This window comes from Novosphingobium rhizovicinum, from assembly GCF_040813635.1.
Taxonomy (GTDB): domain Bacteria; phylum Pseudomonadota; class Alphaproteobacteria; order Sphingomonadales; family Sphingomonadaceae; genus Novosphingobium; species Novosphingobium rhizovicinum.
In genome coordinates, this window is record NZ_JBFNXR010000019.1 from 1 (window position 1) to 56,101 (window position 56,101).

A 56,101-nucleotide genomic window follows, 5' to 3' on the forward strand; every position below is an offset into this window, starting at 1 on the left:
TCCTCACATGAGGGCTTCCACGTCAAGGCATGGCATCATGATGACATTGTGCATCTCCAAGTTCGTAAACGGTATCCGAGGTCCGAGCCCGATTGCATGACGCGGCTCGGCGTCCGAGCCTGATCAACCTCACATCCGGTCGCCGTTCGAAGCGGCTGCACCACTATCCCGCTTTCGGCGGGCAAGGGCTCAGAAGGACGAGACCATTCTTGTAGACGGCTTGCTTGGAGCCATGGACTACCACGGTTCGTCCCCCTGGATCCGTCAGGGCTGATCGGGCCCTGGGGATGGAAGTAACTTTACAGTCGTGTTTGCGTTAGGCGGCTTTCATAGTGGCACCCTCAATGACGACACCGAACGTCACATATTTCCAAAACGCGACGAGAAGCTTGCGTGCAAGGGCAACGATCGTCGTCGCCTTGCGCCTACCCGCATTCTGGCTGACCCGTTCGCGGAACCAGCGGCTTAGCGTTGAGTCCGGCTGGTGGCGTAGCCAAAGCCATGCGAGTTGCACCATCGCCGTTCGAAGGCGTGGATTGCCCGCCTTCGAGATGCCTTGCTCACGGTTGATCGAGCCGCTTTGCCAGGGGCTCGCAGCCAGGCCCGCATAGGATGCGACCTGTCTGCGATTGGCAAAATGCCGGGACAGACATTCGGTATGGATAATCGTCGCGAATTCCGGCCCGATCCCCTTGATGCCGAGCAACATCGCCGTGGGGTTGGTCATGACTTCCTTGTCCTGCGCCAGGATCGCGTCGCGCTCGACCTCGACTGCCTTGATCTGTTCGATCAGCAGTTCGAGGCGGCCGAGTTCGCGAAGAAGCTGGGCTTTGATGTGTGTGGGCAGATCGCGTCCGTCTCCTGTGCGCAGCTCTTCAAGCCGTTCGCGGCGATCACGGCGCCCGGGCTCATACCCTCGAATCCCCTGGCTAAAGAGTAAACCCTTGATACGATTGATGTGCAGCGTTCGTTCGTCGACCAGTATCTTGCGTTCGCGGCCGATCCTGCGGCGATCTTCGTCCTGCGGGGTTGGAACCCGCACCATCGAGCAGACGCGCGGCTCGCCTCGCTTGTAGGCCAACAGCGTCCGGATCAGGGTCTCACCGTCGATCCGGTCGGTCTTCGCCCGCCGGCGCTTACGAGAGACGGCAATCGAGGCAGCGTCCACGATGTGGCTTTCGATCCAATCCTCGTGGTCCAGTGAACGGTGCAGCCAGAAGCCATCAAGTCCAGCTTCCTGGATCGACACGATCCGATAGAGCCTGCCTGTCCGGGCCAGCGCCTTGTCGCGAAGTTCGCCGATACGGGCGAACAGCCCAGCAATGTCGCCGCCGTCCACCGTGTGCCGGGACATTTTATCGGCGGCACCTGGCGATAGCGAAGTTACCAGCCATGTTGATTTGCTCAGTTCCAACGAGACGAAAATTGCGTCAAGCTCGACACGGATGGCGGCCGGCGCTGCAGATTGTTCAGCTGTGACAGGCATGATTGATCTCCAGAGAGTTCAGTAACCCCGCTCTGCCACAGCGCAGGTCGCTCTCCACACCCTCATGGGATCTTGTAGCGGAATGTGACGCCGGTCTCGTCGAAGGTGATGAGCCGCCGGTTCGAGATGGCGACACGGTGGGTATAGCGCGAGAGATAGGCCAGCACCGCCTGCGGCCCGGCAAATGGCGGTTTGGCATAGACCACCCAGCGCTTCTTACGGATGGGCGATAGATATCGAAGTAGGGCCTTACGCGAGGCCAGGCCCGCCAAGGCGTTGAAGAAGGCCAGCTTGCCAGCGTCAAACAGTGCCAGCAGGCGTGTGAGGAACAGTCGGCGGAACAACGCGCCCAGCACGCGCACTGGTAACAGGAAGGCTGGGCGAGACGAGATCCACCGCTTGCCGTCCAGCGTGATACCGCCGCCCGGCACGATCATGTGCACATGCGGGTGGTGGGTCAGCGCCGATCCCCAAGTGTGCAAGACAGCAGTGATGCCGATCCGCGCACCGAGGTGCTTGGGATCGGCGGCGATGGTCAGCATCGTATCCGCAGCAGCGCGGAAGAGCAGGTCATAGACCACCGCCTTGTTCTGCCAGGCGATGTCGGCGATCTCGGCGGGCACCGTGAATACGACATGGAAGTAGCCGACCGGCAACAGATCGGCCTCACGCGCGGCAAGCCAGGTGCGCGCCGCCGCGCCTTGGCATTTGGGGCAGTGCCGATTGCGGCAGGAGTTATAGGCGATCCGCCAATGCCCGCAGTCGTCGCAAGCCTCGACGTGACCGCCCAGCGCGGCGGTGCGGCAGTTCTCGATCGCCGTCATGACCTTGAACTGGCTAAGGCTGAGATGCCCGGCGTGGGCCGCGCGATACGCCGGCCCGGCGCTACGAAAGATATCGGCGACCTCGAGCAAGGTGCGCACCGGTTCAACCGGGAGGTGCCCTGCCTTCCATCACGGCAACGATCTGGTCGAGCGGGCTGGCCACCGCCCGCATAGTCTTGCTCGAAACCTGAGTATAGATACCGGTCGTGTTGATGTTCACGTGTCCCAGCAAGACCTGGATGACGCGGATATCGACACCCTGCTCGAGCAGGTGAGTGGCGAACGAATGCCGCAATGTGTGCGGGCTTACCCGCTTGTGGATCTCGGCGCGCTCGGCCGCTTCCTGCACGACGCGATGCAACTGGCGCGCTGAGACCGGATCCGTGCCGTTGCGGCCGGGGAACAGCCAGCCATGTGGCAACATAACTCCCCGCCGCTTGCCTTCGCGCCACCATTGACGGAGCAAGTCCAGCAGGTGCGGTGAGAGCATGGCGTTGCGGTCCTTGCGTCCCTTGCCTTGCTCTACGCGGATCACCATCCGGGTGCTGTCGATGTCATCGACCTTGAGGTGGGCAACCTCCGAGACGCGCAGGCCCGCGCCATAGGCCACGCTCAGCGCTGCTTTGTATTTGATGCCTGGCGCAGCCTCGAGCAGCCGCGCTGTTTCCTCGACGCTGAGAACCACCCGCAGCTTGGGCATGCAGCGAACAACGACAAGCCCCAGCCCCATCTCCGGGCGCTTGAGGGTTATGCCGAACAGGAAACGCAGTGCCGATACGGCCCCATTGATGGTTGCCGGACCAACGGCGCGTTCATGCTGATCAATCTGAAAGCGCCGGAGGTCTTCGATCGTGGCCGTATCGGGAGGCCGGCCGAGAAACGCGGCAAATGATCGGACGTGCCGGATATAGTCCTTCTGCGTGTGCTCCCCAAAGCCACGCATCGTCATGTCCTGCAGCATACGCGCGCGCAGAGAGTTGCTCGGGACAGCGGTAGTGATAGCATCCATGGTGAGTTCCTTTCCGTTGAAGGAACTCCACGGTCGCAAGGCGACATCGCCGCTCGCAAAGCCTGAACAATACTACGCTACGTCACCCCAAGCGACTCTCCCGCGGAGCGGGTTCGTGCTTTGGTCGGCAGCCGCCGTCCGGCCGCAGTGCTTAGCGGCGGCAGCTTTCTACTATCGTCTATCCAAAAGCCGCCGGTCGGCTCCCGGCCCAAAAGCAGTCAGGTCTGGCGCGTACACGCGATGCCAATATGGGCGCACGGCGGACTTGACGCACGTGTAAAGGTCGTCGAAACGAAGCTCAGCCATTCCGGCAAGCGCATACAAGCGATGCGTACAAATCACGGGCTGGCGATCGTGAGCAAACGGCAATTTTCCGTCGGTTCTGGTTTTCGGTGTCGCCTCCCGTAGGGGTCACCATTTCCTCTGGCACGCGGATCAGATCGCTCCAGGCGCACCTTTATTCACGGGGCCGCAGCTACCACGCTGCAGATGAGGTGAGTTCATCAAGCGCTCTCCAGTGCAGAAGCCATATCGGCAACGATGTCTTCGGGGTGCTCTATCCCGATCGATAGCCTGACGGTCGATTCCAGCACGCCAATCCTCTCCCGCACTTCAATCGGCACTCCGGAATGAGTCGTCGAAGCGGGATGGCTCGCAAGTGATTCGGTCCCGCCCAAGCTGACGGCAAGCTTGAAGATTCGCAGCGAATTCAGAAAACGAAAGGCTGCGGCCTGTCCTCCCCGTATATCGAAGGAGAAGGTCGAACCTGCGCCGCTACACTGGCTCGCCAGAAGTTCTGCCTGCCGCGAACCGGAAGGAGAGAAGGGAAGATATGCCACGCTCTCGACCTTGGGATGATCGCGCAGGAACTCAGCCGCAGCCGCGGCATTGGTGTTCGCCCGCGCCACCCGCAGGCCGAGAGTCTCCAGCGATCGAGTCAGCATCCAGCAGCTATGCGGGTCGAGTTGAGTTCCAATGGCGCTGCGCATGAGGCGCACGGCCCGCATGAGTGCGGCGGAGCCGACGATGGCTCCGGCCACCAGATCGGAATGGCCACCCACGTACTTGGTAAGGGAGTACAGCGAAATGTCGGCCCCGTGATCGAGCGGTCTCTGACTCACCGGCCCCAGGAGTGTGTTGTCGCATACCAGGAGCGGTCTGTGTCCCTGCTTCTCCCCGATGGTGTCACACACACGGCTGAGCAAGGCTATGTCGACAAGGCTGTTCGTCGGATTGGCAGGCGTCTCGATGAACACGACCGATACCCGGCCCACCGCCACAGCGGCGTCCGCAGCCGCCATGACAACCTGCTCATCGGTGCCGTCCTCAAAGCCGACGGCCTGCATCCCCAGCTTGCCAAAGGTACGAGCGAGAAGCGTCTCAGTCCCGCCGTAAAGCGGCTGAGAGTGAAGGATGACATCGCCCGGGGTCGCGAATGTGAGGATCGTCGTCGATATCGCAGCCATCCCTGAGGAGAACACCACCCCGGCCTCCGCACCTTCGTAGGCAGCCAGGCGGTCTTCCAGGATCTCGCCATTCGGATGGTTGAAGCGCGAGTACACAAGGCCTGCGCCCTTCCCCTCAGGCAGTTCCTTTCGGCCTGCGACGTAATCGAAGAAATCTTGCCCATCTTCCGCCGTAGGAAAGACAAACGTCGACGTGAGAAAAACCGGCGGCTTCACCGCACCTTCGGAGAGCATGGGATCATAGCCGTGATTCAGCATGAGCGTATCGGGATGGAGCGCACGCTGGGCGATGGCTGACTTGCTCTTGGATGGTGTGGTCATAACCGTCTCCATGGTGTGAAGGCTGAACTCGACCCCGATCGCGGGGTTGCTCACCTTGGCCAAAAATAGGGCCGCAGTGGGAGACATGCGAAAAGCCTATGGCGATCGGGAAAGCATTCGCACGTTTGACGCGCCTGCCCGGTCACGTGATAAGCGGCACCGTGATGGATGCCAAAACCCCCGCCCTGCTCGCCCTTGCATGCCTTTTCATTTCCGGATGCGCTGCCACTGGAGCAAGCGCGCCTCCGCCTAACGATCGGTTGCTTGATAATGCTGCGGCTCCAGCGCGCGGGCTTGCCTTTGCGCAAGAGCGCTGCGGTGGCTGTCATGCTGTGGCGGAAGGCATTTCACCCAACCCGCTGGCGCCTTCGTTCAGCGCCGTCATCAACCAGCCGGGACTTACCTCGAGCACTCTGGAGCCATGGCTGCGCAACTCGCACGATTTTCCTGCTGAGATGAACTTCGCCATCGCCCCCCAACGCATTAGCGACCTTGCGGCCTACATGCTGACATTGAAGGATCCGACCTACAAACCGGCGTCGCAGTGAATGGAACCGGGAGCCGCATTGCGGCTCCCGGCGCGTTGCCGGCCTCAGTCTTCTGCTTCTTCGGCCTCTTCCTTGGTCTTGTGATTCACGCCCTGCTCTTCAGCCGGAGGCGAGTAGACCGTGAAGAGCTTCAGCGGTTCATCCCCCTTGTTGATGATGTTGTGCTTGGCGCCTTTGGGGATGATGATCATGTGGTTGGGCGTAACCTTGGTGCGGCTTCCGTCCACAACCGCCTGCCCTTCGCCAGCAACGAAGAAGGTCGTCTGGTCCGCGTCGTGCGTCTCTTCGCCGATGTCGTCGCCGGGCTCGATGCTCATGAGCACAACTTGGCAGTTCTCGTCATAGTAAACTTCCTTCTGGAAGTTCTTGTTCTTGGTAGCGAGATCTATCATGTCCTTGTTGAATACGGCCATGCTCTGCTCCTTTCGGGGAAGAAGGGGTAGTGATGCAGCGCCCGCTAATGCAGACGGACCATCCAACACCTCAGGTAAGCAGAAGCTCCCGAGAGCTGAGCCCGTCTGAGCAACGCTTCACCTCACGACCCGAAGCACGGTGACCTCCCTCGCGTTCTCATACGGGAAGGAGACGCAAGATGCAGACGAACGACAACCAGAGCACACAGGGTGCGCCCGCTACCGGCGACACGCCATCGTCTGGTCTCCGCCCGCAGAAGGGCGGCGAAGCTGCGACAACGCGGTTCGGCATGGAAGACGGGGACAACACCGAAGTGCCCGCAACCGGCACAGATCCCGAGCGGCAGTCTCCGGAAAAGAAGTAAGCAAAGCAGCCGAGGCACACCATACCCGACGAGAGCCTGTCCTGCGCCGAGCGATTGGTGCAACGGGCACCCATCGGGCACCTCGCACGTTCCTCCCTCTGAGTTAACCAACGGAGAGCAGAAATGGTCGATCTAAGCCAGGTTTCGGAACACATGAACATCATCGGCGCCGATGGGGTTCACATTGGCACGGTAGACAAAGTTGACGGCGACCGGATCAAGATGACCAAGGCCGACAGCGGATCGCACAGCGATCACCACCACTACATCTCGCGTGGACTTGTCGCGGCAATCGAAGGAGACACCGTCCGCCTCTCAGCCAACGCGGATGCCGCAGTTCTGCTGGAAGAAGAAGAAAGCGGCAGCTCGATCGCTGACAAGAAGTGAGCGGGATAGCACCGTAATGCTCGAGCATATCCCGCAGTGGGTCGGCGCGCTGTTCAAGAACGTGCGCGCCGGGCATGCAAAGCTCACGATCGTTCAGGATGAGGTTGCGGCACCAGGGGTCGACATGCTCGATCTCTCGAGCCCCTCGTTTGCCAATGGTGCCCGCCTGCCCGAGAGGTTCACGGCCGATGGAGTGGGCGTGTCGCCGCCGTTGGTGTGGGGAGCGGTGCCGGAAGGCACATCCAGCCTCGCCCTGATCGTAGAGGATCCCGATGCGCCCACGCCCAATCCTCTGGTCCACGCGGTCGTCTGGAACCTGCCGCCGTCAGAGCGCCGCCTCGCAGAAGGTGCGATCTCCAGCGACGGGGTCGGCGGACCGGATGGGCGGGACGTGGGACGCAACAGCTACTTCGTCGAAGGATGGCTGCCCCCGGACCCTCCTTCGGGGCACGGCAGCCACGATTACGTCTTTCAATTGTTCGCGCTTTCCGACACGCCCGACCTCGAAGCCAGTCCGGGGCGGTCCAGCTTTGCCGAAGCGCTGCGTGGCCGCGTCCTAGCAGCAGGGCTTCTCGTGGGGACCTACTCTCGTGGAGAGCCTGCAAGCGGAACCGAGAACATGGGTGCTCTGCGCCCGGCGCAGACCTGACAAGGCAAATGGCAGTCCCTTCGCAGGTATAGGGCGACCTGCGAGGGGACTGAATTCGAGGTAAGATGGGTTTTTTAGGACATGTCGCGCTGGCTCTGGCGATCCAGGCGCTGATTGGCGCGTCCACCAAAAGCTGGTGGGCGGGGGCCGGCGTCGCGTCAGCTTACTTTATCGGTCGAGAACTCGCCCAGGCCGAGTACCGATGGATCGAGATGTATGGTGAGGGGCTCAGGGCAAACATGCCTTGGTGGGCTCCATTCGACAGTCGCGTTTGGCCCAAGGCGGATCAGTGGCTGGACTGGATTGCGCCTAGCGGCGTCACTGCCTGCGTCGCATGGCTGCACGGTCGCCGATCCTCATGATGTCACTTTAGCGACGGCGCTATCCACAGGGACGTCATGAAGTACCCGAAAGCGGGCTTCCACCAGGCTGAAGATGCCGAAGCCCAGCAAGCCCACAGCCACGACTACATCCACTGGGGGCGAAAGCCACGCTATCGCCTGCGCCATGCCGCCGGCTTCGCTCGAGCGTTGCTCCAGACCCGCTCGCAGAAGAAAATAGCTTGATACGATGAAGATGAGACCACGCGCAGCATAGCCAGCTCTGCCGCACCACTGCGCCCAGGCCTGGCGCGCTATGGAAGGCTCCAGATGGCGCAGGAAGGTCCCCTTCACCGCACGCACCAGCTGGAAGACGCCCACCCCGAACAGGATCAAGGCGCCGAGTACGACGATCGCCGTACCTCCCGGCAATTGCAGCGCCGTTTGCGTCCCCTCTTCGGTCGCCTGCCCTGACGAAGCAACGCCCTGGATCAAGCGTATGGCTTGCCATGTGAGGAAAAGGTGCACGATGCCGCTCGCGCCCGCTCCAAGACGCTCAGCCACGCCCTTCCGGTCAGTACCATGCCGCTCTATATCGAGCAGCGCGTCCGACAATCGCCAGATGCCATATGCAAGCAGTCCAAGCGCCATCACGGCCAGAAGAATGCGGCCGCCGCCCTCCCCCAGATAGCGAAGCGCGCCGCTGGGATCTTCCGCTTGACCGGTCCGGATGACCAGAAAGGCAATGGCGATGTAAAGCGCGCCGCGCGTGGCAAAGCCGATGCGCGTCAGAATGGTCAACCGCGAGCTGGCGTTCATCATAGTATCTCCTGCTCAGTTGCGAACGGCTCGCCCTCCCTTCCGTTCCCTCGGCAGAAGCGGCAGACTGCTTTCCAAATCGAGGCTGGTACGCGAGAGCGATACTTCGCCGTCAAGGCTTTGCCGTTTCGAGCGAGCCCCACATTGCGCTAGCCAAGCGGGAACACGCGAATCACGAGCTGGGAGGCCGCCACATGAAAATTGACAACACCATCGCCGCCATCGTCACGGGCGGTGCATCCGGTCTGGGCCGGGCCACTGCGAAAGCCCTGGCGGACTCAGGGGTCAAGGTTGCCGTCTTCGACATCAGCGAAGAGGCTGGTCAGGCCTTCGCTCAGGAAATCGGCGGCACCTTCTGCAACGTCAACATCATGGATGAAGAGAGCGTGGAGGCGGGCTTTGCGAAAGCGCGCGAAGCCCACGGGCAGGAGCGTATCGTCGTCCACTGCGCCGTTGTCGCGGGTGGCGGCAAAACGGTCTCGTTCGACAAGAAGACCGGTGCCTTCAAACGCACTCCGACAGAGCAGATCGCAAAGTCGGCCGAAGGGATCTTTACTGCGAGCTATCGCGTCGCCTCGATCGCCGCTCTGGGCATGGCGAATGCCGAGCCGGTGAACGAAGACGGAGAGCGCGGCTGCATCATCTTCACCTCTTCTGCCGCCTCCCAGGACGGTCAGATCGGGCAAGTGGCGTACGGCGGCGGCAAAGGGGCCGTAAACGCGATGGTCCTGCCGATGGCACGCGATCTCATGGACCTTGGCATCCGCGTAAACGCCATCCTGCCGGGCACTTTCGCAACACCGCCGATGCTGCGCGTGAAGGAGATGAACGAGGCCGTGTTCGAGGGACTTGGCAAAGCAGTCCCCTTCCCCAAGCGACTTGGCAATCCAGAGGAGTTCGCCAGCCTTGCTGTGGAAATCTCGCGCAACACCTACATCAACGGACAGTGCATCCGGATCGACGGCGCCATCCGGATGCCACCCAAGTAAGCGGATCGGTTACGGGAGGACTCTGCCTTGTGCACAGTCCTCCACCAGCCGAAACAGCGTTCCTGTCGATGACGGAGCGCGTGGCTTGCTCTAAGCGTGCAGCATGCCACTTCCACTCGAGCTCCTCCTCCCTTGGCTGAACATCGCGGGCATTTGCGTCTTTGCCGCGTCAGGCGCCCTTGCCGCAGCGCGCAAGCGGCTGGACTTCATCGCGGCCTGCTTCTTCGCGCTTATCACGGCCACCGGCGGTGGCACTTTGCGCGACGTTCTGATCGGAGCGCCGATCTTCTGGATGCAAGATGCCGTTCCGGTCATCCTCTGCGTCAGTGTCGCAGTGGCAGCCTGGATGGTGCCGTTGCGCTGGTGGCCAGAACGCGCACTTGAATGGTTCGACGCCGCCGGCCTCGCGGCTTATGCGGTTTATGGCGCCGGTAAGGCGCTTCAGTACGGAATCGCGCCCGTACCCGCCGTGACGGCGGGGATAATCACAGCCTGCCTGGGCGGTGTAATCCGCGACATCACGGCCGGCGTGCCATCCGTTCTGATGCGCCACGAACTCTACGTCACTGCATCGCTGGCCGCTGCGGGCGTGTTCGTGAGTCTCCACGCGCTGGGGTTCGCTGCACCGTTCCCGTCGTTCGCAGGTTTCGTCGCCGGTTTTGCCCTTCGCGGAGCAGCCATCCGTTGGCAGCTTGCCTTGCCTCCCCACAGAGGGGCCTGAGCAATCAGGTCACGGTGAAGCCGCCGTCCACTCCTAACACCTGGTTCGTGACCAACCGCGCGGCAGGTGTGGCGAAGTAGAGCACGGCAGAGCCAATATCGCGCGGGGTGCACATGCCGAGGGGAGGACGGCGATTGCCGGGTCCGATCGGCGGCGGCCCTTCTGCCGCGATTGCGCCTGGCGTACCAACACCGCCGGGCAAGACCGTGTTAACCGTGATGCCATGCTCTGCCAGTTCGAAGGCGGCACTCGTCGTCAGAGCCGCAAGATCTCCCTTGGAAGCGAGATATGCAGCCAGTCCCTGTACGAATTGCCCGACCAGACCGGACGATGCGCAGTTAACGATGCGCCCGCCGCCGCCTGCGGTGATCATCGCTTGGGCGACCTCGCGGATCATGAGGAACGGCGCACGCGCATTCACTGCGTGGATGCGCTCCCAATGTGCCACCGTACCCTTCAGCAGCAGTTCGCGATGCTGCAATCCGGCATTGTTGACCAGCAACCAGGGTGCGCCGTGGCGCTCAACGACCTGTCGGACAGCTGCAACTATGGAGTCTTCTTGGGTGAGGTCGACGGAGACACAGTCGGCTGCGGCGCCGGATTCCACTTGCGCCCGCGCCCCCTGCTCATCGCGGTCTGCGATCACAACCCTGGCGCCAGCCTCAGTCAGCACCTCACAGATCCCAGCGCCGATACCGCTGGCTCCGCCCGTTACCAAAGCCACGCGTCCGCCCAGATCGAACATGCCTCCCATTTCACCGCTCCCTTTCGTCTATGCTCATTCGCTGACGAGGGAAGCAGCGCGGGTCAAGCTGTGAGCAAGTCATCCATTGCGCGCGCGGCGATCACCATGAAGCGTTCGTCTGCATCCATCCAGGTTTCGCAAGGCTCCCATCCCCCTGCGAGAAGCAGAGTCGCGGCGCTGCGTTGATCGTACTTGTGGCTGTTTTCCGTGTGGATCGTCTCGCCCTCGCGCATGGCGAAGCTGCGACCGGCGACCTTGAAGGCAATATCGCGCTCAGCTTCCAAATGCATCTCAACGCGCGCACGGACGTCGTTCCACACAGCGCGATGGCGCAAGGCGTCGAGAGGTATCGTGCCATCCAGCTCCCGATTGATGCGCGCAGCCAGGTTACAGTTGAACTCCGCCGTCACACCTGCAGCGTCGTCGTAAGCCGCCGTGAGCACGTCCACGGCCTTGATACGGTCCATGCCGATCAGCAGCACGCTACCCTCGCCAAGCGTATCGCGCATCGTGCGCAGCAGGTCTACGGCAGTTGCAGGCTCCATGTTACCGATGGTGGAGCCCGGAAAAAAGCCAAGGCGCGGATGCCGCATCAAAGATGAGGGGATGCTGGCGGGTCGCGTAAAGTCCGCTTCGACCGGGTGGATTGGCAAGCTGGGGTAACGCTCTGCCAGCGGCGCACAGGATTCGCGCAGAAAGTCGCCGGAGATGTCGATCGGCACGTACGCCGCCGGTGCTATGCAGTCCAGCAGCAGCGGGGTCTTCGTTGCGCTGCCAGCGCCGAACTCCACGACAACGCGACCAGGCCCGATAGCGGCGGCCATTTCGCCGCATCTCTGGGAAAGGATGCTGACTTCTGCTCGTGTCGGGTAGTACTCGGGCAGCCGCGTGATCTCCTCAAACAGTTCGCTCCCCCTGTGATCGTAGAACCAGCGGGCGGGCACAGCCTTTCGCTGCTGAGACAATCCAGTCAGAACATCCCGCCGGAACTGGGTATTAAGCGGCGTGTCCGTCGGGTGATCGATCAGCAGTGCGGCAGCAGCCATCGTCAGAGATCCTTGGCGAGGCGCAGACCGGTGAACTGCCAGCGCTGGTGGGGATAGAAGAAGTTGCGGTAAGTCGCGCGCGAGTGCCCTCGCGGCGTTGCGCAGCTGGCGCCCTTGAGGACGAACTGGCCGCTCATGAACTTGCCGTTGTACTCGCCGACTGCGCCCGCAGCTGGGCGAAATCGCGGGTAGGGAAGGTAGGCGGAGCGGGTCCATTGCCAGCAATCGCCGAACAAGCTTTCTGAGCCGATCGGATGGACCGCTCCCGCGCCGTCTAGCTGATTGCCTGCGCTGGCATCCTTCCCCTGCGCGATGGCTTCCCACTCAAATTCGGTCGGCAGTCGCAACCCGGCCCACGTCGCGAACGCATCCGCCTCGTAGTACGAGATGTGCGTAACGGGCGCGTCCGGATCAAGGTCCTGCCAGCCGGACAAGGTGAAGTGCTTGTCCCCCTGCCAGTACAGCGGGCTGTCGATCCCCTCCCGTTGAACCCAGCTCCAGCCGTCGGAAAGCCACAGGACGGCGTTGCTATAGCCGCCGTCAGCGATGAACTCTGACCAATCACGATTGCTGACAAGCCGGTCCGCCAGTGCAAAGGGTTCGAGCAGCGCCCGATGGGCGGGCCCCTCGTTGTCGAAAGCAAAGCCCGACGCGTCATGCCCCGCTCGCATGATACCCCCCGGATGCCTGTGCCACTCCATGGCCGCTGCGGGCGCTGGACTTGTGATAGGCGGAGCGGCGGCATAGCCAGGGCCTAGGGGGTTGCTCCAGAGCGCGTGCTTGATGTCCGTGAGAAGGAGCTCCTGGTGCTGCTGCTCGTGCTGGATCCCCAGTTCGATCAGCGGCTCAAGCTCAGGCCGGTCAAGCAACGAAGCCATGGCTTCATCGACGTGCGCGCGCCAGGCAAGCACTTCGTCAAGCGACGGCCGAGAGAGCATGCCTCTTGCGGCGCGGGCATGTCGCGCACCTTCGGCCTCGTAGTAGGAATTGAAAAGATAGGGCCAGCGCTCATCGTAGCGCGAGTAGCCCTCCAGATGATCGCGAAGGAGGAAGGTTTCGAAGAACCATGATGTGTGCGCCAGATGCCACTTGGCCGGGGAGGCATCCGGCATCGATTGGATCGTCGCGTCAGCATCACTCAGCGGAGCGGCAAGCGCCTCACTCTGGCGTCTGGTGACACGGAACCGATCCGCCTGAGTAAGCCCCCGGGTCGCTCCGCTTAAACTGGTTGCAGCCTCCATGAAGGCCTAAACGTGCGAGGCGCGTTTCTGCTCCCGCCGCATGCGTGCCCCTGAGGGCAAGCCTGCCTGACCCAGCTCGCCAGCAGTCGACGAGCGTGGGTCAGTAAAGTGCCTCAGGCCGCCTGCTTCTGGCGTTCCATTGCCTCGAGGTTGAGCATATCGGCCATCATGAACGCCAGCTCGATAGACTGCGCACCGTTGAGGCGCGGATCGCAGTGCGTGTGGTAGCGGTCTGCAAGCGCTTCGTCAGTGATGGCGATCGCGCCACCGGTGCACTCGGTGACATCCTGGCCCGTCATCTCGATGTGGATGCCGCCCGCGTGTGTTCCTTCGGCCCGGTGAACGGCGAAGAAGCCCCGAACCTCAGCGAGAATACGCTCGAATGGACGGGTCTTGAGGCCGCTTTCAGTCTTGATGACATTGCCATGCATCGGATCGCACGACCATACCACCGGGTGCCCTTCGCGCTTCACCGCCCGCACCAGCTTGGGCAAACCGTCCTCGACCTTCTCGTGGCCGAAGCGGCTGATCAGGGTCATGCGGCCAGCCTCGCGGCCTGGGTTGAGCGTGTCGAGCATCCGCAGCAAGGCGTCGGGCTCCAGGCTCGGTCCGCACTTCATGCCGATCGGATTGCCGACGCCGCGCAGGAACTCGACATGAGCCGAACCTTCAAAGCGCGTGCGATCGCCGATCCACAGCATGTGGGCCGAACAATCGTACCAGTCGCCCGTGAGCGAGTCACGACGCGTCAGGGCCTGCTCGTATTGGAGCAGAAGCGCCTCATGGCTTGTGTAGAAGCTGGTGCCCTGCAACTGCGGTACGGTCCGCGGATCGACACCGCATGCCTCCATGAAGTCCAGAGCCTCACCGATGCGGTCGGCCATCTCGGAGAAGCGCTGACCCCACGGGCTACGGCCAATGTGGTCCATCGTCCACTGGTGGACCTGGCGCAGGTTGGCATATCCGCCGCTTGCGAAAGCACGCAGCAGGTTCAGTGTCGCAGCAGACTGCGTGTAGGCGCGAACCATACGCTCAGGATCATTCTGGCGTGTCGCGGGATCGAAATCGATCCCGTTGATAATGTCGCCCAGATAGCTCGGCAGTTCCTGCCCGCCGATCGACTCCGTCGGAGCAGAGCGCGGCTTCGCGAACTGCCCTGCCATGCGCCCGACTTTTACAACCGGCTGCTTGCTCGCAAATGTCAGGACCACTGCCATCTGCAACAGGACACGGAAGGTATCGCGAATATTGTCCGGGTGGAACTCGGCAAAGCTCTCAGCGCAGTCGCCGCCCTGAAGCAGAAAACCGCGACCAGCGGCGACTTCCGCCAAGTCCTTCTTCAGTTCGCGCGCTTCGCCTGCAAACACCAGCGGCGGAAACTTCGCAAGCGTGGTCTCTACCCCGCTCAACTTTTCCACGTCGCCATAGGAAGGCAGGTGCCGCGCTTCATGCGCCTTCCAGCCGTCCGGTGTCCAATTGCTCGCCACGTCACGTACTCCCTGGCCGGTCAACATCCGGCGCATTCCAAGGGGCGCCCATACCCTTTGGTCACAAGGAATGCAAAGTGGCTTTACCCGCTGGGAGTGATCGGAAGAGTGATCGTCCGTCGACGCCCAGCTAGTGTGCCGCGCTCCTACACCTCAAGCTTCGGTTCTTGTCAGCACGAGACCGACCGCAGCAATCCGCTCCACATCGGCGTAGACCTCGTTGTCGAGCTCTTCTCCGAAGATGTCAGGATCCAGTTCGCGATAGTCCATGTGCACACCGGTGGACGGCAGTCGCTCCCGCAGTGCCTCCAGAAGCACGTCGCGCCCATCAACAATGGAAACGCCGGTGTGCAGGATCAATCGGCCACCCGGTGCCAGCAGCTTGCGCCCTTGCAACACCCACTCGAGCGACAGCTGCCCGCCATAGAGATCGCCACCATCGCGGTAGGCCCGCCGATCCGCATCAATCATGAAAGGAGGGTGAGTCACCATCGCGTCAAAGGCACCTTCCACCTCGCGCGGCTCACTCACGTGGACAGTCCGATGGTCGATACCTGCGTGTTCGGCATTGATCGAAGCGAGGAATAGCGCCTTTGGATTGACGTCCGCCAATGTCAGATGGGCTTTGCCTGCCGCGCGAGCCGCCACAATACCACCGACACCCGCGCCCGCTCCATAATCCAGGATTCTCTGCGTTCCCGGCTGTATGTTCGCAGTGATCAACTGGGCAAACCGGTAGCTATCGGGTCCGAGAAAAACCGAGTCCTCCGCCAGCGTGGGAAAAGCGGAGTGGATGAAGAGCGTTCCTTCGACAGCCGAAACCCGAATGCGGGCCTTGAGGAGGCCATCGGCCCGTTCCTCGATTGCGCCGGCCGCCTTCAGAATTGCGAGCAAATCCGCGTCAACGACGCGAGGATCGAAGGGCAGACTCCATCCTAGAACATCTCGCAATGCGCGCGCTTGCTGACGCGTGGACCGCTTTACAACTCTCGCATGGGTTGAGGGCGTAGCCGTGACGAAGTCATACTTCCGTGCCCTGAGTTCACGAAGCAAGGCCAGTAATGCCTCTCGGGCAGCATCGGAGAACCACAAGCCGTCCTGTGCTCGGGGCTCGTTCGTCACACGCTGAAGGTCGGTCAACATGCTGGGATCCCTTGTTCTTTTGCCGGAACATAACCAGCGCAGCGGACGCTGGTTCCGACAGGAAGAAGAAGTCCCGGGCAGCCCCCTTCCCCTGCAAAGGAAGGGAACGGGACTGCAGGCTTGACCGGCCTACTTGCGCGCCTCCGCACCCGTTGCTTTCTCAGGCATCACAGCCAGCCGCCAGGATTTCTCTTGCCCGAGGTAGCGCGCGGCCAGCGCCTGCATCGCAGCCGGAGAGGTCTGCGTGTAATCCGTGAGGATCGTCCGCAGGGACGCGATGCGCGAGGGGTCCGTTGTGGCGCCCTCAAGCTGCTGCATGAAGAACGCCGAACTCGATGCAGCGCGCGTAACCTGCTGCCGCAGCGGCTCCACTACACGCGTCAGTTCGTCCTCGGACGGTGGATTGGTGATGAGGTCCTGAGCGATCTCGTCCGCCGTATCGAAGAAGAGTGGCACCTTGTCGGGCTGCAACTGCGCCATCGCCGTGATCGAACCGCCAGCCTCGAGATCGACCGGCCATGTCGCGAACACATAGGGTGCGTACGAAACGCCGAGCTTTTCTCGCACCGCATCAACCAAGCGGTTGGTGAACAGCTGCGTGAGGATCTCCAGCTGGCGTGATTCCGGCAGCGCCGTCGAGCCGCCCCCGGTGGGCCATGAGATGACTGCCGCGGCCTGATCGGCGTCGCCATGATGCCTGAGCACAACAGCATCATCGGTCGGCTTCGGAGCACCGATTTCAGCAGTGTCCGCCTCGACCGGAGCCGGATCCCTTGGCTCCAGGGCACCGAAAGTACGCTGCAACGCTGCGACTGCCTGTGCCGGTTCGAAGTCACCATATATCTGGACTTCGATGGGGCCGCTGCTGAGGGCTTTTTCCCATACCCTGCGGAACCCCTCAGGGGTGGTGCGGTCGATCTGCTCTGGCGTTGGCGTCTGGAAACGAGGGTCCTTGCCGCGCTGATAGAACTGGAGGTCTCGGTTCAGCACGCCTTGGGGCGAGGTCGCAAAGGTGGCATACTGAATCTTCGCCGCTGCTTTGGCACGCTCCAAAGGCTGCTTGTCCCAACGTGGCAGGTCCAGCTTCGCGGCGAACAGATAAAGCTGATCGGCCAGATCCGCCGGTCGCGTTTCCGCGCTGAATTCGAATGCGGCGTCCTTGACGTCGAAGTTGAAGCCCATCTTGCGGCCGGTCGCTATCTGATCGAGCTCGTTCTGGCCCAGGCTAGCGACGCCAGAACCGACCAGAGCCATCTGACCCAGCGTGATGTAAGGTGCATCCTTTGGGTCGATCTCGCGATAGCCACCGCCGAAACGCACCTTTACCGTCAGCCGGCCCGGTTCTTCCTGCACAGGCCACAGCATCGCTTTCACCCCGTTGGCGAATGACAGCTGCTGAATGCCCAGCAAACCAGTGTTCTGAACCGAAGTGACCTGCCCCGGCTCGCCGATGGCTGGCAGCGTGTCGAAAGATACCGGGGGGCCTTCAGCCGTGCGGACCTGCTGGTCGGGCTTGACCGGCTGGACAAGCGCCTGGCGTAGAGCATCGCTACTGGCACTGCCCTTCTCCTGCGCAATAAAGAGCGCTCGGGTGACGGTGCCACGGAACAACTGCTGCGTATGCTCCAGCACTGCGGCAGGCGTGAACAGCGGCTTGGACTCGCGGAAGATCCGCAAGACTGCCTCGGGCGACGCTACGGTTTCGCGGATATCCAGTGCATTCACGAGATCATCCGCCAGCTTGGCACCAGGCAGAAGGCGCCGTTGCTCAACGGGAACTTGAAACGCCACATCCAGCTCGGCGATCTCGCGCTCGATCTCCGCCTGCGTTGGCGGACGGGTAAGGGCGTCCGCAATAACGCCGCGCACGTCGAGCAACGCGGCCTGCCAGTCATCGCCGAGCGGTGTCACGGACACGAATGTCCCGTCTGCTGAGCGCGCGACGTCCTGCTGGTTGACTTGCGCAGTCAGAAAGCTCCCACCGGCGCGAGCCTTGGACTCCAAGCGGCGGTTGATGATGGCCTGCGCGAGTGCGTCGATCATCAAGCCCTGGTTGTAGACGATGGTATCGTCCACCTGCCGCCATGGGCGCAGGATGGCATAGTTGATCGAAGGTGGAAGATCGGGCTCAACCATGATCTCGGTTCTGCCGATCGGGGCCTCTCCCTGCCCGCTGGCCGGTGGCACCGGGTCTCCGAAGCTGGGGGCTGGGATCGGCTTTCCGGGCACCTGCCAACCGGCAAACCACTTCTTCACATAGGCTTCCAGCTGGGCAGGTTCGGCGTCGCCCGCGACAATCACGACGACGTTCTCCGGCCGGTACCAACGGTTGTAGAACGCGCGGACCGAATCCTGCGTGGCAGCCTGAAGCGACTTCACGGTTCCGATCGGCGAACGCTCGGAAAGCGGCTGCCCCTCGTAGAAGACCTCCTGCATCCGCTCCTGTACGCGCTGGGCAGCACCGCCCCGCTCCCGCATCTCGGCCATCACGATGGGCACGTCAGCCTTGAGGTTCTGCGTACTCAGCGTCGGCGCAGTGACCATGCCGGACAACAGCTTGAACGTTTCGTCCAGTGAACTCGGCGTCGCGTTGGGCAAGTCGAGCTTGTAGACCGTTTGCGTGGCGCTGGTCTCTGCATTGGTATCCGTGCCGAACGCGGCGCCCAGCCGCTGGAAGGTCGCAATAGCGGTGCCTTCCTGGAGATACTTCGACTGGCGGAAGACAAGATGTTCGAGCAAGTGCGCGTAGCCCCGCTCATCATCCGTCTCGTAAAGCGACCCTGCGTCGACCCGGATGCGGATCGAAACCTGACCGGGCGGTACTCCGTTCTTTCGCACGGCGTAACGCAAGCCGTTTGACAGCTCTCCGAACTTCCACTCCAGATCGGGGGGAACGTCACTGCCCCGGTAGAGCCAGGGAACCTGCGCAGCGGCATTGCTCTCCACTGCCGCATCCCGAGCCAGCGCCGGCTGGTAGGATGCAGTGGAGAGAAGCAGAAGGCAGGCGAGCGAGCGAGCGGCGCGCGAAGAGATGTGCATCACCGCGATATAGGACGGGCGCAACTTAAGGGCCAGTGAATAGCCTCTGCCCTTGACCCTTGGGGCGGTACGCCTACATCGCCAATGCCATGTACATTGAAACGGAAACCACGCCGAATCCCGCCACGCTCAAGTTCCTTCCGGGACGTCAGGTGATGGCATCCGGAACGCGAGAGTTCACTTCGCCTGAGGCCGCCGCCGCCTCGCCGCTCGCCGAAGCTCTTTTCGATATTGGCGAAGTAACAGGTGTGTTCTTCGGGCACGACTTCGTGTCGGTAACCGCCGCCCCGGGTGCCGACTGGCCATCGCTCAAGCCGCAGGTGGTTTCTGTCCTTCTGGATCACTTCGTCTCCGGCGCCCCGCTGTTCACGGGCGGCGACGCCGCAGGCATCTCCGTGCCTGTGGAAGAGGAAGATCTGTTTGAAGGCCAGGCAGATGATCCCGCGGACGCTGACATCGTTGCGCAAATCAAGGATCTCCTCGACACCCGTGTCCGACCGGCCGTTGCAAACGACGGAGGCGACATCATCTATCGCGGCTTCCGGGAAGGCGTGGTTTTCCTGACGATGCAGGGCGCATGCTCTGGCTGCCCCTCTTCGACGGCGACCCTCAAGCACGGCATCGAAGGCCTTCTCAAGCACTACGTTCCGGAAGTGACCGAAGTGCGCGCAGCCTGATCAAGGCGCCGCAACCGGCATGCGCACGCTTGTCATAGACACGGCGACCGAGGCTTGCTCGGTCGCCCTTTTCACGAACGAAACCTGCATTGCGGGTGACTGGCGCATGCTCGGGCGCGGACACGCCGAGAACCTGGTACCGATGATCGCCGCCTTACCCGAAAAAGGCCGCGCCGAGCGCGTGGTTGTCTCTACAGGACCCGGCAGCTTCACCGGCGTACGTGTGGGTATCGCCACTGCCCGCGCACTGGCGTTCGCCTGGGGCGTCGAGACCTTTGGCTTTCCCACCCTCGCCCTTGTCGCAGCCATGGCGCGATCCCGCGAAGACGCTGAGGTAGTCGCGGTGGCAATGACGGGCGGGCATGGAGAGTGGTTCGTAGAGCGGTACCAGGCCGATGGCGCAAGAAGTGACACTGCTTCATTGACGCCAGGCCAGGCGGTAGCCGCCTGCTCCGAGCATCTGGTCGCAGGCAGCCAGGCCACCAGCCTGGTAGCAAGGCGAGGCTTCGGGCAAGCACTCGAGATCTGGCCCGATGCACGCGAATTCGCGCTACTGCCTGCCAAGGCACTGCAACCGGCCCCCGTACCCCTCTACGGGCGTCCTCCTGATGCGAAAGTGCCCACTGCATGATGCGCGGTGATCTGGTCGACCGGATCATGGCGATCATGGAGGCCTCGTTCGACCCCGCGTACGGCGAGGCCTGGAATCGCAGGCAGGTGGAAGACGCCCTGCTGCTTGGCAACTGTCACGCCTACGTGGTGAACCCGTCGGGGCTGCCGGCGAAGGACGATGAACCCGCGGCTGGCTTTTCGCTTTCCCGTTCGGGCTTCGAGGAAGAGGAGCTGTTGCTCTTTGCAGTTACTCCTGAGTATCGGGGCCGCGGCATTGGGCGATCCATTCTCGATGCTCTTTATCGGGCCGCAGAAAGTCGCGGAGCCAAGCGGCTGTTACTGGAAATGCGTCGCGGAAACCCAGCAGAGAGGCTCTACCGCGCATTCGGCTTTTCCACGATTGGTGAAAGAAAGGCTTACTATCGAACTCCGCATGGAACGCGGATCGATGCTATCACCTTCGCCTACCAATTCGAGCAGGATAGCTGACCTAGCTTACTTCCTTGCTTTGCATTCTTGGTCGGTTCACAATCTATTACAGAATTAAACTTGTCTCCTCTTCTGGATTCGTTCAGAGGCATTTTCCGCAGGCCGGCTGGCTTGACCCAAAGGAAAATGGTCGCAATTTAGAGGTTAAGTGATGCAAAACATCGAAACCGACACGAACGAAATGCTTATCACGCTCACGTCTGATATCGTTTCTGCTCATGTCAGCAACAACAGCGTGCCGCTTGAAGATCTGCCGTCGCTGATCACAAACGTATACAGCGCACTCTCCGGCCTTGGCAGCGCTGAGCCGGTGCAGGAAGAAAAGCCTGAACCTGCCGTCTCGATACGCGCTTCGGTAAAGCCAGACTACATCGTCTGCCTCGAAGACGGCAAGAAGCTGAAGATGCTGAAGCGGCATCTGATGACGCACTATAACATGACGCCGGAAGAGTATCGCCAGCGGTGGAATCTTCCCGCCGACTATCCAATGGTCGCGCCGAATTATGCGGAGAAGCGTCGCGAACTCGCGAAGAAGATCGGGCTGGGCCGCAAGCCGAATGCACGCCGCGGCCGCCGCGCCAAGCCTGCCGCCTAAGAAAACCCGCGAGCTTGTGAATGAGGCGGTGCAGCCCTAAATAGGGCAGTGCCGCCGCATCGCACATGGAGACGACGTGCATCAGCCCATCGACATAGAAGCTCTGTGCGCCCAGCGCGGGTTGCGCATCACTGAACAGCGCCGCGTCATTGCGCGCGTCTTTTCGGAGAGCACCGACCATCCGGACGTGGAGAAGCTGCATGAACGCGCTACTCAGATCGATCCGGGCATTTCCATCGCGACCGTCTACCGGACCGTCCGCCTTTTCGAAGAAGCCGGTATTCTCGACCGGCACGACTTCGGCGATGGCCGCGCACGGTACGAAGCAGCTCCCGAGGCGCATCACGATCACATGATCGATGTTGAGACCGGCAACGTGATTGAGTTCGTCGACCCCGAGTTGGAATCGTTACAGCGCCAGATTGCTGAGCGACTTGGCTTCCGCCTCGTCGACCACCGCATGGAACTGTTCGGCGTCAAGCTGACTCGCGAGAACGGCGAGCGCTGAGTGGCCGTGCCTGCCGGCCGGATCGGCCCGGCGGGCTGGCTGCGGATCCTGACCCGCTCTCTGGCGGGCCTCGCACTGCTGATCGCCTGCCTGCTTGTCTATCCCCTGGCATCGGCACTGTTTCGCCGCAATCCCGTGCCGCCCATGTTCCTTTCGGGTATGCTTCGGGTCGTCGGCGTGCGCGTCCGGGTCATTGGCGAGCGGGTTCATCCGCCCAGCATCCTGCTTGCCAATCATGTGAGCTGGATCGACATTCTTGCGCTCGCAAAAGCTTCGGGCACAGCTTTCGTGGCTCATGATGGGCTTGCGGGACATCCGCTCGCCCGGTTCCTTTGTCGCCTTAACCGCACGGTCTTCATCGCTCGGCATGACCGGGCGAGCGTCACAGGACAGATTACCCAGGTACAATCGGGGTTGAACGAGAGCGGTATCCTGACGCTGTTCCCTGAAGGAACGACAGGCGACGGATGCAATCTCATGCCCTTCAAATCATCTCTGCTCGCGGCGATCGAGCGGAGCCCGGAGTCGATTGCAATCCGCCCGGTGTGGATCGACTACGGCTCGCAGGCTTCCGAATTTGCATGGATCGGAGACGAGGGAGGACTTTCGAACGCCAAGCGTGTCCTTGCTCACTCAAAACCGATATTTGTTGCCGTTCACTTGCTGCCGCCGATCGGAGCGGAACAACGGCGAAACCGCAAGGTGATGGCCGAGGCAGCACGCAACGCCATCGCCACGCAGATGGGGCTCGTCAGCGCCTAGCGTTGTAGGCGATCTGCTCATCGTTCAGCTGGAAGCCCACGAGCAGCTCGAAAGACGCGCGCGCGACGGCCGCACGCACTTCAGGATCGGCAAGAGGATCGAGGGCCGCATCGGCATCGCCGGCTTCGCGCCTGCGCGTGATGCGGTCGCGGATTTCCTGCGGCAGCGTTGCCGCAGCGCGATCGATGTAGGCCGATCCACTGCCTTTCGCCTGCGCTCGCTCTTCGCCCGGAGCAAACGTCAAAGTGACAGACCCCACGCGCTTGCTGGTGACAGTCGTGCCACCCTGCAGGACGGTGACGAAATAGGGCAGCGTCACCTGCCGCGCGCCGCTGGTATCGCTCCGGCGGGCATAGACGTCGAAGTCGACGGTCGCGAAGACTTTGTCCCCCTGATCCTCGGAGCACTGGGTGCGCACGTTCGTCATGGCTGCCACGAGGTCGATATCGGATGCAGTCTTGTCCCCTGCAGTTCGGAACAGGGTCACGTCACCGGTATAGTCCGGGATCCCCACGGCCGGGCATCGTGACCGGACCGCCGTGATACCGACGCCCTGATCCACCACGATGTCACCCCTTTTCGAGCAGCCAGCGAGCAGAGTCAGCGTAGCGGCGGCACAAAGTGCGGTGACAGGCAGGCGGCGTGCGATCATGAAGGCATCCTTGGCTTGCATGCGCTTGCCCTAGCGAGGCGCGCGGCAAAGCGCTAGAGGCGCTATTATGAACGCGCCCTTTCCCCCTTCGCGCCCGCCCCTGCACTTGCTCATTGCCGCGCCACGCGGATTTTGTGCCGGGGTGGATCGTGCCATCGAGATCGTGCAGCGCGCGCTCGAGCGCTACGGCCCGCCGGTCTATGTGCGGCACGAGATCGTTCACAACAAATTCGTCGTGGACACGCTCAAAGCAAAGGGCGCCATCTTCGTTGAAGATCTGGACGAGGTACCCGATGGGCTGCCCGTGATCTTCAGCGCCCACGGAGTGCCCAAGTCCGTCCCCGCCGAAGCAACAGCACGCGGACTTGATTGGCTCGACGCGACTTGCCCCCTTGTCAGCAAGGTTCATCGTCAGGCCGAGCGACAGCTCGAAGCGGGGCGGCATATTCTCTTTATCGGCCACGCAGGTCACCCTGAGGTGATCGGGACGTTCGGGCAGGTTCCGGAAGGGGCCATGACTCTGGTTGAGACTGTCGAGGATGTAGCAGCCCTCTCCTTTGCGGAAGACGCGCAGCTTGCCTACCTGACGCAGACGACCCTGTCGGTAGACGATACAGCAGCGATTCTGGCCGCGATCGAAGCGCGGTTTCCGCAGGTCGTCGCACCCAAGGCAGAAGATATCTGCTATGCCACGTCGAACCGGCAGGCTGCGGTGAAGGAGATCGCGCCGATGTGCGATCTGGTGCTCGTAATCGGCGCTCCCAACAGTTCTAATTCCTTGCGTCTCGTCGAAGTCGCGGAGCGCTGCGGCAAGCCGGCATATCTTATTCAGCGGGCAAGCGAACTCGATCCCGCCTGGCTCGACGGGGTCAATACGGTGGGCGTAACTGCTGGCGCATCCGCACCGGAGGCTCTGGTAGATGAAGTCCTCGCGTGCCTGCGGCAGTGGCGCGAGGTTGCCGTCGAGGAAGTCGTGACCGCACGTGAGCGAATGACCTTCAAGCTTCCCCGACAACTCGCAGACTGAAAGTAGCGACAATGGCAGTCTACACGCGGCTGGGCGCGGAGGAACTCGCTCGCATTATCGAGGCTTTCGACGTCGGAACCCTGGTATCAGCAAAAGGGATCGCGGAGGGTGTTTCCAACAGCAACTGGCTGATTGAGACACAACGCGCCGGCGGGTCCACGCAGCGCTTCATCCTCACGATGTATGAAACTCGTGTTGACGTTGCGGACCTGCCGTTCTTCCTGAATTTGCTGGACCACCTCGCCGCCCGCGAATGCCCGGTGCCCCGTACCATACATGACCGCGAAGGCGCCTCGTACCGCCTGTACGATGGCAAGGCACTGGCACTCATCGAATTCCTTCCGGGTGTGTCGGTCAGCGAACCGACGCCTGCGCAGGCGCACGCCGTCGGGCAAGCCCTCGCACAGGTGCACCACGCCGCTCGCGATTTTTCGGGCGATCGCGCCAATGGAATGGGGCACGCGGCCTGGTCTGAGCTGCTAACCGCCTGCGGGCCGGATGCGCTGGCCGCCATTGACCCGGGTCTTGGTGAATTGGTGGGGCGCGAACTGCCGCTGGTCTCTGCCAACTGGCCGGCTCATTTACCCCACTCCGTCATTCACGCCGATCTGTTTCCAGACAACGTCCTCATGCTGGACGATCGAGTCACCGGGCTGATCGACTTCTACTTCGCCTGCGTCGATATCACGGCATACGATGTCGCCGTGACACATGCCGCCTGGTGCTTCAGCCCGGATGGCTCACAGTTCCTGCCCGAGCTGTCTGCTGCTCTTCTCTCGGGTTACAGCGCAGTGTGCCCGCTCTCGGCTGAAGAGCGTGAGGCCCTGCCGCTGCTGGCGCGAGCCGCCTCGCTGCGGTTTCTCGCGACGCGCGCCTATGACTGGATCAACACTCCAACCGACGCCCTGGTAACACCAAAGGATCCGATGGCCTTTGCACGCAGGCTTGCCTTCTATGGTCAGCCCTGCAATGCCAAGCTCTTCCAAGAGACCTGAAAAGCAGCGGAAGAAGGTTGAAGCAGATCGAGATCTTTACGGACGGCGCCTGCAAGGGCAACCCCGGCCCCGGCGGCTGGGGAGCGATCCTGCGCATGGGCCGGCATGAAAAAGAGTTATCGGGTTCCGATCCGCAGACGACCAACAACCGGATGGAAATGACGGCGGTCATCCGCGCCCTCAACGCTCTGACTGAACCCTGTGAAGTTACGGTCTATACGGATAGCCGCTATGTCATCGACGGCATGACCAAATGGATCCAAGGCTGGCAGAAGAAGGGCTGGATCAATGCCAGCAAGCAGCCAGTTCGCAATGCAGACTTGTGGCACGACCTGATCGAGGCTTGCCGCCGCCATGCGATCGCCTGGGAATGGGTGCGGGGCCATAACGGGCACGTCGAGAACGAGCGGGCAGACAAGCTGGCGAGCGATGCTGCCCTTTCGGTAGGCTCCGCCTGAGCGCCGACAGCGCCGAGCCCCTCTGCCATGAACTTCGACTTCGGAACAGTTCGTAGCTCGTTCGCGAGCGAAGTGCGGGCGCTGGTGACGCCCGGCCCGCGAATGGTCGATGAGTTCGCCTGCGTCGCTTCGGTATTGCTCGCTATCGTTTTCGCGCACCTGATCGGAGCGCAAATGGTGGCTTGGGCAGCATTCTCCGCATTCGTCCTCATGAAGGGCGACTGGCGCGAGACGATGCTGCGTGGCGTTCTGCGCATTGTCGGCACGACCGCCGGAGCCGGGCTTGGACTCGCCATCGTGCCCGTCGCCTCGCAATCCCTCCCGCTCGCGATGTTGGCCGCCGCGATTTTCGGCAGCATTGGCCTGTACGGCATGCTTACGGCGCGGCGCGCTTATGCATGGCTGCTCTTTGGCCTGACCTTCGAGATGGTGCTACTCGACAAGCTGGAGCATCCGTGGCTGGACACGTTCGAGTTTGCCCGCACCCGTCTGCTTGAGGTTGTCGCCGGCACGGTCGCGTGCGTCGTCGTCAGCGTGACCGTTGCCTTGCTGAGCCGAAGAAACAACGCAGCCAACCCGCTCCAGACGGCGCCGAGAATGCACTGGCATCCGGGAGCGGCGCGGCATGTCGCGCAGGCGGCGGTTGCGCTCGCTCTCCTGCCGCTGCTTCATCGCTTTGCCGGTATTCCAGAGCTCGCGCAGGCGGGCGTAACAATCCTGGCAGTGATGATCGTTCCCCTTGCCGGCATCAGCGGCGGCGGACTGGTCCCGGTCAGTCGGCGCCTCGTGCACCGGGTGCTTGGCTGCTTGTCGGGGGGCGCTGTCGCCATCCTGATACTCATCGCAGCGCATGGGTCGACTGCGGCACTGGTAGCCGGGACTTGCCTGGGCATCGTCATCGGCCGCCACATCGAAAACGCAGGCGGACGAGCTTCCTACATCGGCCTGCAATTCACTTTGGCGGTGCTTATCGTCCTGGTGCCCGACAGCTATGCCGATGTCGAGATCGGGCCCGGCCTCCAGCGCCTGGTCAGCATACTGGTCGGCATGGCCGTACTCCAGCCTGTGCTCTACGCTTGGCACGCATTATCGCGGCGCGAAGCCGGTGCTAAGGAAGCGCCGCCGTCCGGCTCCACGGAGTAGCGCTAGAAGCGGGAGGGCAGGTATGGTCCGGCATCTATGCCGCCATTCGCGTGACCGAGAAGCAGCGACGCACCCAAGGTTGCGGCAGCGGGTGCAGTCTGAATGCCAAACCCGCCCTGTCCCGCAAACCAGAAAAAGCCGGGCACCTGCGCATCGAAGCCATAGACGGGCAGCCGATCCGGCGCGAAGCTGCGCAACCCCGCCCAGCGATGCTCTACCTGATCCACGCGCCAGTCCACCACCTGCTCAAGACGTGAGATAGCAACAGCAACGTCGATCTCTTCGGGAGCCGCGTCGCACGGGATGCTAGGCGTTTCATCGTGCGGGCTAAGCCAAAGGCGGCCCGTCTCCGGCTTGAAATAGAACTGACCCGCGACATCGAGCACGAGCGGCAGATCGGCACGCAGATTGGGCGTAACCCGCAGCTGAGCAATTGTTCGCCGCAGAGGTGCGATTCCTTTCGGGGACGCTCCCGCAAGCTGCGCAACCGGATCCGCCCAGGCACCTGCAGCGTTGACGAGCACGGCACAACGCACCTCGCGCCCGTCGGCGAGTTCAAGCAGCCATTCCCCCCCCGTACGTTCCGCGCGGATCAGAGCAGCCCTGCTCCACAACTGCGCGCGGCCTGCCCGCAGCAGAGCGAGATAGTGTTGGTGGAGACCCGCAACGTCGATGTCGCAGCAGCTTGGCTCAAGCACTCCGTGCGTCCAGGCCGAGCGTAAGCCGCCGATCCGCTCCTCCAGCTCAGCCCGGCCAACGAGGTGGAGTTCAATGCCGAGCGCGGAGTAGGCTCGGGCGAACGCCGCAATCTCTCGTGCCTGATCGCTGGTGCCAATCGTGAGGGCCTGACGTGGCGAGAGGAAGCCGAGAGCTTGCAGTGCAGGCCCTGATGCGCTGGTCAGTGGGTGTACCCCGGGGCCGCCATAGCTTTCTGTCCAGAACGCAGCGGAACGCCCCGTCGTGTGATAGCCGGGACGTTCCTCCGCCTCGAGCACAAGCACATCTGCGTGCTGCGCCAGTTCCGCACCAAGCGAGGCGCCGGCCATGCCCGCACCAACTATGACAATGTCGAACACTGCTTCACTCATCGCCTGTCCGAGGCACGACACGCTCCAGAAAATCGCGGATGGCTTGAAGCGCCCGGTCGCGCACCTCCGTGGCTTCGCGCAGAATCTCATGCCGCGCCTCCGGACCGAAAGCCAGCAGTTCGGCGCGAGGCAACCGCGCTGCAGCGCGGCGGATCGCGGCCCAGGAGACCAGGCTGTCCGCCGTTGCCCCCAAGATCAGCACGGGTGTACTGAGGGCTTCCAGAACACCCCGCCGTTCCAGCCGGCGGATCGAAGCGATGGCCGCCACGACCCAGCCCCAGCTGGGCGGCCCCATCAGCAGACCAGGGCGCTGCTCGTACCACCAGGTCTCATCTGCATACCGTGCCTCGTCGTGAGTCAGCAGCTTCATTCGTGCGCTGGCGAGCGACAACGGCAACTCGCGCGCCTTCCATGCGGGCCGCCGCCGGTCTCCCAACTTTGCCACCAACCTGGCGGCGCCATGCAAGATCCAGCTCGGCACCCATCCAGGGTTCAGGCCAAGCATCGGGGCCACCAGAACGAGAGCGTCCGGCCTGATCCTGCCCTCTGCCACTGCGCGCAGCGCGTTGTGACCGCCCATCGAATGCCCGACCAGGATGCAAGGACCGGTGACGCTCTCGCGCCAGGCAGCCCAGAACGCGGCCAGATCTGCGATCCAGTTCTCGAAATCGTCGATGTGGCCGGTCACGTCATCGGCGCCGAGCCGACCTGACATGCCCTGCCCCCGCCAGTCGATCGACGTGACATGCCAGCCTTCCGCATGCCACTCGCTCAGCGCCTCAAGGTACTTTTCGTAGCAGTCACCCCTGCCCGGGGCGAAGAGTAGAGCACCGCGGGCAACATCCGGCTGCGCCCAGTCGATGCGGCGGATCAGCTGCCCGTCCGGCGCGCGCCAGAGCTCCTCGCGGGCATGCGCGGGAATGGTCCGGCCTTTGTGCATGGGTGGCTGCGTGGCCTCGTTCATGGGGCGCAGCAACGCCCTGTTGGCTTGGTTACCGTTCGGTAAGTCATGATCGCTAAAGCGGGACCCCGATGTGGGGAACCCTTCCGTGATGCTGAGCGGCCTGATTTCGTACGCACTGCTGGCTGCCTTGGCAACCGCGCTGCTCATCGCGGCGGCGACGGATCTGCGTCGGCGGGAGATCGACAACTGGCTGAACTTGGCCATTGCGCTTGCTGCGCCACTGTACTGGCTCTCTGCGGGCATGGACTGGGTTGCGGTGTTGTTCCAGATCGGTCTGGCAGGGTTGACCTTTGTGATAGCCTGCACTCTGTTTGCCTTGCGGCAGATGGGCGGAGGCGACGTCAAGCTGTTGAGCGCCCTGGCGCTCTGGTTCGTTCCGGGCAGCTTCTTGCAAGTCATCGTCATCATGGGCGTGATCGGGGGTGCTGCCTCCATCGCAATGGCCGTCTTCAATATGCAGCGGATACCAGGCGAAAGCGTGCGCAACGCGCTATCGACTTTGTGTGCCGCGCTTTGGGTGCTGGGTGCCTGCGCGCTCATTTATCCTGCCGCAACGGGTCGCCCGCTCGTCAACGCCGACGATCTGCTGCCCGTTGCCGAGGCCCTTCCTGCGGGCTGGCCTCTACTTGTGGCCGCCTCGGCAGTGCTGGCGATCTTCCTTGCCGGCATGATGCACATCTTTCGCCGGCAACGCGGTGCAATCGCCATTCCATATGGCGTGGCCATTTCCGCAGCGGGTCTTTGGGTCCTGGCCCGCAGCACCATTCCGCTGCCGCTCACGGACCTGATGCGCGGCTAAAAATCTCAGTGAACCTGATCTTTACCAATTTGGCCCATCTTGTTCGCACCAAGTCGGGGTTCTGTAGGGGGCTGGAAAGCCATGGATAAGAAGAAGCTGCTACTATTGGTGGCAGCACTGCTCATTGCGGTTACCACTGCATTCGCCGCGCGTTCGGTGCTTTCGGGCGGCAACGCGGCTCCAGTGGCGCAGGCTGTGCCCGTCGCGCATATTGGCCCCAGAGTGCTTGTTGCCCAACGCGCCCTGCCGACCGGCACAATCATCACCGCCGATTCGGTGTCGTTCCAAGACTGGCCCAAAGAGCTGGTGAAGGACGCCTACTTCATCGACGGTGAGGCTGACATCAGCAAGCTGCTGGGTACGGTCGTTCGCCTTCCGGCGACGGCTGGGCAGCCCCTGACCCAAGGCGCACTCGTCGCCCCCGGCGACCGCGGCTTCCTGGCCGCGGCACTCGGCCCCGGCATGCGGGCCATGACGATTCCCGTATCCGACAAGACAGGTGTCGGTGGTTTCGTATTCCCGGGCGACAGAGTTGACCTCGTCCTCACCCAGAGCGTGCAGAACGAAGGCGACCAGGAACTCAAGACATCCGAGACGATCCTGCGCAACTTGCGCGTGCTGGCAACGGATCAGTCGACCGAGAAGGCAGTGGAAGAAGGCAAGAGCGTCGTTCGGACCTTCCGCACCGTTACCCTCGAGGTCACACCGCGCATCGCCGAGAAGGTTTCGGTGGCAGAGACGATTGGCGAGCTCAGCCTGATCCTGCGCCCGTTGGCCGACAACAAAGCCGAGTTCGAACGCGTACTGGCAAACGGCGAAGTGAAAGTCCCCGAAGGCGCGAGCCGCGAGCAGGAGGAGCAGCTCATGCGACAGGCGGCGAACCAGCCGCAGGAGGGCGGCAGCAGCTACGTGACCGGCGGCGATGTCTCCCGCTTCCAGCCCTCGCGCTACGTGCCGCGCTCCACCGCGTCTGCAAACCAGGGCACCCAGCACTTTCCTCCCGAAATCAGCGCACCGGCTGCCGCGGTGCCGACCGGACCTGTCGTCCGCGTCAGTCGTGGCAAGACCACCACCGCAGAGCCTGCGGGCAAGAATTGATGCGCCAGTTCACAACCTTGCGTCCCGACCCAACGAAGGGGACTTCCATGACTTTCCGTTACACCCGGACGGCGCTGCTCGCCGCCTGTGCGGTGACACCCGCAGCATTGCTTCTTGCGGCACCTAGCCAGGCACAGTCGGTTACCCGGCCCGCACAGGACATCACTCTTTCGATCGGCTCCGGCCAGCTGGTGAACACGCCAGGCACGATGACCGACGTCTTCGTCTCGAACGAAGCGGTGGCCGATGTGCAGATCAAATCACAGCGCCAGTTCTACGTGTTCGGCAAAGGCGGCGGTGTCACGACCGTCTACGCCAGCAACGCGAAGGGCGACGTCATCTGGTCGGCCAACGTGCGAGTCGGTTCAAATCTCGACAGCGTCGACTCCATGCTGCGCCTTGCGATGCCTGAGGCGCAGATTGGTGTCTCCACGATGGGCTCCAACACCTTCCTGCTCACCGGCACGGTAAAATCCCCCGAAGACGCTGCGGAAGCCGAACGGCTGGTTCAGGCTTACGTGGGCGAAGAGGCCAATGTGATCAGCCGATTGCGGACCGCCACCCCCCTTCAGGTAAATCTGCAGGTGCGCTTTGCGGAGGTGAGCCGGTCGCTGGTGAAGCAGCTCAACTCAAACATCACCACGATCGACGGAACCGGCGGCTTCAAGTTCGGTCTTGGCCAGGGTCGCGCGCCGGGCGAAACTATCACAACCGACCCAAACCTTCCGCTCGGCGTTGGTGGGAACGTGCAAGGCTTCACGATCGATCAAACCGCGATCAGATTCCTTCCCGGAGGCGGCATCGATCCTACGTCGATCCGGTACGTTGCAAGGCCCGGCACGAATGTCGCGCGCGTTGAAGGGACCAGCACCATCGCCGGCATGGGGCGCCTGCTCGGCCTCAATATCCTCGGCGCCCTCGATGCAGGCGAGACGGTGGGACTGGTTACAACTCTCGCACAGCCGAACCTCACTGCACTGTCAGGTGAAACGGCCGACTTCCTGGCGGGTGGTGAGTATCCAATCCCCATCGCGCAGGGGCTCGGTGCCACAGCTATCGAGTTCAAGAAGTACGGCGTCAGCCTCAGCTATACTCCCACGGTCCTCTCTAACGGGCGCATTTCGCTGCGTGTGCGGCCTGAGGTGTCGGAGCTGACGAGCCAGGGCTCGATCAACTTCAACAACTACAACGTACCGGGTCTCACCGTGCGCCGCACGGAGACGACTGTCGAATTGGGCTCCGGCCAGAGCTTCATGATTGCCGGCCTGCTCAGCAACAACTCGCAGAACACGATTCAGAAGCTGCCGGGCGCGGGAGACATCCCCATCCTGGGTTCGCTGTTCCGGTCCACGAGCTATCGTCGTGGCGAGACCGAACTGGTGATCGTTGTGACGCCATACCTGGTGAACCCGATGAACGCGAACGAGGTCGTGCTGCCCACAGACGGCTTCCGGGCTCCGGACGATCTGCAGCGAATCCTTGGCAACATGGAGACGGACCTCCGATCCGGACCGGCCCGCCCCGCTCCGCGTGCCGCATCCGATGGAGTAGCTGCGCCCGGTCTGAATGCGGACGTGCCCGTAAGCTCCGCCCAGCCGGGCAAATCCGGCAAGCGGTCATCCAATGCGAACGCCGCAGCGCCCGGCTTTGCCACCAAGTTTTGAGGAAGACGACGATGAAGCACGCTATCCTCAATCGCGCACCGCAGGCCGGTGTGCTTGCACTGGCTCTCATGCTCGGCTCGACGCTTGCTGGCTGTGCAGGCGTTCCCACGAACCGGTCCATGAACTCCATTCACCAGCCGGTGGTGGAGAAAGTGAACTACACTCTCGACATTGCGACCGGCAGCGGCGGTCTTTCGTATCCCGAGCAGCAACGCCTCTCCGGCTGGTTCGAAGGTCTGGGACTGCGCTATGGAGACCGCATCTCCATCCTCGATGCCACACAGAGCACTGCCACACGCAGCGCTATCGGCAAGATAGCCTCGCAGTACGGCATGGCCGTTGGTGACAACGTGCCCGCAACCGCCGGATACGTGGAGCCGGGTGTGACCCGCGTTGTCCTCACCCGCACCAAGGCTGTCGTCCACGGCTGCCCGGACTGGTCTGCTCATTCCGACGCGAACCCGCAGAACGGACTTTCCACAAACTACGGCTGTGCGGTGAACAGCAACATGGCGGCGATGGTGGCCAATCCCGAGCATTTGCTCAGGGGCGATGACTCCACCGGCGACACCGCGATCATGAGTTCCAACAAGGCGATCAGCACCTATCGCAAGAAGGAACCGACCGGCGCCGCTGCACTCAAGCAGACCGGCACGCAGGAGAACTAAGCCATGAACGCACCCTGGAAAGCCGGCAGCCTTGGCACGCGCGACCCGTTCGCGGCGTACATTTGCGACGATGCCTCGCTGGACGTCCTCCGCCCCATCGCGATGGAACTGGGCTGGCAGCCCGAGAAGTGCAACAAGGGCGGCCTGCGCAACGCGGTGCAGTCGCTCTCGATCTCGGCCAGCCCGAATATTCTCCTGGTCGACTTGTCCGAGAGCGGCGACCCGCTGAACGACATCAACTCGCTGGCGGAGGTCTGCGAACCGGGAACCGTCGTCGTCGCTGTGGGCCAGGTCAATGACGTGCGCCTCTACCGAGACCTGATCGCAAGCGGCATTCACGACTACCTTCTGAAGCCCCTTTCTCCTGCCGTGCTGCGCGATGCACTCTCGCAGGCGCAGACTGCCTTCGCCGCGCCCAAGCAGGCGGACGCGAGTGCGAGCGCTCGTCACGTATCCACTGCCGTGATCGGCACGCGTGGCGGTGTTGGCGCCTCGACCATTGCAACGTCTCTGGCATGGCTTTTCGGTACCGAGGAAAAGCGCTCGACGGCCTTGCTCGATCTCGACATCCACTTCGGCACCGGGGCGCTCAGCCTTGATCTGGAGCCAGGCCGCGGTCTGACGGACGCGCTCGACAACCCCAGCCGCATCGATGGCTTGTTCATCGAACGAGCGATGATCCGCGCCAATGACAACCTCGCGATCCTGTCTGCCGAGGCGCCGATCAACCTGCCTCTGCTGACCGATGGTGGCGCCTTCCTCCAACTGGAAGAGGAGTTCCGCCAGGCATTTGAGATGACGGTCATAGACCTGCCTCGCAACATGCTGGTGAATTTCCCGCAGCTGCTCGCCGACGTGAACGTGATCGTCCTCGTGGCGGAGATGACGCTGGCCTCAGCGCGCGATACGATCCGCCTGCTTTCATGGCTGAGGGTCAATGCCTCTCACGCTCAGGTCATCGTCGCCGCAAACAAGGTCCAGCCCAACTTTGCGGAGATCAGCAAGGCGGACTTCGAAGCTTCGATCGAGCGCAAGATCGACCTGTCCGTTCCCTATGACATCAAGGCTGCGAGCCAGGCCGCCAAGTTGGGCCAGACCTTTGCCGAGGCCAACCGGGCAGGCAAGCCAGGTGCAGTTCTGCGCGACCTGGCGCAACTCGTCGTGGGGACCAGCGACGGCGAGGACGGCGAGCAGACAGGCAAGGCCAAGAAGCCGCTGCTTGGCAAGTTCGATTTCATGTCCTTGCTGACGAACAAGGACAAGGCGCCAGCAAAACCCAAGGCAAAGCCGGGCCGCTGAGCTTCGTTCGCCCTTTGCTGCCGAGCAGATCACTCCGAAAAGGCTAGTCCGGGCCATGAACCTGATCCAGATCCTGATAATCGCAGCAGGGCTGACCGCTGCCGTCGGAGCGGTGTGGGTGGCTTTTGCCGGACCGTCCCCCGCAAAGGAGTCGGCTCGGCGGCTGAACCAGGTTCGCTATCGCCACTCCGAGAGCGCGGTGGCGAAAGTGGAAGCGCAGATGCGCAAGGCCGTCGCCGCTCGGCGCCCGAAGGTTCACCAGATCGCAGGCTCGACCTCGCGTATCGAGGCGCTGGAACTGAGGCTGCATCGCACGGGAAAGAACTGGACTCTCAAGAACTATCTTCTGGCTTCCTTCGGCATCTTTGCCACCGTGGCTGCCTTTGTCCTCCTAAAATCCGGCGCTCCGATGCTGGCTCTCCTGATCGGTGTCGTGGCTGGTGCCGGCATTCCCCACATCGCCGTGAACATTCTCATCAAACGGCGCACCAACGAGTTCATCGTCAAGTTCGCAGATGCGATTGACTTGCTCGTGCGCGGTCTGCGTTCCGGCCTGCCCGTGACGGAAACGCTTGCGGTCGTGGCCAATGAGATTCCCGGCCCTGTCGGGCAGGAATTCAAGCTCATCACGGAACGCATCAAGATCGGCAAGACCATGGAGGATGCGCTCCAGGATACTGCAGACCGTCTGAACCTGCCCGAATTCAGCTTCTTCTGCATCACCCTTGCCATCCAGCGCGAGACCGGCGGCAACCTTGCGGAGACGCTTGCAAACCTGTCCGACGTGCTCCGCAAACGGGCGCAGATGAAGCTCAAGATCAGAGCGATGAGTTCGGAGTCAAAGGCTTCCGCCTACATCGTGGGCTCTCTGCCCTTCATCGTCTTCGGACTGATCTACTGGGTGAACTCCGGCTATATCGGCAAGTTCTTCGAAGATGAGCGCCTCATCGTCGCGGGGCTGGGAGGCATGGTCTGGATGAGCATCGGCGCCTTCATCATGGCCAAGATGGTCAGTTTCGAGATCTGAGGACGCGGCATCATGTTAAACGAATCCGCAAGTCCAACTCTGCTTGGCTTCGATGTCATCTTCGTCGGCACCGTGCTGATCGCAATGGCCGCGGCCTCTGTGGTCCTGGCGATCTATGCCGCCGTCACCGTGCGGGATCCCATGGCAAAGCGCGTCAAGGCGCTGAATGCCCGGCGCGAGGAACTCAAGGCGGGCATCGCCGTCACGCCGCGGAAACGCCAAAGCCTCGTCCGGCGCAACCAGGCGACGGACAAGCTCACGCAGCTCATGGCCTCGTTCCAGATGCTTCAAGACAGCCAAGTAAAAGCTGTCCAGCAGAAGCTGGCGCAGGCTGGCATTCGCAGGAAGGAGTACGCGGTTGCGGTCATCTTTGCCCGCCTCGTGCTCCCCATCGTACTCGGCGGGACAGTGGGCGCGCTGGCGTATTGGGTCGAATACTGGCCTGACTGGAGCAGCATGAAGCGCTTCTTCGCCTTCGCGGCGGCAGTCGGACTGGGGTACAAGGGACCCGACATCTTCCTGCAAAACATGGTCACCAAGCGCACCGACGCCGTCCGGAAGGGGCTGCCCGACGCACTCGACCTGCTGGTCATCTGTGCCGAGGCTGGCCTGACAGTGGACGCCGCATTCGAGCGCGTTGCCCGCGAACTCGGGCGTGCATACCCCGAACTCGGCGATGAGTTCTCCCTGACATCGATCGAACTGGCGTTTCTGACAGACCGGCGCTCCGCTTTTGAGAACCTGGCCTACCGGGTGGCACTCGACTCAGTTCGAGGTGTCGTCACCACCATGATCCAGACCGAGCGCTACGGCACTCCGCTGGCTTCTGCCCTTCGCGTTCTTTCCGCCGAGTTCCGCAACGAACGCATGATGCGCGCCGAAGAAAAGGCGGCACGCCTGCCAGCGATCATGACCGTGCCACTGATCCTCTTCATCCTGCCGGTGTTGTTTATCGTGATCCTCGGCCCGGCGGCATGTTCGATAGCCGATGCCTTCTCGAGCGGCCCAGCGGCGAACTGAGCGAGGTGAGGTCCTGCGCCGCTCAAACGCGGCAATGAGAAAACCCGGAGCGGTTCCGCTCGAAGTGAAAGCGCTCTAGTGTCGCTCACCAAACAAGCGGCCCGCTACGGCGTCGAGCTGAGCCATGAGTGCAGGGTCCCGCGCCGACGGTGCAGTGATAATCGCGCCATCCAGAGCGCAGTCTATGGGACTGGCCTCACGAGTGGCGGGCAGCATCGCAGCCAGCCTTTGCACCGCATCGCGGGCGAGCCCCACATTTGCATGCATGACCTCCAGGACGTGGTCAGCTTCCACCCCCTGCTCGCCTTCGCGCCAGCAGTCGTAATCCGTGACCATGGCCAACATCGCGTAAGGGAGCTCCGCCTCCCGGGCGAGACGAGCCTCGGGCATGCCCGTCATTCCAATCACATCGCAATCCCACGTGCGGTAGAGACGACTTTCGGCACGCGTCGAGAACTGGGGCCCTTCGATTGCGACATAGCAGCCGCTCTCATGCACCCGCGCGCCCGCCTCAACGGCTGCCTTGGCTGCCAGTTGCGAAAGCCTGGAACAGACGGGATCGGCAAGGCTGACGTGAGCCACCAAGCCTTGCCCGAAGAAGCTTCCCACGCGACCACTCGTGCGATCGATGAACTGGTCTACGGCGACGAACTCACCTGGTGCCAATCCCTCACGCAAGGATCCCACTGCTGAAAGTGCCAGAACATCGGTCACGCCGCAGCGCTTGAGAACGTCGATGTTAGCGCGATAGTTGACGTGCGAGGGAGAAATGGCGTGCCCTGCGCCGTGGCGTGCAAGGAATGTGAACCGCACGCCGCCCACCCGGCCTGTGATGATCGGACCAGACGGTGAGCCGAAAGGGCTCGACACCGCGATCTCCTGCGCCTCGTCCAGAGCAATCCCGCCGGCCAGACCAGAGCCGCCGATGATGCCGATGTGCCAGTGTTGCGGTTGATCAGCGCGCAAGAATACCTGCCATGATGATGTCGATCGTGTGCTCGCGATAGCGGTCTCGCAGTTCCTCAGTCAGCGTATCCTGATTGAAGCAATACTTCATGACCAGCCGCGTCGAGAAAAACCGGTCCACCGCGCCCGTGACGGTGAAATAGAAGAGCTGGGGATCGATAGACCGGAATACACCGGCTCGAACACCTTCACCGATCAGCTCTTCATACGCCCGGTAGATCGGTGAGAGATAACAGTCTGCAATACGCCGCGCTTCGGTGTCATCACTCTCGCGCACCATGCGCATGGTCAGACGATTCAGGTACGGTACTGCGTAGAACGTATCGATCACCTTGGAGATATGGCGGCGCAGCTTCGCCTCTGGATCCATGTCATCCTTGGCGACGAGCGCGTCCACACTGCGAACGATAGCCTGCCAGTCCCGATCGAGCAGCGCGTTCAGCAGGCCTGCCTTATTGCCGAAGTAGTACTTCACCAGCGCCGAGTTCAGCCCGGAACGCAGCGACAGTTCTGACAGCGATATGTCGACGATGTCGCCATCCCGCATGATAGCGCTGGCGGTGTCGAGCAAGTGCTCCCGCGCCCCTGGTGGGACGGCGAGTGCGACATCCTCGACACCTCGGCCCTTCATGGTCGGCTCTTTACCCGATTACTTCGGCCCCAACCGGATTGCACCGTCGAGACGAACGGACTCACCATTGAGGTAATCGTGTTCAAGCATGAACAGCGCCAGCTTGGCGTATTCCTCTGCTTTGCCCAAGCGCTTGGGGAACGGCACCATCGCCGCCAGCGCATCCTGCACCTGCTGGGGCATGCCCGCCATCATCGGCGTTTCAAAGATTCCCGGCAGGATCGTGTTCACGCGAACGCCGTCGTTCATCAGATCGCGCGCAACCGGAAGCGTCATCGCCACCACGCCGCCTTTGGAGGCCGCGTAAGCCGCCTGCCCGATCTGCCCATCCTGAGCCGCAACGGATGCAGTGTTGACGATCGCGCCGCGAGAGCCAGCCTCGTCCACAGGATCGAGCGTCACCATGCCGGCCGCTGACTTCGCGATACAGCGGAACGTCCCGACGAGGTTAATCGCGATCGCCTTCTCAAACAGACCAAGGTCATGCGACTTGGGCTGTCCCGTCTCACGGTTCTTCCCAACCGTCTTTGCGGCCGGAGCAATACCCGCGCAATTGACCAGCACCCGCTCTTGACCGTGAGCCGCGCGCGCCTTCGCGAAACCGGCATCCACGCTGGCATCGTCGGTCACGTTCACTTCGCAGAACACGCCGCCGATTTCCGAGGCCAGCGCTTCACCGGCTTCTGCGTTGAGGTCGAAGATGGCGACCTTCACACCCTTTGCCGCAAGCGCGCGCGCAGTCGCGGCGCCGAGCCCTGATGCGGCGCCAGTCACGACAGCGGCGACGTTCTTGTCGAGTATCATTCCAGTTCTTCCCTTCCCTGCAGGCTGCTGATCTAGAAACGGCGGCTACATTTAACCGCTCGGTTAAGCCCGGGGGCAGAGCCGGTCAACGACAAAGCATTGTCACTCGACGCGCTTCACGCGCACTGCCCGCGCTGCTCCAATTTTCGCGATATAACTGCCAAGCGCAGCCCGCCGAATGGTTAGCGTCTTTCCCGCGCGCGGGTCAGGACCACGAAAAGCTTCCGTGGTGCTCCACTTGGCGCCGTTCTCCAGAGTTATCTCCCACTTGCCATACCCGATGCTGCGAACCGAGGCGATGGTCGCTTCGATCTGATCGAATCCGTCCTCCTCCCCCGGACCTTGCTCCTTGGCGCCACGCTCTAGGAAAGGCAGCCGAGGAAGCGAGAAGCCGAAGAGGCTCTTCCGGGTTTCCTTCACGGCACCCTTGTCCAAAATGACAACTTCGCCGTTCCCTATTGCTTGTTCCAAGATCCGCACCTGGCCATCGAAGCAGGCAAGCCGCTTCTGTTCATCGGACTCTGCGCGACACTGCAGCAGATTAGCCACGCTCGGCGGCAGTGTTAGTTGACCGGGCTCTGCAGCCGCAGGGAGAGCCACGCAGAACAAGGGAATTATGAGAAAAGAGTAACTTCGCGTCATAAAGGCAGCCTTCTGGTAATTCGAATTTTACCTGCTGCTGCTTTGATGCCGCAATCAGCGCATCTGCGCTAGCCGGTTCCCCAATCGGAGGAAGCCGCATGATGTTGCGCTTTTGCTACAGCTTAAATGGAAAAGCGCCACAGTGGCTCTCCGGCTGCTTTACAGCAGCGCCCCCCCCGCGCAACCTCCCGCCATCCGAGAGAGGGGCTCTGTTCATGAACAGGTTTTCTCCAGAGGGCAAAGCTCGTGGCAGGTAATCTGCCCAGCTCCAGAGCAAGGGAACTGGAAACGTGACTACATTCTCCAACAAGGCACTACTACGTGCCAGCGTTGCACCAGCTATGCTGGCAGCTACGCTGATGTCCGGCGCAGCTTTTGCGCAGGACGCATCGACAGGCGAAGCAGGCGACGTGATCGTCGTCACTGGCTCGCGTCTGGCGCGCCCCGAGCTGGTTGCGACCAGCCCTCTGTCGGTTGTGAGCGAGCAGGAAATTCAGCTCCAGGCTGGATCGGCCAACATCGAGAACGTCCTCAACGACTTCCCGCAGATCACGGCAACTCAGTCCTCCACCTCTAACAATCCTGGCGGTGGCGTCGCGACGGTTAACCTGCGCTCGCTTGGTTCACAGCGCACGCTGGTATTGGTTGATGGCCGACGCTACATGTCGTTCGACGTCAATCAGACTGTCGACCTTAACACGATCCCCAGCGCTCTGATCGAGCGTGTTGACGTTGTTACCGGCGGCCAATCGGCTGTGTACGGTTCGGATGCGATCGCCGGCGTAGTCAACTTTGTCCTGAAGCGCGATTTCTCGGGTGTTGAGCTCAACAGCAGCTACAACCTGACCGAGCGTGGTGACGGTCAGATCTGGGACATCAATGGTGTAATCGGCTCCAACTTCGATGATGGCCGAGGCAACGTCACTCTCTTTGCGCAATATACCAAGCGTAAGCCCACTTTTGCGGGCGACCGCAGCTTCTCGCGCTTTGCTCTCAGCGATCGTCAGAACGGTACGCCTCCGTTCCTCGGCGGTGGTTCAGGATCGGTCCCGCAGGGTCGAGTGATCATCCCCGGCCTCGGCGCTGCTACCGGCCTGGGCTGCGACAGCCAGGATTTCTCGCCCACCGGATCTACGTCATGCTATGACTCGGTGGCTGACTCGTACAACTTCTCGCCCATCAACTACCTTCAGGTTCCGCAGGAACGCTTCCTCATCTCCGCGATGGGCAGCTACGAGATCAACGAGCACTTCACTCCGTACTTCGAAGCACAGTTCGCGAACAACCGTGTCGACACGCAGCTCGCTCCGACGCCGATCGGACAGGGCACGCCTTTCGGGAACGGCGTGATCGGTCCTCTGCAGATACCGGTGGCATCTCCGTTCCTCGCCCCGGCGACCAGCGCTGCACTGGCCACGCTCGACACGGACGGCGACGGCTTCGTAGCCGCACCGAGCTGGGCCTATCGCACCACCCAGGTCGGGCCGCGTCGCAACTCGGATGAGCGTAACGCCTTCCGTATCGTGACGGGCCTCAAAGGCGATATTGGCGCCGGCTTCTCGTACGACGGCTACTACAGCTACATGCGCACGAAGAATTCTCAGCGTCAGGGAGGTAACATTGCCATCGATCGCTTCGTAGCAGCTGCCGCGGGATGCCCCACCGGTAGCCCGAGCGGATGCGTTCCGGCCAATATCTTTGGACCGGAGCGCCTCAGCCAGGACGCTATCGACTATATCTCGATTGGCGCGACCAACCTTGAGACATACACCACCGAGGTCGCCAGCCTTGCGATCACCAACAACGACATCGTTGACTTCGGCGCTGGCGGCGTGGGCGTAGCTCTCGGTGTCGAATGGCGCCGTGAGGACGGTTCGATCGAGCCTGACCAGTTCCTCGCGTCGGGCAACGTCGCGGGCTTCAACCCCGGCCAGCCCACTGGTGGCAGCTACACGGTCCGCGAATTCTTCGGTGAGGTTCGCGTGCCGCTTCTGCGCGACCAGTTCGTGCACCGCCTGGAACTGAACGGCGCCGCTCGCGCATCGAAGTACTCCAACGCACCTGGCAACGTGTTCACGTGGGCAGCAGGCGCTGAGTTGGCTCCTATTCCGGAACTGACGTTCCGCGGTCAGTACCAGAAGGCGATCCGTGGACCGAGCGTCAACGAGCTGTTCCAAGGCCAGACCGTAAGCTTCGAAGGCAACGCAGAAGGCTGCGACGTTGCGGCTGCAGCTGCGCCGGGCACGCTGCGTGAAATCTGCCTTGCGCAGGGCGTTCCAGCTTCGGTTCTGGACGATCCGGCCGCACGAGCGGCGCTTGGCGATCCAAACCTGGTGAATCCGATCACCTTCACGGGCGGGAACCCCGACCTGTTGGAAGAATCTGCGAAGACGTACACCTTGGGTGCAGTCTTCCAGCCGACATTCCTCCCGGGCTTCAGCGCAACGGTCGATTACTACAACATCAAGATCGACGGTTACATCGCGCCGGTGCCGACCGATACGGTGGGTTCGCTGTGCTTTGACAGCTTCAACGAAGACTACTGCTCGCTCATCACGCGTAACTCGCTGGGTCAGATCGAGAGCTTCGAAGCGTTCAACCTCAACTCGGGTGGTCTGAAGACTTCCGGTATCGACGTCACCGCCAACTACGGCATGGGCTTGGGTCCGGTCCTCGGATCGGAGGACGTTCGTCTGCTCCTGAGCTTCAACGGTTCGCGTCTGCTGAAGTATGACTACACCCCGGTCGTAGGCGTTGATCGCACAATCGAATGCGCCGGTGCCTTCGGTGCACAGTGCGGCGTGCCGCTTCCCAAGTGGCGCCACACGGCGCGCGTCGGCTTCGATTTCACCGGCGTGACCACCTCGGTCCAGTGGCGCTACTTCGGTAAGGTCAACGATGATGACGATGCGACGCTGTACGGCGTTGAGCGTATTGGCGCACAGAACTACATCGACCTGACCTTCTCGGCCGATGTGAACGATAACCTGACCTTCGGTGCAGGCGTATCGAACCTGTTCGACAAGCAGCCGCCTCTCACGGCGAGCGGTCAGAACGGTGGTAACGGTGAGCAGTCGAACACCCTTCCGACCGTCTATGACGTGCTGGGTCGTTCGTACTTCATCAACGCGCGCATGCGCTTCTGATCAAGAGCTGGCCGCTCTCGCGAGCGGCCAGCCGATCCGAAATGCGAGACAAGAGAAAGGGGGAGTCCTCGGACTTTCCCTTCTTTTTTATGAGCGGCTTCTAAACCAGCCTGTAACGGACAGGCGTCCACCATCGGCAAAGGGAGCCACAATGCTCACGCTGTGTGCGCTTGGCACGCGAAAGAGATCCAAACTGTTGAATTGCGGCGCCACGCCGGACACCGAGCTATCCTGCTTGTGGAACAACAGAAGCCCCCCCCCACTCAGGCCGCCACCCCCTCGTTAGCCCAAGAACATAGGCTGCATGGCGGTGCTTGCCGGCTACCGCGTCATCATGTCCCGTCAGGAAGTCTCCACGCTGATACCGCGTGGCCTGTCCGTCTGCAAAATCGATATTTGACGCGCCGATAATCGTTCGGGCAAGTTCTCTGACCGGCTTGCTTGCCATAAAGCGCACAAAAGCCCCGAGCAGATCATCGACCGGGCCCTCGTCAGGAACGCGAATCGCGCGGTACCGGTATTGGAATCCATGCCGTGCCGCCTCGTGGACGGCATTCTCAAGCGCATCGCGTCGTGCCTGATCCATCAAAGCAGCGCTATCGGGCCCAATCTCATAGACGCGCTCGCCCGAATTCAGAATTTCAACCCAATCCGCACGCGCGCTCAGGTGGTCAGCCAAAGCTCCCGCCGAGGAATCACTGAGAAACGGCCACATCCGAACATGGCCCTTGCGAGCGAACGACGCCCGCAAGTTCGCCACGTCTATCGAAGGTGCCAAAGCAAAGCCGCAGTGGCCCTGGCCGCCTTTCGCACCATCGCCGCTCACCCGATATGCATCGCAAGCATGCCGTCGCCTTCGTCGATGTGCACGGTCGTGCCATCGGGGATCTCGCCACCTAGCAGCTTTTCGGCCAGCGGGTCCTGCAGGTAGCGCTGGACGGCTCGCTTGAGCGGCCTTGCGCCATAGACCGGGTCGTAGCCGACACGGCCCAACCAGCGCTTTGCTGCGTCCGTCAGATCAAGAGTGATCTTGCGGTCCTTCAGCAGCTTCTGCACACGACCGATCTGGATTTCGACGATCGGCCCCATCTGCGCCTGACCCAGGCGGTGGAAGAGGATCACCTCGTCCAGCCGGTTCAGGAACTCAGGACGGAAGTGCCCGCGCACAATCTCCATCACCTGCGGCTCGACGCTCGACACATCTTGCCCTTCCTCAAGGCTGGCAAGGTACTGGCTGCCGAGATTGCTGGTCAGGATGATCAGCGTGTTGGTGAAGTCCACCACCCTGCCCTGTCCGTCCGTGAGGCGCCCGTCGTCGAGCACCTGTAGCAGCACGTTGAACACGTCCGGGTGCGCCTTCTCGACCTCGTCGAACAGCACGACCTGATAGGGCCGGCGCCGCACCGCTTCGGTCAGTACGCCGCCTTCGTCATAGCCGACATAGCCTGGAGGCGCGCCGATCAAGCGGCTGACAGCATGCTTCTCCATGAACTCGCTCATGTCGATGCGCACCATGGCGCTATCGTCATCGAACAGGAAGGAGGCCAGCGCCTTGGTAAGCTCGGTCTTGCCGACGCCCGTGGGGCCCAGGAACAGGAAGGAGCCCAAGGGCCGGTTCGGATCCTGCAAGCCGGCACGGGCACGCCGCACCGCCTTAGACACGGCAGTCACCGCCTGTTCCTGTCCAATCACGCGCGCGCCGATCACCTCCTCCATCTTGAGGAGCTTCTCGCGCTCGCCCTCGAGCATCTTGTCGACGGGCACCCCGGTCCAGCGGCTGACCACGCCCGCGATGTCGTCCTCGGTGACTTCCTCGCGCAGCATGGCGTTGCCGGCCTGGGCCTGCGCCTCTGACAGCTGGCGCTCAAGCGCAGGGATGGTGCCGTAAGAGAGCTCTCCGGCCTTCCCCAGATCACCGCTGCGCTGCGCCTGTTCCAGCTCCAGCCGCGCGGCGTCGAGCTGCTCCTTGATCTTGCCCTCGGCCGCGATCTTGTCGCGCTCGTTCTGCCACCGCGTCGTCAACTCGCTCGACTGCTGCTCCAGGTTCGCCAATTCCTCCCGCAGGTTCGCCAAGCGGTCCTGCGATGCCGTGTCGGTCTCCTTCGAGAGCGCCATTTCTTCGATCTTGAGCTGGATGATACGGCGGTCGAGCTTCTCGATCTCCTCAGGCTTGCTCTCCACTTCCATGCGGATGCGGCTGGCGGCCTCATCCATCAGGTCGATGGCCTTGTCCGGCAGGAAGCGGTTGGTGATATAGCGGTTGGACAGCGTCGCAGCGGCCACGATCGCGCCATCGGTGATGCGCACGCCGTGATGTAGCTCATACTTCTCCTTCAGCCCGCGCAGGATCGAGATCGTATCCTCGACCGTGGGTTCGTCAACGAACACGGGCTGGAAACGACGCTGCAAGGCTGCATCCTTCTCAACGTACTTCTGGTACTCGTCGAGTGTGGTCGCGCCGATGCAGTGCAGTTCGCCGCGTGCCAGAGCAGGCTTCAGAAGGTTGCCCGCATCCATGGAGCCTTCGGACGCGCCCGCCCCGATCAGCGTGTGCATTTCATCGATAAACAGGATGATGTGCCCTTCGGCGCCCTTCACCTCATCGAGCACAGCCTTGAGGCGCTCCTCGAACTCGCCGCGATACTTTGCGCCCGCGATCAGGCTGCCCATGTCGAGCGCCATCAAGGTGCGGTCCTTAAGGCTATCGGGCACGTCACCGTTGGCGATCCGCAACGCGAGGCCCTCCGCGATCGCCGTCTTGCCGACGCCAGGATCGCCGATGAGAACGGGGTTGTTCTTGGTACGCCGCGCCAGGATCTGCACGGTACGGCGGATCTCCTCGTCCCGACCGATGACGGGGTCGAGCTTGCCTGAACGGGCCGCCTCGGTGAGGTCGCGCGCGTACTTCTTCATCGCATCGTAGGCGTTTTCGGCAGAGGCACTGTCAGCGGTCCGCCCCCCGCGCAGCTGGGTTATGGCTGCTTCAAGCGCCGGAGCGGTGAGATTTGCCGCGGCAAGCGCCTGACCGGCGGCAGTCGTCTGCGCGAGTGTCAGGGCAAGCAGGATCCGCTCCACCGTGACATAGGCATCCTGAGACTTGGCCGCCAGTTGCTCCGCCTGGTCGAGAATGCGCACGCAATCGTTGTCGAGACCGGGCGTGTTCTGTGCGCCGGAGCCACTGACCGCCGGGATCTTTTCCAGCGCAGCGTTCACGCCGTCGAGGGCGAAGCGTGGGTTGCCACCTGCGCGCTGGATAAGCCCGGCTGCCATGCCCTCGCTGTCGTCCAGCAGAGCCTTCAGAATATGCTCTGGCGTGATGCGCTGATGATTAAGGCGAATAGCAGTGGTTTGCGCAGCCTGCAGGAACCCCTTGGCGCGGTCGGTGAACTTTTCGAGATTCATGTGCGAAGTTTCCTCCTGTTCCCGGCAAGATAGTGTTGCATATATACAACACAAGTGCCTGGCGGCCAACCATCATCCATTTTCCGTCAACCAGAGCGTCCGACATTGATCGACAGCAAACCACGAGCAGCGTTGCAAAGATGGTGCGCATGTCGTGTTTGCCAAGGTAAGTCGGATCGGCGGCTGCATGTCCCTTCCAAACCTCGCCAAGCATCAGTCACCGAGCAGCTAATAGACAATGCTGTCGATTACAGGCTTGGCGCAGGATGCCTCAACGCGTAGCGTCCGGTGCTGCGCAACAAACAATGAGGATGAGGAAGACAGTGGCGAAATTCACTCCCGAGCAGGCTGCCGACGTTCTGGCGATCAAGCAGGTGATCTATGAATGGGGCGACGAACTCGACATCAACAACGGCCTCTCGATCCTCGAGTCCGGTGTGCTGGCCGACGATGTCCGGTACTTCGTGGGTGGCGAATGGCGCGAGGGCAAAGAGGCAGTCGCCCAGTTCTATCGTGGCCGCAGAGATCAGCTGGGGGACAACGCGCCCGTCATGCGCCATATCATCACGAGCCTCCGGGTCTCGCTTGACGGCTCCGACCATGCAAAGGTCGGTTATCTGCTGGTGTTCTTTGCCAAGGCCGGCACGCCGCCGTTCGACGGGTACTGTGACCCGCTCGCAGTGGCCGACGTGAAGATGGAATGCACCCGTGATGCATCGGGCGAATGGCGCATTTCGCTGTTCGACAGCGGTCAGATCTTCCGCCGTTAAAAGTGATCGACGACGGGGCGCGACAAGCTCTGAGATCGCGCCCTGTTAATCTGCCAGCAAGGTTGAGGCCCGCAAAACCGCTGTACATGAAACGGCCGTTTATTTCTGTCGCTCTGGCCCTGGCACTTGCTGCTTGTGCTGGCCAACCATCACTCCAGCATGCAGGCACGACTCCGCAGCCACCCTCGGAGCTGATGACCGCCGCCTCTCCCCAGGAACTGGTCAGAGCGGTAGACATCCCATACGAGAAATTCACTCTCGATAATGGCCTTACAGTTATCGTCCATACGGACCGCAAGGCGCCCGTTGTCGGAGTGACGACGTATTATCGTGTCGGCTCAAAGCACGAGCCGCGCGGGAAGACCGGCTTTGCCCACCTCTACGAGCATCTGTTCTTCGGCGGATCCGCGAACGCTCCCAGCTTCGACATTCCACTCGAAGCCGCAGGGTCCACCTCGACCAATGGTACTACGTGGTACGATCGCACGAACTATATCGAGACTGTACCCACCGGCGCCCTTGAGCTCGCTCTATTCCTGGAAAGTGACCGCATGGGCTATCTTCTGCCCGCGGTTACGCAGGAGAAGTTGGATAAGCAGCGCGGGGTCGTCCAGAACGAGAAGCGGCAAAGCGACAACCAGCCATATGGCCTCATGGACTATGCAATCGGCGAAGGTCTATTCCCCGTCGGCCACCCCTATCGGCACGCAACAATCGGCTCGATGGAGGATCTTGACGCGGCGACCTTGGCCGACGTCCGCAAGTGGTTCACGGATAACTACGGCCCCAACAACGTCGTTCTCTCACTCAGCGGCGACATAGACGCGGCAACTGCGCGTCCTTTGGTGGAGAAATGGTTCGGCGCCATTCCGCGGGGCCCGGAAGTTCCCGCCGTAGAAGCTGCCCCCGTGACCTTGCCTGCGCCGAAGTCCCGGGAAATGGCGGATCGGGTACCCGTCACGCGACTGACGCGCAACTGGAGCGGGCCAGGCCTCAATCACCCCGACTCGGTGGCGCTCACCATTGGCCTGAATATCCTTGGCGGGCTCGCCAGCTCAAGGCTCGATAACGAGCTGGTCCGTGGCAAGGAACTGGCTGTGGCCGTAACTGCGGGTGCCCAGACGTTCGAGCAGGTCAGCTTTCTGCAGGCGATGATGGACGTCAAGCCCGGGGTGGGTCGGAACGAGGCTGAAGCAGCGTTCGATCAGGTCATCTCCCGCCTGGTGAATGAAGGGCCCACGCCCGACGAAGTCCGCCGCGCCGTTACCCGCACGATAAGCAGCGCGATTGGCGGCCTTGAGGTTGTGGGCGGCATGTCGGGCAAAGGCGCGACCCTTGCCGAGGGCGAACTTTATTCGGACAACCCGGCCAAGTATAAGGAAGACCTCGCCCGCATGGCCGCGCTGACGCCGGAAGATGTCCGCGCTGCGCTCCAGCGCTGGCTCTCCCGCCCTGTCTTCGCTCTTGATGTCGTACCGGGTGAGCGAACCGAGACCGGTGAAACGATGGGTGGCTGGGGAGACGAAGCCGACAAGCAGGCCGCCTCGCCCGATCCGAAACAATCGGTTTCCCAAGCGGCTGCGGCACCGGACCGTACAGCTCCACCAGTAACCACAATTGCAGACCTCGACTTCCCCGATGTCGAGCATGCCACGTTGTCGAACGGGATGCCCGTTGCACTCGCGCGACGAACCGCCATTCCCAAGGTCTCTCTCTCGCTATCCTTTGACGCCGGCTTTGCTGCCGACGCACAGGACAAGCCGGGCACGCAGGCCCTTATGCTCGCCGCGCTTGAAGAGGGCACGACTACGCGTGATGCCACCCGCATTGCGGAAGAGCAGGAGCGGCTCGGTGCTGCGATCAGCACCGGCGGCAGCATCGACCGCAGTTCGATTGCGATGTCTGCGCTTACTCCGAACCTTGCTCCATCATTGGCGCTGCTTGCGGACATCGCCCTGCGCCCCGCCTTCAGGCCCGAAGACGTGGCTCGCGTGCAGCGGCAGCAATTAACCGCATTGCAGCAGGCGAACGCCTCCCCGGGGAGCCTCGCCCAACGCACGCTCAGCGGCTTGCTCTTTGCCGAGCACCCCTATGCGCAGCCTTCTGACGGGCTTGGCAACGCCGATGCCCTTGCCAGCCTTACCCCCGACGACCTGCGCGCGGCTCATTGTAAGTGGCTTCGTCCCGATCTCGCCCGCGTCACGGCTGTCGGCGACATCACGATGGAACAGCTGCTGCCACTGCTGGAAAAGGCCTTCGCAGACTGGAAGGCCCCTTCTACGCCGGCGCCGCAGAAGGCTCTCGGCATGCCACCACCGCAGCCACAGGCGCGGGTCGTGGTGCTGAACAGGCCGAACTCACCCCAATCGTTCATCGTCGGCGGGCGGGTACTCCCCATCAGCGGGCGAACCGAAGGCACCGAAGCTCTCAATCTGGCCAACGACGTGCTGGGTGGAAGCTTCCTCTCGCGCCTTAACGGCGATCTGCGCGAAGATAAGGGCTGGAGCTACGGCGTTTACAGTGCTGTCTCCCGTCCCGTCGGACCACGCACTCTGCTGGTGCTCGCCCCGGTGCAGAGCGACAAGACCGGAGCGTCCCTGCGTGCCGTCCTCGACAACATGGAGGCGTTCCCCGGCGAAGCGCCGGTGACACCGGTCGAACTCCAACGTGTGACCGAGGGCGCAATTCGTGCGATGCCAAACTCGTTCCAGACCAACGGAAGCGTACTCCAGGCGATCGAAACCAATGAGCTGCTCGACCGTCCTGACGCGTACTATGAGACCCTCGCGAGCAAGTACCGCCAGCTCGGAGCGCCCGCTATCGAAGCAGCCGCGCGCGAATACCTGCGACCGGAAGGGCTTACGATCGTTATCGTGGGAGACCGCAAGGTCATCGAACCACAGCTCAAGGGGCTCGGGATGCCCGTGGAATATCGCGAGGCGCCAGCTCTTGGCGAGACAGACAACGAAGGAAATGACGAATGAGTGTTGCAGGAACCTGGGACATCCGGATCAAGACACCGATCGGCGATCAACTCGCCAAAGTCACGGTCGTACCGGATGCCATGGGTGGTTTCAGCGGAGACGTGAGCGGTGATCCGGGTTCGATGCCGATCAGCGGCCAGGTCGATGGTAACCGGCTTACCTGGAACATGAAGACCACGAAGCCGATGCCGCTCGATCTCACCTGTCATGCCGACGTAGAAGGTGACACCATGGCAGGCGGCGTAAAGGCGGGCTTCTTCGGAACCATGCCACTTACAGGCTCTCGGGCCTGATCGGCGCAAAGCCTTACCAAGTGATGACGCCAGGCAAGTAGCTCCAAATTAACCCTTTATTCGCCTCGTGAGGGTACCGGACAGATGGCGAGCGGGATCTAGCTGATCCCGCGCGCTATCCTGCTTCGACAAGAGACCTCATGAAACCCTTCCTCACTGCTGCTGCAATTGCCTTCGCCGCGACCGCTGCCACGCCGGCCCTCGCCCAAGACACGGCCTCCACTGTAAGTGCGGGCGTGACCGCAGGCACGCTCGGCATTGGTCCCGAAGTTGCGCTGCGCGTCTCTCCCCTGCTCGCTCTGCGTGCTAACGCGACCTTCTTCGGGATCAGCCAATCCGTTGACAGCGACACCATCACCTATGACGGCGACCTCAAGCTCTCATCAGTCGGCGCGATGGTCGATGTTCATCCGTTCAAGAACGGCTTTCGCCTTTCGGGCGGTTTTCGCGTGAATGACAACAAGGTCGAGCTCACCGCAACGCCGGACCCGGCCGAAGTGCTGCGGGTGGGTGGCACCCCCTACACCGCTGCAGACGTGGGTGTTCTCACCGGCACCGTGAACGTCGATGAGTTCGTTCCTACTCTGACGATCGGTTACGGTGGCGGACTGACCAAGGGCCTCAAGTTCGGCGTAGACGCAGGCGTGCTGTTTCAGGGCTCACCACGGATCCGCAACCTTGCGGCCTCTGGCCCGCTTGCCTCCAACTCCGCCTTTCAGGATGCACTGGCTCGCGAAGAACAAAGCATCGAAGATGATGTCAGCAAGTATGACATCTATCCGATCCTTCAGTTCTCGCTGCGTTACGGCTTCTGAACGACTGAGGGCGCAAGGCCGTCAGCCTGACACCCTGCGCCCTCGGCCCGGATCTATGAAAGAGCCGGCGCCGTTCGTAACAGCACCGGCCGCCGTCATCCCAGCTTGGTTTTGAGGATCTCGTTCACGACCTGCGGGTTGGCCTTGCCCTGCATCGCCTTCATCGTCTGGCCAACAAAGAAGCCGAACAGTGCCTGTTTTCCGCCGCGATACTGCTCAACCTTATCCGCGTTGTCGGCAAGCACCTTGTCCACGGCAGCCTCGATGGCGCCAGTGTCCGACTCCTGCTTCAGGCCCTCACGCTCCACGATCGCGGCAGCGCGCTCACCACTCTCCAGCATCTTCTCAAGCACCTGCTTGGCAATTGAGCCAGAGATCGTGCCCTTGCCCACCAGAGCCAGCAACTCGGCACCTGCGGAGGGGCTGACAGGAGATTCATCCAGGCTCTTGCCTAGCTTGTTGAGCGCTCCAAACAGCTCCGAAATAAGCCAATTGGCCGCCTGCTTAGCGACTTCGGCGGGCTGTTTATCCTGCGCCGTCGCCGTTTCAGCCAATAGCCGCTCAAACCAGCGCGCCGTCTCCACCTCGGCCGTCAAGACCGCGGCATTGTACGCCGAAAGGCCAAGCTCCCCCTCGTAGCGGGCACGCTTCGCATCCGGCAGTTCGGGCAGAGAGTTGCGGCAGTCTTCCAGAAACGCATCATCCAACTCCAACGGGAGCAGGTCGGGGTCCGGGAAGTAGCGATAGTCATGCGCATCTTCTTTGGAGCGCATCGACCGAGTCGTGCCCGTACCCGGATCGAACAGCCGGGTCTCCTGCACGATGGTACCGCCGCTTTCCAGCACGTCGACTTGACGATTGGCCTCGAACTCGATCGTAGCCATGACAAAGCGGACCGAGTTGACGTTCTTGGTCTCGGTGCGGGTGCCGAACGCCTCGCCGGGTTTACGGACTGAAACGTTGACGTCCGCGCGCATGGAGCCCTCCTCCATGTTCCCGTCGCATGAGCCGACATAGCGCAGGATGGCACGCAGCTTGCGCAGATAGGCACCCGCCTCGGCAGGCGAACGCATGTCGGGACGGCTGACGATTTCCATCAGCGCCACGCCGGAGCGGTTGAGATCGACATAGGACATCGTGGGGTGCTGGTCGTGCATCAGCTTGCCCGCATCCTGCTCCACATGGATGCGTTCGATGCCGATGGTCTTGGCCTCGGGGATGCCCGCCTTCTCGTCCGCATCGATTGTCAGCGATCCCTCACCCACAAGCGGGTGATAAAGCTGGCTGATCTGATAGCCCTGCGGCAGATCGGCATAGAAGTAGTTCTTGCGGTCGAACCGGCTCCATTTGTTGATCTGCGCGTCGATCGCCATTCCGGTGCGTACGGCCTGGCGGATACACTCCCTGTTCGGCACGGGAAGCATGCCCGGCATAGCCGCATCCACCAGGCTCACCTGTGCGTTCGGTTCTGCCCCGAAAGCAGTGGCTGCACCGGAGAACAGCTTCGACTTCGATGTGACCTGTGCGTGAACTTCGAGGCCGATCACGACCTCCCATTCACCCGTGGCGCCCTGAATGCGGTATGTGCTCATAGTGCCCGATTATCGCCTCACCCGAGGGGTGCAAGGCCTATTCGACCGGAGAAGCAAAAGGGCCACAGCTCGGTCGGCCCAGCGCAGCCAATCAGGAGCCGATGAGCAACCGGCTCTTGGCCGGGAAGAGCCGACGCACAAGTGCCACGGTCATCATGCTCAGCGTCATCACTCCGACCAGGATGACCAGGAAGCTAAGCTGCGACCCCTCCCCCAGTTCCGGCCACTTCGTCAGCGCCTGACGCAAGGCTGCCACGTAGTATGCGTGCATGAAGAAGATGCCAAACGCATAGCGCGCAAGCAGATCAAGCGCAGGCACACGTTCGGGCGTGAACCGCGACATAAGTGCGAGGAGCGTCAGGCACATGAACGCCGTCAGAGGCAGGCGATCAAAGGTGAGCGCAGCATACGAGCCGTAAATAATGACGCCCAGAAAAGCGATCGAGAGCGCAACCATCGCGGCCCACCAGCGAGTTAGCAGCGGGATTATGCGATCATGGAAGTGCGACACGCACATGCCTAGCAGGTACACCGGCAGATAGTGCACTGCGGCCTGCAGCGGCTGAAGGTCGTAGGTAGGACGCGGGACGAGAAGGACTGAGACGAGAAGAAGCGGTGCGATCGCGATGTAGCTGCGCGGGTGCTTATCCATCGCGACCAGAGCCGGAGCCATCGTATAGAACACGGCCATCATGGGTTTGAACCAGTACGGTCCCATGTGCGCGCCGGTCAGGATCAGCAGCGGCACCTTTTGCCAGAGAGGCAGCGAGCCGATGAGCTGGGGAAAATGCGGGTGGGACTTCCAATTGGTCGCATAGACAAGGACCGCTGGTACAGAAACGATCAGGTAGGGGACGATGACGTTGCGGAACTTGCCCTTCAGGTATGCCGGGTACGCGAAGCGTGCCAGCAGGTGCTGGAAGAGATATCCCGAGATGAAAATGAAGAACGTGTTGAGGTCGGTCCAAACCGCAGTGAGATGCGCGCTGAAACTCCCCGGCGGCCAACGCAGAGCGTTATAGCAATGCCCGGCCACGATCGGCAGGATGGCAAGGCCGCGCATGTGATTGACCGGATGAGAGAACGGCCGCTGCGAGGGCCGCGAGCCTGCACCTCCCGCACTATCGGGACCGGCCGCCCGCCCGAAATCGCCGGCCTTTAAGCTTGCTGCGCCCACCAGGTGTCACTCGACCTTTGCCTCCCAGCTTAGTCGAGTGCGCAGCCATTCAACGCAATCGCCGAAAGATCGGCTTTCGAGTTAGATCACCACCACTTTTGCGGGCGGACCGCGAAACCTGCGCGCTGTTCGATGGCGAGACCCGCGTTCAACACGCCTTGTTCGTCAAAGGCGCGGCCGATGATCTGCAGTCCGAGGGGCAGCCCTTCACGGTTCAGACCTGCAGGCACCGACATCGCGGGAAGACCGGCCAGCGAGGCAGGTACGGCGAACACGTCGTTGAGGTACATCGAAAGCGGATCATCGACATTCTCGCCCAACGCGAACGCTGCCGACGGCGCGGTCGGCGCAAGAATCACGTCACAAGCCTCAAATGCCTGCGAAAAGTCGCGACTGATCAGCGTGCGGACCTTCTGAGCCTGCGTGTAGTAGGCGTCGTAGTAGCCTGCGGAGAGCACGTAGGTGCCCATCAGAATGCGCCGCTTGACCTCTGCACCGAAGCCCGCGGCCCTTGTCGCCGCGTACATGTCCTGCAGGCCGGACCCGTCTGGCAGGTCACGCAGGCCATAGCGCACGCCGTCATAGCGTGCGAGGTTCGAGGACGCCTCGGCGGGCGCGATGATGTAATAGGCAGGAAGCGCGTACTTGGTGTGCGGCAAGGAGATGTCGACGATCTCCGCACCTGCATCCTTCAGCCAAGCGATGCCATCATCCCACGATTTCGCAACGTCGGCGTCCATGCCATCCATGCGGTATTCCCGCGGGATTCCCACCTTCTTGCCTGCCAGGCTCGCATCCAGGCTGCGCTCCCACTCCGGCACTGGCATGTCGAGGCTGGTGGAATCCTTCGGGTCGAATCCAGCCATCGCCTCCAGCATGATGGCGCAGTCGGTCACATCCCGCGCCATCGGACCGGCCTGATCGAGCGAGCTTGCGAACGCCACGACACCCCAGCGCGAACAGCGCCCGTAGGTTGGCTTGATCCCGGTGGTCCCAGTGAACGCAGCCGGCTGGCGGATCGATCCGCCGGTGTCGGTTCCCGTCGCGGCCGGGCAAAGGCGAGCGGAGACGGCGGTGGAGGAACCGCCTGAGCTACCACCCGGCGCCAGCGCCGCATTACCGCCGTCGTTGCGGCGCCAAGGGGAGATCACATTGCCGAAATAGCTGGTTTCGTTCGAGGACCCCATGGCGAACTGATCCAGGTTCAGCTTGCCCAGCATGCCCGCGCCGGCTTCCCAAAGCCTGGCGCTGACGGTGCTCTCATACTCGGGCACAAAGCCTTCGAGCATATGGCTGGCGGCAGTGGTCTGCACGCCGGCGGTGGCGAACAGGTCCTTCATACCGATGGGAACGCCACCCATCTTGCCGAGCGGCTCACCCTTGGTGCGCTTCGCATCCACCGCCTTGGCAGCATTGATCGCGTGCTCAGGTGTTGCCACGATAAACGCGTTCAGGGCATCCTGCGCAGAAGCGACGTTGGCGTTGAACGCCTCAGCCACTTCGACCGCGCTGAAATCACCATTAGCGACGCCGTGACGGATGGCGGCAACGCCCAGTTCGGTCAGATCGGTCATGCTTATTCAATCACCTTCGGCACACCGAAGAAGCCGTGTTCGGCAGCGGGTGCATTAGCAAGAACCTTGTCGCGAATATTGCCTCCGGTGAGCGGATCGGCATTGATCTCATCTTCCCGCAGGCGAAGCGTGTTGGGAATAACAGCCGTCATCGGTTCTACGCCGGTAACATCGACTTCACCCAACTGCTCGACCCAGGCCAGAATGCCATTCAACTCAGGCACCATCGCCTCAAGTTCGCCCTCACCCAGTTTGATCCGGGCGAGAGAGGCGATCTTCGCCACCGTTGCGGTATCGACCGACATGGCTGGTCCTCATCTTCGAACAGGCCCGCACGGCGGGCGATAGAGCTGAAAGCGGGCAGCTATCACCCGCTCCACCGGGCTTCAAGCGCCCCTTGCGGCAAACCTCAGGGCGTGGGCACGGCCCCTTCTGCACCGGGCATCCCCGCGCCGCCCATCTGCTGCAGCTGCTGCATGATGCGCTGCTGCTGCTCGATCTCCTCACGACTCTTGAAGTCCAGGAGCTCGATCTCGAAATCGAGATCGGTGTTCGGCGGGATCGGCCCTGCTCCCTTTTCACCGTAAGCGAGGTCAGACGGGATATGCACCCGGTACTTGCCTCCGCGCTGCATCTGCTCAAGAGCCTTGGTGAAACCCGGTACGACTTCGGCCAGAGGCAGCACGGCCTGCTTGCCTTCATCGAAGACCTTACCGTCCGGCAAAGTGCCCTTGTAGTTCAC

The 56,101-nt window shown here is 62.1% G+C and carries 53 protein-coding genes and 2 pseudogenes (1 of these 55 cut by a window edge); 29 read left to right on the forward strand and 26 right to left on the reverse strand.

Going from position 1 to position 56,101, the window contains the following annotated elements; translation table 11 throughout:
• Positions 1 to 316 precede the first annotated feature (316 nt).
• From ABUH87_RS02820 to ABUH87_RS02835, 4 genes and pseudogenes are all read right to left on the reverse strand, one after another.
• Entirely contained in the window at positions 317 to 1,486 is a 1,170-nt protein-coding gene (locus tag ABUH87_RS02820) for an IS110 family RNA-guided transposase (RefSeq protein WP_367768160.1), read from the reverse strand.
• A gap of 71 nt (positions 1,487 to 1,557) precedes the next feature.
• Positions 1,558 to 2,409: pseudogene (locus ABUH87_RS02825) on the reverse strand (IS91 family transposase); the annotation flags it as partial.
• Positions 2,410 to 2,413: 4 nt separating this feature from the next.
• The gene (locus tag ABUH87_RS02830) at positions 2,414 to 3,319 is read right to left on the reverse strand and encodes a tyrosine-type recombinase/integrase (protein ID WP_367769175.1); all 906 of its coding nucleotides are present in this window, start codon (positions 3,317 to 3,319) and stop codon (positions 2,414 to 2,416) included.
• Between the two features lie 503 nt (positions 3,320 to 3,822).
• The gene (locus ABUH87_RS02835) at positions 3,823 to 5,106 is read right to left on the reverse strand and encodes a cystathionine gamma-synthase family protein (RefSeq protein WP_367769178.1); all 1,284 of its coding nucleotides are present in this window, start codon (positions 5,104 to 5,106) and stop codon (positions 3,823 to 3,825) included.
• Positions 5,107 to 5,270: 164 nt separating this feature from the next.
• Here ABUH87_RS02835 and ABUH87_RS02840 point away from each other — a divergent pair, with 164 nt between their 5' ends.
• Positions 5,271 to 5,654 (forward strand): cytochrome c family protein, encoded by a 384-nt coding sequence (locus ABUH87_RS02840; protein ID WP_367769182.1) that lies wholly within the window; start codon positions 5,271 to 5,273, stop codon positions 5,652 to 5,654.
• Positions 5,655 to 5,698: 44 nt separating this feature from the next.
• Here ABUH87_RS02840 and ABUH87_RS02845 read toward each other — a convergent pair whose 3' ends face one another.
• A complete protein-coding gene (locus tag ABUH87_RS02845; protein ID WP_367769185.1) occupies positions 5,699 to 6,067 on the reverse strand; it encodes a cupin domain-containing protein in 369 nt (122 codons plus the stop codon).
• A 179-nt stretch (positions 6,068 to 6,246) separates the two neighbouring features.
• On the opposite strand from ABUH87_RS02845, the gene ABUH87_RS02850 reads away from it, so the two are divergent.
• From ABUH87_RS02850 to ABUH87_RS02865, 4 genes are all read left to right on the forward strand, one after another.
• A complete protein-coding gene (locus ABUH87_RS02850; protein WP_367769188.1) occupies positions 6,247 to 6,432 on the forward strand; it encodes a hypothetical protein in 186 nt (61 codons plus the stop codon).
• A gap of 123 nt (positions 6,433 to 6,555) precedes the next feature.
• Positions 6,556 to 6,819: a DUF2171 domain-containing protein gene (locus ABUH87_RS02855; protein ID WP_367769191.1), complete on the forward strand. Its 264-nt coding sequence runs from the start codon at positions 6,556 to 6,558 to the stop codon at positions 6,817 to 6,819.
• A gap of 16 nt (positions 6,820 to 6,835) precedes the next feature.
• A complete protein-coding gene (locus ABUH87_RS02860; RefSeq protein ID WP_367769193.1) occupies positions 6,836 to 7,468 on the forward strand; it encodes a YbhB/YbcL family Raf kinase inhibitor-like protein in 633 nt (210 codons plus the stop codon).
• A gap of 65 nt (positions 7,469 to 7,533) precedes the next feature.
• Complete coding sequence (locus ABUH87_RS02865; protein WP_367769196.1) at positions 7,534 to 7,830, forward strand: hypothetical protein; 297 nt, start codon at positions 7,534 to 7,536, stop codon at positions 7,828 to 7,830.
• Here ABUH87_RS02865 and ABUH87_RS02870 read toward each other — a convergent pair.
• Positions 7,825 to 8,610, reverse strand: a complete 786-nt coding sequence (locus ABUH87_RS02870; RefSeq protein WP_367769200.1) for a DUF1206 domain-containing protein — start codon at positions 8,608 to 8,610, stop codon at positions 7,825 to 7,827. The genes ABUH87_RS02865 and ABUH87_RS02870 overlap by 6 nt on opposite strands.
• A 191-nt stretch (positions 8,611 to 8,801) precedes the next feature.
• Here ABUH87_RS02870 and ABUH87_RS02875 point away from each other — a divergent pair, with 191 nt between their 5' ends.
• Positions 8,802 to 9,596 carry an SDR family oxidoreductase gene (locus ABUH87_RS02875; protein WP_367769204.1) on the forward strand — a complete coding sequence of 265 codons (795 nt, stop codon included), beginning with the start codon at positions 8,802 to 8,804 and terminating at the stop codon, positions 9,594 to 9,596.
• A 103-nt stretch (positions 9,597 to 9,699) separates the two neighbouring features.
• A complete protein-coding gene (locus ABUH87_RS02880) occupies positions 9,700 to 10,317 on the forward strand; it encodes a trimeric intracellular cation channel family protein (protein ID WP_367769207.1) in 618 nt (205 codons plus the stop codon).
• Between the two features lie 4 nt (positions 10,318 to 10,321).
• On the opposite strand, the gene ABUH87_RS02885 is transcribed toward ABUH87_RS02880, so the two are convergent.
• The 6 genes from ABUH87_RS02885 to ABUH87_RS02910 all read right to left on the reverse strand — a co-directional run bounded on the left by ABUH87_RS02885 (position 10,322) and on the right by ABUH87_RS02910 (position 19,018).
• Positions 10,322 to 11,071, reverse strand: coding sequence for an SDR family NAD(P)-dependent oxidoreductase (locus ABUH87_RS02885; RefSeq protein ID WP_367769210.1), 750 nt, complete (start codon positions 11,069 to 11,071; stop codon positions 10,322 to 10,324).
• Between the two features lie 53 nt (positions 11,072 to 11,124).
• Positions 11,125 to 12,108, reverse strand: a complete 984-nt coding sequence (egtD, locus tag ABUH87_RS02890) for an L-histidine N(alpha)-methyltransferase (RefSeq protein ID WP_367769213.1) — start codon at positions 12,106 to 12,108, stop codon at positions 11,125 to 11,127.
• 2 nt (positions 12,109 to 12,110) lie between these two features.
• A complete protein-coding gene (gene egtB, locus ABUH87_RS02895) occupies positions 12,111 to 13,349 on the reverse strand; it encodes an ergothioneine biosynthesis protein EgtB (protein ID WP_367769216.1) in 1,239 nt (412 codons plus the stop codon).
• A gap of 113 nt (positions 13,350 to 13,462) precedes the next feature.
• Positions 13,463 to 14,836, reverse strand: coding sequence for a class II 3-deoxy-7-phosphoheptulonate synthase (locus ABUH87_RS02900; RefSeq protein ID WP_367769219.1), 1,374 nt, complete (start codon positions 14,834 to 14,836; stop codon positions 13,463 to 13,465).
• A 153-nt stretch (positions 14,837 to 14,989) separates the two neighbouring features.
• Positions 14,990 to 15,979: a methyltransferase gene (locus ABUH87_RS02905; protein WP_367769221.1), complete on the reverse strand. Its 990-nt coding sequence runs from the start codon at positions 15,977 to 15,979 to the stop codon at positions 14,990 to 14,992.
• A gap of 129 nt (positions 15,980 to 16,108) precedes the next feature.
• Positions 16,109 to 19,018: a M16 family metallopeptidase gene (locus ABUH87_RS02910; protein WP_419956662.1), complete on the reverse strand. Its 2,910-nt coding sequence runs from the start codon at positions 19,016 to 19,018 to the stop codon at positions 16,109 to 16,111.
• Between the two features lie 89 nt (positions 19,019 to 19,107).
• Here ABUH87_RS02910 and ABUH87_RS02915 point away from each other — a divergent pair, with 89 nt between their 5' ends.
• The 6 genes from ABUH87_RS02915 to ABUH87_RS02940 all read left to right on the forward strand — a co-directional run bounded on the left by ABUH87_RS02915 (position 19,108) and on the right by ABUH87_RS02940 (position 22,661).
• A complete protein-coding gene (locus ABUH87_RS02915) occupies positions 19,108 to 19,695 on the forward strand; it encodes a NifU family protein (RefSeq protein ID WP_367769227.1) in 588 nt (195 codons plus the stop codon).
• A gap of 19 nt (positions 19,696 to 19,714) precedes the next feature.
• Complete coding sequence (gene tsaB, locus ABUH87_RS02920; protein ID WP_367769230.1) at positions 19,715 to 20,326, forward strand: tRNA (adenosine(37)-N6)-threonylcarbamoyltransferase complex dimerization subunit type 1 TsaB; 612 nt, start codon at positions 19,715 to 19,717, stop codon at positions 20,324 to 20,326.
• A complete protein-coding gene (locus tag ABUH87_RS02925) occupies positions 20,323 to 20,796 on the forward strand; it encodes a GNAT family N-acetyltransferase (RefSeq protein WP_419956654.1) in 474 nt (157 codons plus the stop codon). Before tsaB ends, ABUH87_RS02925 begins: the two co-directional genes overlap by 4 nt.
• A 151-nt stretch (positions 20,797 to 20,947) precedes the next feature.
• Complete coding sequence (locus ABUH87_RS02930) at positions 20,948 to 21,391, forward strand: Ros/MucR family transcriptional regulator (protein WP_367769233.1); 444 nt, start codon at positions 20,948 to 20,950, stop codon at positions 21,389 to 21,391.
• A gap of 76 nt (positions 21,392 to 21,467) precedes the next feature.
• Positions 21,468 to 21,899 (forward strand): Fur family transcriptional regulator, encoded by a 432-nt coding sequence (locus tag ABUH87_RS02935; RefSeq protein WP_367769236.1) that lies wholly within the window; start codon positions 21,468 to 21,470, stop codon positions 21,897 to 21,899.
• On the forward strand, positions 21,900 to 22,661 hold the full coding sequence (locus ABUH87_RS02940) for a lysophospholipid acyltransferase family protein (protein ID WP_367769239.1): 762 nt from the start codon (positions 21,900 to 21,902) through the stop codon (positions 22,659 to 22,661).
• Here the strand turns inward: ABUH87_RS02940 and ABUH87_RS02945 are convergent.
• On the reverse strand, positions 22,651 to 23,313 hold the full coding sequence (locus tag ABUH87_RS02945; RefSeq protein WP_367769244.1) for a hypothetical protein: 663 nt from the start codon (positions 23,311 to 23,313) through the stop codon (positions 22,651 to 22,653). The two genes, ABUH87_RS02940 and ABUH87_RS02945, sit on opposite strands and share 11 nt — an antisense overlap.
• 67 nt (positions 23,314 to 23,380) lie before the next feature.
• On the opposite strand from ABUH87_RS02945, the gene ispH reads away from it, so the two are divergent.
• From ispH to ABUH87_RS02965, 4 genes are read left to right on the forward strand one after another with little or no spacing between them, the layout of a single operon-like run.
• Positions 23,381 to 24,340, forward strand: coding sequence for a 4-hydroxy-3-methylbut-2-enyl diphosphate reductase (ispH, locus tag ABUH87_RS02950; protein WP_367769247.1), 960 nt, complete (start codon positions 23,381 to 23,383; stop codon positions 24,338 to 24,340).
• A gap of 11 nt (positions 24,341 to 24,351) precedes the next feature.
• Positions 24,352 to 25,335 carry a homoserine kinase gene (gene thrB, locus ABUH87_RS02955; protein ID WP_367769250.1) on the forward strand — a complete coding sequence of 328 codons (984 nt, stop codon included), beginning with the start codon at positions 24,352 to 24,354 and terminating at the stop codon, positions 25,333 to 25,335.
• Between the two features lie 17 nt (positions 25,336 to 25,352).
• Positions 25,353 to 25,793, forward strand: coding sequence for a ribonuclease HI (rnhA, locus tag ABUH87_RS02960; protein ID WP_367769256.1), 441 nt, complete (start codon positions 25,353 to 25,355; stop codon positions 25,791 to 25,793).
• 27 nt (positions 25,794 to 25,820) lie between these two features.
• Positions 25,821 to 26,936: an FUSC family protein gene (locus tag ABUH87_RS02965; protein ID WP_367769260.1), complete on the forward strand. Its 1,116-nt coding sequence runs from the start codon at positions 25,821 to 25,823 to the stop codon at positions 26,934 to 26,936.
• A gap of 2 nt (positions 26,937 to 26,938) precedes the next feature.
• Here the strand turns inward: ABUH87_RS02965 and ABUH87_RS02970 are convergent, their stop codons facing one another.
• On the reverse strand, positions 26,939 to 28,024 hold the full coding sequence (locus ABUH87_RS02970; protein WP_367769264.1) for an NAD(P)/FAD-dependent oxidoreductase: 1,086 nt from the start codon (positions 28,022 to 28,024) through the stop codon (positions 26,939 to 26,941).
• Positions 28,017 to 28,988: an alpha/beta fold hydrolase gene (locus tag ABUH87_RS02975; RefSeq protein ID WP_367769270.1), complete on the reverse strand. Its 972-nt coding sequence runs from the start codon at positions 28,986 to 28,988 to the stop codon at positions 28,017 to 28,019. Before ABUH87_RS02975 ends, ABUH87_RS02970 begins: the two co-directional genes overlap by 8 nt.
• A gap of 88 nt (positions 28,989 to 29,076) precedes the next feature.
• On the opposite strand from ABUH87_RS02975, the gene ABUH87_RS02980 reads away from it, so the two are divergent.
• From ABUH87_RS02980 to ABUH87_RS03010, 7 genes are all read left to right on the forward strand, one after another.
• Positions 29,077 to 29,787, forward strand: a complete 711-nt coding sequence (locus tag ABUH87_RS02980; RefSeq protein ID WP_367770299.1) for an A24 family peptidase — start codon at positions 29,077 to 29,079, stop codon at positions 29,785 to 29,787.
• 81 nt (positions 29,788 to 29,868) lie between these two features.
• Entirely contained in the window at positions 29,869 to 30,885 is a 1,017-nt protein-coding gene (gene cpaB / locus ABUH87_RS02985; RefSeq protein ID WP_367769273.1) for a Flp pilus assembly protein CpaB, read from the forward strand.
• A gap of 47 nt (positions 30,886 to 30,932) precedes the next feature.
• Complete coding sequence (locus ABUH87_RS02990; protein WP_367769276.1) at positions 30,933 to 32,549, forward strand: type II and III secretion system protein family protein; 1,617 nt, start codon at positions 30,933 to 30,935, stop codon at positions 32,547 to 32,549.
• 11 nt (positions 32,550 to 32,560) lie between these two features.
• Positions 32,561 to 33,217 (forward strand): CpaD family pilus assembly protein, encoded by a 657-nt coding sequence (locus ABUH87_RS02995; protein ID WP_367769280.1) that lies wholly within the window; start codon positions 32,561 to 32,563, stop codon positions 33,215 to 33,217.
• 3 nt (positions 33,218 to 33,220) lie between these two features.
• The gene (locus ABUH87_RS03000) at positions 33,221 to 34,516 is read left to right on the forward strand and encodes a pilus assembly protein CpaE (protein WP_367769284.1); all 1,296 of its coding nucleotides are present in this window, start codon (positions 33,221 to 33,223) and stop codon (positions 34,514 to 34,516) included.
• A 55-nt stretch (positions 34,517 to 34,571) separates the two neighbouring features.
• A complete protein-coding gene (locus tag ABUH87_RS03005; protein ID WP_367769287.1) occupies positions 34,572 to 35,543 on the forward strand; it encodes a type II secretion system F family protein in 972 nt (323 codons plus the stop codon).
• A gap of 12 nt (positions 35,544 to 35,555) precedes the next feature.
• Positions 35,556 to 36,563 carry a type II secretion system F family protein gene (locus ABUH87_RS03010; RefSeq protein WP_367769290.1) on the forward strand — a complete coding sequence of 336 codons (1,008 nt, stop codon included), beginning with the start codon at positions 35,556 to 35,558 and terminating at the stop codon, positions 36,561 to 36,563.
• A gap of 75 nt (positions 36,564 to 36,638) precedes the next feature.
• On the opposite strand, the gene mtnP is transcribed toward ABUH87_RS03010, so the two are convergent.
• From mtnP to ABUH87_RS03030, 4 genes are all read right to left on the reverse strand, one after another.
• Positions 36,639 to 37,529, reverse strand: coding sequence for an S-methyl-5'-thioadenosine phosphorylase (gene mtnP, locus ABUH87_RS03015; RefSeq protein ID WP_367769292.1), 891 nt, complete (start codon positions 37,527 to 37,529; stop codon positions 36,639 to 36,641).
• Positions 37,519 to 38,160 carry a TetR family transcriptional regulator gene (locus tag ABUH87_RS03020; protein WP_367769295.1) on the reverse strand — a complete coding sequence of 214 codons (642 nt, stop codon included), beginning with the start codon at positions 38,158 to 38,160 and terminating at the stop codon, positions 37,519 to 37,521. Before ABUH87_RS03020 ends, mtnP begins: the two co-directional genes overlap by 11 nt.
• An 18-nt stretch (positions 38,161 to 38,178) precedes the next feature.
• Positions 38,179 to 38,964, reverse strand: a complete 786-nt coding sequence (locus ABUH87_RS03025; RefSeq protein ID WP_367769298.1) for an SDR family oxidoreductase — start codon at positions 38,962 to 38,964, stop codon at positions 38,179 to 38,181.
• 102 nt (positions 38,965 to 39,066) lie between these two features.
• Positions 39,067 to 39,435, reverse strand: a complete 369-nt coding sequence (locus ABUH87_RS03030; RefSeq protein WP_367769300.1) for a hypothetical protein — start codon at positions 39,433 to 39,435, stop codon at positions 39,067 to 39,069.
• Positions 39,436 to 39,896: 461 nt separating this feature from the next.
• Here ABUH87_RS03030 and ABUH87_RS03035 point away from each other — a divergent pair, with 461 nt between their 5' ends.
• A complete protein-coding gene (locus ABUH87_RS03035; protein ID WP_367769303.1) occupies positions 39,897 to 42,752 on the forward strand; it encodes a TonB-dependent receptor domain-containing protein in 2,856 nt (951 codons plus the stop codon).
• Positions 42,753 to 42,839: 87 nt separating this feature from the next.
• Here the strand turns inward: ABUH87_RS03035 and ABUH87_RS03040 are convergent.
• Positions 42,840 to 43,467: pseudogene (locus ABUH87_RS03040) on the reverse strand (2OG-Fe(II) oxygenase family protein).
• Positions 43,468 to 43,574: 107 nt separating this feature from the next.
• Positions 43,575 to 46,154, reverse strand: a complete 2,580-nt coding sequence (clpB, locus tag ABUH87_RS03045; RefSeq protein WP_367769306.1) for an ATP-dependent chaperone ClpB — start codon at positions 46,152 to 46,154, stop codon at positions 43,575 to 43,577.
• A gap of 323 nt (positions 46,155 to 46,477) precedes the next feature.
• Between clpB and ABUH87_RS03050 the strand changes: the two genes are divergently transcribed.
• The 4 genes from ABUH87_RS03050 to ABUH87_RS03065 all read left to right on the forward strand — a co-directional run bounded on the left by ABUH87_RS03050 (position 46,478) and on the right by ABUH87_RS03065 (position 51,016).
• Entirely contained in the window at positions 46,478 to 46,924 is a 447-nt protein-coding gene (locus tag ABUH87_RS03050; protein ID WP_367769309.1) for a nuclear transport factor 2 family protein, read from the forward strand.
• 194 nt (positions 46,925 to 47,118) lie between these two features.
• Complete coding sequence (locus tag ABUH87_RS03055; RefSeq protein WP_367769312.1) at positions 47,119 to 49,908, forward strand: M16 family metallopeptidase; 2,790 nt, start codon at positions 47,119 to 47,121, stop codon at positions 49,906 to 49,908.
• Entirely contained in the window at positions 49,905 to 50,201 is a 297-nt protein-coding gene (locus ABUH87_RS03060) for a hypothetical protein (RefSeq protein WP_367769315.1), read from the forward strand. The genes ABUH87_RS03055 and ABUH87_RS03060 overlap by 4 nt, the downstream gene beginning before the upstream one ends.
• A 140-nt stretch (positions 50,202 to 50,341) precedes the next feature.
• Entirely contained in the window at positions 50,342 to 51,016 is a 675-nt protein-coding gene (locus ABUH87_RS03065; RefSeq protein ID WP_367769318.1) for a hypothetical protein, read from the forward strand.
• Between the two features lie 95 nt (positions 51,017 to 51,111).
• Here ABUH87_RS03065 and gatB read toward each other — a convergent pair whose 3' ends face one another.
• The 5 genes from gatB to ABUH87_RS03090 all read right to left on the reverse strand — a co-directional run.
• A complete protein-coding gene (gene gatB, locus ABUH87_RS03070; protein ID WP_367769321.1) occupies positions 51,112 to 52,608 on the reverse strand; it encodes an Asp-tRNA(Asn)/Glu-tRNA(Gln) amidotransferase subunit GatB in 1,497 nt (498 codons plus the stop codon).
• Between the two features lie 91 nt (positions 52,609 to 52,699).
• A complete protein-coding gene (locus ABUH87_RS03075; protein WP_367769324.1) occupies positions 52,700 to 53,671 on the reverse strand; it encodes an acyltransferase family protein in 972 nt (323 codons plus the stop codon).
• A gap of 200 nt (positions 53,672 to 53,871) precedes the next feature.
• A complete protein-coding gene (gene gatA / locus ABUH87_RS03080; RefSeq protein WP_367769327.1) occupies positions 53,872 to 55,359 on the reverse strand; it encodes an Asp-tRNA(Asn)/Glu-tRNA(Gln) amidotransferase subunit GatA in 1,488 nt (495 codons plus the stop codon).
• Between the two features lie 2 nt (positions 55,360 to 55,361).
• Positions 55,362 to 55,664, reverse strand: a complete 303-nt coding sequence (gene gatC, locus ABUH87_RS03085; protein ID WP_367769330.1) for an Asp-tRNA(Asn)/Glu-tRNA(Gln) amidotransferase subunit GatC — start codon at positions 55,662 to 55,664, stop codon at positions 55,362 to 55,364.
• A gap of 104 nt (positions 55,665 to 55,768) precedes the next feature.
• On the reverse strand, positions 55,769 to 56,101 hold the 3' portion of the coding sequence (locus ABUH87_RS03090; protein WP_367769333.1) for an FKBP-type peptidyl-prolyl cis-trans isomerase. Its footprint extends 189 nt past the window's final position; 333 of the gene's 522 nt are visible here — the last part of the coding sequence; its start codon lies off the right edge, out of view; the stop codon is at positions 55,769 to 55,771.

Bases quoted from the DNA above. Each gene is read 5' to 3' on its own strand.
- ABUH87_RS02820 (WP_367768160.1), bottom strand. From the start codon at position 1,486: ATGCCTGTCACAGCTGAACAATCTGCAGCGCCGGCCGCCATCCGTGTC.
- ABUH87_RS02830 (WP_367769175.1), bottom strand. From the start codon at position 3,319: ATGGATGCTATCACTACCGCTGTCCCGAGCAACTCTCTGCGCGCGCGT.
- ABUH87_RS02835 (WP_367769178.1), bottom strand. From the start codon at position 5,106: ATGACCACACCATCCAAGAGCAAGTCAGCCATCGCCCAGCGTGCGCTC.
- ABUH87_RS02840 (WP_367769182.1), top strand. From the start codon at position 5,271: ATGGATGCCAAAACCCCCGCCCTGCTCGCCCTTGCATGCCTTTTCATT.
- ABUH87_RS02845 (WP_367769185.1), bottom strand. From the start codon at position 6,067: ATGGCCGTATTCAACAAGGACATGATAGATCTCGCTACCAAGAACAAG.
- ABUH87_RS02850 (WP_367769188.1), top strand. From the start codon at position 6,247: ATGCAGACGAACGACAACCAGAGCACACAGGGTGCGCCCGCTACCGGC.
- ABUH87_RS02855 (WP_367769191.1), top strand. From the start codon at position 6,556: ATGGTCGATCTAAGCCAGGTTTCGGAACACATGAACATCATCGGCGCC.
- ABUH87_RS02860 (WP_367769193.1), top strand. From the start codon at position 6,836: ATGCTCGAGCATATCCCGCAGTGGGTCGGCGCGCTGTTCAAGAACGTG.
- ABUH87_RS02865 (WP_367769196.1), top strand. From the start codon at position 7,534: ATGGGTTTTTTAGGACATGTCGCGCTGGCTCTGGCGATCCAGGCGCTG.
- ABUH87_RS02870 (WP_367769200.1), bottom strand. From the start codon at position 8,610: ATGATGAACGCCAGCTCGCGGTTGACCATTCTGACGCGCATCGGCTTT.
- ABUH87_RS02875 (WP_367769204.1), top strand. From the start codon at position 8,802: ATGAAAATTGACAACACCATCGCCGCCATCGTCACGGGCGGTGCATCC.
- ABUH87_RS02880 (WP_367769207.1), top strand. From the start codon at position 9,700: ATGCCACTTCCACTCGAGCTCCTCCTCCCTTGGCTGAACATCGCGGGC.
- ABUH87_RS02885 (WP_367769210.1), bottom strand. From the start codon at position 11,071: ATGGGAGGCATGTTCGATCTGGGCGGACGCGTGGCTTTGGTAACGGGC.
- egtD (WP_367769213.1), bottom strand. From the start codon at position 12,108: ATGGCTGCTGCCGCACTGCTGATCGATCACCCGACGGACACGCCGCTT.
- egtB (WP_367769216.1), bottom strand. From the start codon at position 13,349: ATGGAGGCTGCAACCAGTTTAAGCGGAGCGACCCGGGGGCTTACTCAG.
- ABUH87_RS02905 (WP_367769221.1), bottom strand. From the start codon at position 15,979: ATGTTGACCGACCTTCAGCGTGTGACGAACGAGCCCCGAGCACAGGAC.
- ABUH87_RS02910 (WP_419956662.1), bottom strand. From the start codon at position 19,018: ATGCACATCTCTTCGCGCGCCGCTCGCTCGCTCGCCTGCCTTCTGCTT.
- ABUH87_RS02915 (WP_367769227.1), top strand. From the start codon at position 19,108: ATGTACATTGAAACGGAAACCACGCCGAATCCCGCCACGCTCAAGTTC.
- tsaB (WP_367769230.1), top strand. From the start codon at position 19,715: ATGCGCACGCTTGTCATAGACACGGCGACCGAGGCTTGCTCGGTCGCC.
- ABUH87_RS02925 (WP_419956654.1), top strand. From the start codon at position 20,323: ATGATGCGCGGTGATCTGGTCGACCGGATCATGGCGATCATGGAGGCC.
- ABUH87_RS02930 (WP_367769233.1), top strand. From the start codon at position 20,948: ATGCAAAACATCGAAACCGACACGAACGAAATGCTTATCACGCTCACG.
- ABUH87_RS02945 (WP_367769244.1), bottom strand. From the start codon at position 23,313: ATGATCGCACGCCGCCTGCCTGTCACCGCACTTTGTGCCGCCGCTACG.
- ispH (WP_367769247.1), top strand. From the start codon at position 23,381: ATGAACGCGCCCTTTCCCCCTTCGCGCCCGCCCCTGCACTTGCTCATT.
- thrB (WP_367769250.1), top strand. From the start codon at position 24,352: ATGGCAGTCTACACGCGGCTGGGCGCGGAGGAACTCGCTCGCATTATC.
- ABUH87_RS02965 (WP_367769260.1), top strand. From the start codon at position 25,821: ATGAACTTCGACTTCGGAACAGTTCGTAGCTCGTTCGCGAGCGAAGTG.
- ABUH87_RS02970 (WP_367769264.1), bottom strand. From the start codon at position 28,024: ATGAGTGAAGCAGTGTTCGACATTGTCATAGTTGGTGCGGGCATGGCC.
- ABUH87_RS02975 (WP_367769270.1), bottom strand. From the start codon at position 28,988: ATGAACGAGGCCACGCAGCCACCCATGCACAAAGGCCGGACCATTCCC.
- ABUH87_RS02980 (WP_367770299.1), top strand. From the start codon at position 29,077: ATGCTGAGCGGCCTGATTTCGTACGCACTGCTGGCTGCCTTGGCAACC.
- cpaB (WP_367769273.1), top strand. From the start codon at position 29,869: ATGGATAAGAAGAAGCTGCTACTATTGGTGGCAGCACTGCTCATTGCG.
- ABUH87_RS02990 (WP_367769276.1), top strand. From the start codon at position 30,933: ATGACTTTCCGTTACACCCGGACGGCGCTGCTCGCCGCCTGTGCGGTG.
- ABUH87_RS02995 (WP_367769280.1), top strand. From the start codon at position 32,561: ATGAAGCACGCTATCCTCAATCGCGCACCGCAGGCCGGTGTGCTTGCA.
- ABUH87_RS03000 (WP_367769284.1), top strand. From the start codon at position 33,221: ATGAACGCACCCTGGAAAGCCGGCAGCCTTGGCACGCGCGACCCGTTC.
- ABUH87_RS03005 (WP_367769287.1), top strand. From the start codon at position 34,572: ATGAACCTGATCCAGATCCTGATAATCGCAGCAGGGCTGACCGCTGCC.
- ABUH87_RS03010 (WP_367769290.1), top strand. From the start codon at position 35,556: ATGTTAAACGAATCCGCAAGTCCAACTCTGCTTGGCTTCGATGTCATC.
- ABUH87_RS03020 (WP_367769295.1), bottom strand. From the start codon at position 38,160: ATGAAGGGCCGAGGTGTCGAGGATGTCGCACTCGCCGTCCCACCAGGG.
- ABUH87_RS03025 (WP_367769298.1), bottom strand. From the start codon at position 38,964: ATGATACTCGACAAGAACGTCGCCGCTGTCGTGACTGGCGCCGCATCA.
- clpB (WP_367769306.1), bottom strand. From the start codon at position 46,154: ATGAATCTCGAAAAGTTCACCGACCGCGCCAAGGGGTTCCTGCAGGCT.
- ABUH87_RS03055 (WP_367769312.1), top strand. From the start codon at position 47,119: ATGACCGCCGCCTCTCCCCAGGAACTGGTCAGAGCGGTAGACATCCCA.
- ABUH87_RS03060 (WP_367769315.1), top strand. From the start codon at position 49,905: ATGAGTGTTGCAGGAACCTGGGACATCCGGATCAAGACACCGATCGGC.
- ABUH87_RS03065 (WP_367769318.1), top strand. From the start codon at position 50,342: ATGAAACCCTTCCTCACTGCTGCTGCAATTGCCTTCGCCGCGACCGCT.
- gatB (WP_367769321.1), bottom strand. From the start codon at position 52,608: ATGAGCACATACCGCATTCAGGGCGCCACGGGTGAATGGGAGGTCGTG.
- ABUH87_RS03075 (WP_367769324.1), bottom strand. From the start codon at position 53,671: ATGCGCGGCCTTGCCATCCTGCCGATCGTGGCCGGGCATTGCTATAAC.
- gatA (WP_367769327.1), bottom strand. From the start codon at position 55,359: ATGACCGATCTGACCGAACTGGGCGTTGCCGCCATCCGTCACGGCGTC.
- gatC (WP_367769330.1), bottom strand. From the start codon at position 55,664: ATGTCGGTCGATACCGCAACGGTGGCGAAGATCGCCTCTCTCGCCCGG.